This is a genomic window from Rossellomorea sp. GQ25 (assembly GCF_059758515.1).
Genome location: NZ_JCAXEQ010000011.1, coordinates 1 through 57,671 on the forward strand (window position 1 = coordinate 1; position 57,671 = coordinate 57,671).

Sequence of the window (57,671 nt, forward strand, 5' to 3'; positions counted from 1 at the left end):
TTGACCATCATATCAAGAATGCAAGGTGTTTGTCAACAACTTTTTCAAGATTTTCAATTCCTGTTTGAAGTTGTTATATACCCGCTACTCTCTTGCGACGGTTTTTAAAGTATATCAATCTATTAGATATTCGTCAATACTTTTGAGAGAGTTTTTTAAAAAACTTTTGGACTTACTATTTCCTTCTACTCTTTTCTATGATTACACCATCTAAAACACAGCTTAGCGCCTTACATTCGAGACCTTAAAAACTTTCAACCAAAGACCTCTAATATTTTTCTACTATATAGTAGAAACTATACTTGTTTCATTCCCTCTGGTAAAATTTTGAAACTAACAAAAAAACCATTTCATTCTTCTATAAGAGAATGAAATGGTTTTTAATTATCCATTAATCGATCTTGATGATGTTTTCATCGTTACGGTTTACTTTACCTGACTTCTCGATTGTTACCTGCTGACCTTCTTTAAGGTTCGTGAAGACAATCGGCGTCATGATGGAAGGCGCGTTTTCTTTGATGTAGTCAAGATCTACTTCTAGTAATGGTTGACCCGCTTCTACCTGGTCTCCCTCTTTTACCAGCGCTTCGAATCCTTTACCTTCTAATTTAACCGTATCGATTCCAACATGGATCAGAACTTCACGGCCTGCTTTAGACTCAAGTCCGATGGCATGCTTCGTCGGGAATACGTTTACGACTTTACCCGTGATAGGAGAAACGATTGTTCCTTCTGTCGGTACGATAGCGAAACCGTCACCCATCATTTTTCCTGAGAATACCTGATCAGGAACTTCCGTGATGTCTTTGATTTCTCCAGTGATTGGAGCGACGAATTTTTCGTTCTTTTGTTCTTCAGTTGTCTGAAGTGCTTCTGGGTTCACTTCTTCAATTTGTTGCTCTACTTCTTCATTTGCGCTTGTTTCTACTCTACGTGGAGCTTTCCCACGGATGATGTCTTGCATTTGTGATTTGATGGTGTCTGACTTAGGTCCGAAGATTGCTTGAATGTTGTCTCCGACTTCAAGGACTCCTGAAGCACCTAATTTTTTCAGGCGATTCTTATCGACACTCTTTACATCATTTACAGAAACACGGAGACGAGTGATACATGCGTCTAAGTGAGCGATGTTTTCTTGTCCACCCATTGCTTCCAGGATATTGTATGGAAGGTCTCCAGCTGAACTTGCCGGTGATCCATCGTCATCTTCGTCTACATCTTCACGACCAGGAGTCATGAGATTGAACTTACGGATAGCGAAACGGAATCCGAAGTAGTAAATGACAGCAAAGACAGCCCCTACAGGAATAACGATCCATGCGTTTGTTTGAGGGTTGATTAGACCGAATAGGATATAGTCAATTAAACCACCTGAGAATGTCATACCGATTTTAACATCTAATAGATGCATGGTTAAGAAAGATAAGCCTGCAAAGATCGTATGGATACCAAATAGTACAGGTGCTACAAATAAGAATGAGAATTCGATTGGTTCTGTGATACCTGTTAAGAAAGATGTTAAAGCCGCCGAGCCCATGATACCGGCTACAACTGCTTTTCTTTCAGGTTTTGCTTCATGGTAGATCGCTAATGCCGCTGCTGGAAGACCGAACATCATGAATGGGAATTTACCAGTCATGAAGGTACCTGCAGTTAAATCTTGTACACCATCTTGGATCTGTTTCATGAAGATTGCCTGGTCTCCACGAATAATGTTTCCTGCTTCTGAAGTATACGTACCGAACTCAAACCAGAATGGTGAGTAGAAAATATGGTGAAGTCCAAATGGTATAAGAGCACGTTCGATAACACCAAATATGAAGGCAGCAAATGCTCTGTTTTCACCAAGCATAAAGTTAGAGAATGTATTAAGGCCATTTTGGATCGGAGGCCAGATTAATAACATTAATAGCCCTAAAACAACAGCAGAAGCTGCGGTTGCGATTGGAACAAATCGTTTACCTGCGAAGAATCCCAGATATGAAGGAAGTTCGATTTGGAAGAAACGATTGTACATAGCCGCAGCTAGTATCCCGACGATAATACCGCCGAATACCCCGGTTTGAAGTGTAGGAATTCCGAGAACAAGTGCGTATGCAGGATCTACACCCTCACCTGTTACATCTCCAATCCCTAATCCTTCAACTGTTCCCATTGTAACGTTCATAATCAAGAAACCAACGATAGCCGCTAAACCAGCCACCCCTTCACCACCAGCTAATCCGATGGCTACACCCACTGCGAATAACAGGGCTAAGTTTCCGAAAATAATTCCACCTGCTTGTTCCATGACACTTGCGACCATTTCAACGCCGCCGTTTGAAAGGAATGGAGCAATTTCTAATAATGTCGGATTTTGCAGTGCATTACCGAATGCAAGCAGAAGTCCGGCTGCTGGCAAAATAGCTACAGGCAGCATGAGGGCTTTACCGACTTTTTGTAAAACACCAAAAGCCTTTTTAAACATGAAGTTTCCTCCTTTTATTTCGTTCTTTTTTCAACTAATTAGATGATGATTGCAAACAAAAAAGGCATGAGAAAAGAGGATAATGAACGTATAAGGATAGACTACCCCAAAATATACGTTTCAATCATCTTCTTCACTCATGCCTGATCGTATCAGTAACACGTAAGAAAGATAAGTGCTTTATTTAACTTTACTCTGAATACGCTGCAAGTGCATGGTTAAATATACAGCCTCTGCATCGTAGACGGGTTTTCGTAATGTTTGCTGCATCATCTTGATCAGCTTCCAAGATAAATTATAGCAGAGAGGGTATTCCTCTTTCAACAGTTTTGCAATTTTTTCTGGTTCTTCTACGCGTTCTTCCCTAAGTACCCGCTCTATTGTATATCGAATGTGGCGCACAAGCCTCATATAATCGACGCTTTCCTTATTAATCTTCACATCCAGCTGTTGTTCGATCATCGCGGTCAGGCGCCCAATCAACTGCGAGTGTTGATTCACTTCAGACAGATCCTTGTTCATCATGGCACTATGGATATGAAGGGCAATAAACCCCACTTCCCCTTCAGGCAAATGAACATCTGTCATTTCATTGATCATACCAACCACTTCTCTGGCTATTTCGTATTCGAATGGATATAGCGTCCTCGTTTCTACCAGAAACGGATTGCGGATTTCCATCCCTCTCATCAATCGGTTAATCGCAAAAAGGATATGGTCGGTCAGGGCGATGTGAATATGCTCATTTAGAAAAGAGTTGGTTCTTTTTCTGATTAACTCGATGGCAGAAATAATGACGTTTGACATATCATCATTTAAGAAAGGTAGGAGGTTTTTGTACTGCTCCTGCTCTTTCTCTCCTTTTAAGACAAACATTTTTTCTGCAATATCATTCTGAATGGGATCCCCTTTTTTACGGTTGAACCCTATTCCTTTCCCAATCAGCACGACTTCACCGTAGCTCTCGTGATCTGCAATTAATACATTGTTATTTAAAGCTTTTTTCACATTTAAAGTAGACATCGTCATTCTCCCCATAATTTCGACCATTTTCGACACTATCCGATTTCATGATTTTAACGAAAACCTTCACTTTTTTCAAATCCTAGTACCTCTTTACCTATATCTTCTCCTTTTGACCAGTTCTTTCCTTTATTTATCTTTTATTCTTTTGCTTCTAAAAATGTTTTTCGTAAATATTATTGCTATTGATCCTATGCGAGTAGTGGTTGATTTCCGCTCCAGGCACTCGCTTTCCGCGGGGCGGGCAGTGAGCCTCCTCGGCGCAAGCGCCTGGGGTCTCACCTGTCCCGCTATTCCCGCAGGAGTCGAGCGCCTTCCGCTACGATCAACCTTCTGAGATTCGGTTGCTTTAACAAAATCATTATAAAAACAACAATCTTTTTAAAAATAGCCTTTAGAAAAAGAGCTTAAAAATAAGAAAAAGCTGGTCTACGAGAGACCAGCTTAAAGAATTTTATGTTTTAAACTAAGAATATAAAATACAGAACGAAGATAACAAACAAGAAATACATAATCGGATGGATTTCCTTTACGCGACCTTTCATGATCATCGTAATAGGGTAGAAGATAAATCCGATCGCGATACCTGTGGCGATACTGTATGTTAATGGCATGGCTACGATTGTTAAGAATGCAGGGACAGCCACTTCGAATTTCTTCCAATCAATTTCTCCCAGAGATGAAACCATGAGCACCCCTACAATGATCAGTGCCGGTGCTGTCACTGCCGATGTTATGACCGCAAGGAGCGGGAAGAAGAAAATCGAGAGTAAGAATAAGACTGCCGTAACTACTGACGCAAATCCTGTTCTCGCCCCTGCTGCTACCCCTGCTGAAGATTCGATATAAGACGTGGTCGTTGAAGTCCCCAAGATTGCTCCTACCACTGTTGCACAAGAGTCAGCAAATAAAGCTTTACCTGCGCGTGGTAATTTATTTTCCTTCATTAATCCTGCTTGATTGGCTACTGCTACAAGGGTACCCGCCGTATCGAAGAAATCAACGAATAAGAATGTTAGAATGACAACAAGCATTTGTATCGTAAAAATACTGCCCGCATCATTGAATAAAGGATCTAAGGCTGCGCCAAACGTAGGAGCAAGACTTGGTGCTGCATCTACTACTTTTTCAGGAGTGTCGATTAATCCCAAGAACATTCCAACGATTGCCGTTACAACCATCCCGATGAATATACCGCCTTTAACGCCTCTTGTCATCAGAATGACGGTAATGATGATTCCGAAAATGGCTAGAAGAGTCGGGCCATTTGTTAAATCTCCAAGACCCACTAAAACTGCATCATTGTTCACAATGATTCCTGCATTTTGAAACCCGATAAATGTGATGAAAAGTCCAATACCCGCTCCCACGGCATATTTCAATTCAGATGGGATCGAGTTAATAATTTTTTCCCGAATACCTGACAGTGTGAGTACGATGAAAATCAAACCTGAAATTAACACACCTGTCAACGCTGATTGCCACGGCACACCCATTGTCAATACTACTGTGTATGCGAAGAATGCGTTTAATCCCATACCAGGAGCTAAAGCTATTGGATATTTTGCAATCAGCCCCATAATCAAAGAACCAATGGCAGCCGCCAAAGCCGTAGCGACGAATACTGCACCGTAATCCATTCTCATGCTATCCGGAAGATCCGGTACTGATTGAAGGGTTAATGTCAATGGGTTGACGATCAGGATATAAGCCATTGAAAGAAACGTCGTTAATCCCCCGATGATTTCTCTTCTATAAGTCGTTCCTAACTGGTCAAACTGAAAGAAATTTTTCATTCTTGTACTCCTCCTATAGAGTCGTCGCAGAATCTAGCATTTCAATAAAAAAGCCTCGAACTACCAGAGTTCAAGGCTTTGACTGTTAAGATCATGATGAATAGGTAAATGGTGACTTGTTCAACAGTCCTATTCTCAATCACCTCGTAGTCAAGCCATTTACGGTAGCTTGGTAGAAACGCTCGGGCCCTATTCCCGAAATTATACGACGTAATACTTTTATAATGTTTTGTTATGATTACAGTACTATTGTACCAACTCAAAACATGACCGTCAACACAAAATACGAACATTATTTAGTAAAGTTTGCATTAATGTTCGCGTTATACACAAAATGACAGGCACTCCCGTTTTTTGTCGAATTCTAAGAATCAACCTTCGACGGGAAATGCCTGTCACCTATCCGTACAAGAATCTATAAATTTCTATTCCCACTCAATCGTCGCAGGTGGCTTACTCGTCACATCATACACAACGCGGTTGATATGATCGACTTCGTTGACGATACGTGTTGAGATTTTTTCCAGTACATCCCAAGGAATACGAGCCCAGTCGGAAGTCATACCGTCAATGGATGTTACGGCACGGATTCCGATCGTATAGTCATACGTTCTGGCATCCCCCATCACTCCGACGCTTCGGATGTCAGGCAGAACAGTGAAGTATTGCCAAATGTCACGATCAAGTCCAGCTTTCTTGATTTCATCACGCAGGATGTAATCAGACTCACGAACGATTTCAAGCTTCTGCTCAGAAATTTCACCAAGCACACGAATTCCAAGACCCGGTCCCGGGAATGGTTGACGCCATACGATTTCATCAGGAATACCCAGTTCAGACCCTAATGCACGCACTTCGTCTTTGAATAATGTGTTCAATGGTTCAATAAGTGTGAACTGCATGTCTTCAGGTAGTCCACCAACATTGTGGTGAGATTTGATCGTCTGAGCAGTGGCTGTTCCACTTTCGATAATGTCTGTATATAAAGTACCTTGCGCAAGATACTCGATCCCTTTAAGCTTAGTTGCTTCATCATCAAACACGTAAATAAATTCATTCCCGATGATTTTACGTTTATGCTCAGGATCGGATACGCCTTTCAATTTATTTAAGAAGCGGTCCTGTGCATCCACTTTAATGACGTTCATATTAAAGCCATCAGAGAAGGTTTTCATTACACTGTCTGCTTCACCTTTTCGAAGAAGGCCGTGATCGACGAAAATACATGTCAATTGATCACCGATTGCTTTATGGATCAATACAGCCACAACGGAAGAGTCCACTCCTCCACTTAATGCGCAAAGAACCTTTTTATCTCCAACTGTTTGACGGATCTTCTCCATTTCCATTTCAATGAAATTCTCCATGGACCAGTCGCCAGTGCAGCCACACACTTCGAATACGAAGTTTTTCAGCATTTCGTTTCCGTGCACAGAGTGACGTACCTCAGGATGGAATTGAACTGCATATAACCCTTTTTCTTCGTTACTCATGGAAGCAATCGGACAAGAAGGGTTCGTTGCGTTCACATTAAAGCCTGCAGGAGCTTCCACGACAAGATCTCCATGACTCATCCATACGACTTGCTCTTCCGGAAGGTTGGAGAATAACTTAGATTGTTTTTCAATATTAATAGCCGCTTTTCCGTATTCACGGTGCTTCGCGCGTTCTACTTTCCCGCCGAAGTGCATGGTCATAAGCTGCATACCGTAGCAGATTCCCAGAATCGGAATGTCCAAATCAAAGATGCGCTCATCGCAACGGAATGAGTCTTCACCGTAGACACTGTTTGGTCCCCCGGAGAATATGATCCCGGTTGGATTCATTTCCTGGATCTCTTCAAGGGTAACTGTATGCGGGTGGAGCTCACTATAAACACCAAACTCACGAATTCTTCGCGTGATTAATTGATTGTATTGACTTCCAAAGTCCAAAACGACGATCATTTCTTGATTGTGCAATTCTTCTTTACCAAGCATTCAGTTCACCTCATCAGTTTTTTATGGGTCAGGACGGACTCCATCCTTATAGTACCTGTTGTTGTTAGCATTCCTAAAATAATAAAAAAAACCAGACTTCGCCTTAAAAAAGGCAGAATTCTAGTTTTTTTGCATACAGGGATGTCAAATTAGAACACTGCCTTCATAGTCCAGTCATTTAAGGTGACCGGGTAGATACTTTCGAACCGTATTATCGAGGATATACGAAGGATGCTAACGAACGTTATTATGAATTTGACATCATTTTATACCTTGTTTTCAAAAGGGTCAACCAGTTGTCCTTTTAATTAAATTTTCCCATAATTCCCTCATCTTCGTCCAATCTTCTTCCGCTTGCCTCTGACCATATAAAATACGTTCATAATTATTGGTCAGGCTCGTCATTTCATGGGTACCAAAGAATGAGTCAATATATCGCGAATAGCCCCTTAACGTTTGCCCGTCATCCATTTTCAGTCCGTATCTCTCAAGCTGTTTGATTAAAGAAAGATAGGCTTCGGAAAACACGCCATCTGATGATTTTCTGCGATAATAGAAAATCAGGACATACGGCATCCAACGTCTTCTAATAATGTACAAAGTAATTCCCATGATAATCAAGAGCATGAATCCCATGACAAGCTTGCCCCAGTTTTCCACAAAGAATGTTTGAATATCATCCCAAAGCTTCGACAGAGAAAAACTGCTTCCAGCCGTGGAAGAATCATCCTCTTCAGGTTGAATCGGCTGTTTCGGGGGTTCCTCTTTCTCAGGAACAGGGACTTCGTTGTTATCCGACTCAGGTACATCCAGGTCATATTGATACGAAACATTATTACTGAATCCAACAGTAGGCTCGAACGGCACCCATCCTACTTCCGGGAAGAATACCTCCACCCAGGAGTGAGCATTATTATTGGAAACCTCATAAAGCTTATAAGTCGTATCCACTTGTCTACTGTATTCCCCTTCTGTATATCCCTTTGTCCATCTTGCCGGGATTCCAAGTGCCCGGACTAACACCACCATGGAAGTGGAGAAGTTATCACAGTACCCTCTTTGGGTTTCAAATAGGAACTGATCGACGTAATCCTGTCCTTCTTCAGGCACCGGCACGTCAAATTGGTCGTATACATAAGCTTCTTTCGAAAAATAATTCTCGATCGCCCTTACTTTGTCATACCAATTATCTTCTTCCGATGTAATCTCAAAAGCCAAGTCCTTCACACGCTGAGGAGTCGTTTTAGGAAGTTGTGTATAACGATCCACAAATTCAGGAGTCTGCATGATTTCCTGACTTTCGTTCGCTGCTTTCATCTTCTTCTGAGAATAGGAAGGAGAGCGATAGGAAAGTTCATAATCCTCTAACTTAACGGTCTCGTCTTCCCCTTCATAACTTGTTACCTTTTCGTTAACGGGATTAAAGGAGAAATAGCCTTCTTCATTCCCCATTATTCTTTCTATCCCATAAGGATAGACAACATGGGAATAGGTTCGTTCAACCATTACCCTCTCTGTTTCCACTTCACCTTCTTCATCCCGATCATTGGTTGTGAAAGGAACCATTTCCTCTGATTCAAAAGGTAGAGCAGCCTGCTGGTCATCAGGGATGGATTGCTCCCAGCCCTTGCCTGTATATAGATCCTTCGTTTCAATTCTCCAGTAGTGTTCTCTCGTTACTTCAGCATTAAAAATGACAGTAGGGTCACCGACAAAGGGACCGCCTAGCTGAGAATCATCTGCATCATAACCTACTTTGTTCACACCACTGCCCCCGGCTCCTTCTGCAAAGGATTGAATATAAGGAACCGGATCAGGCCAGATAGGATCTGCCTTAGGCGCCGCAAAAGCAACAACTGAACTCACCCCAAGCATAACCGTAAGTGGCACAATCCAGCGGTGCCTGCTCATCTTGGATCCAAGAAGGTTCTCCCTTTGAACCAAACGTTCGAGAGCCAACAGTCCCATTAACAAAAAGCCGAAAATGACCACTCGGATAATCGCCCGATCGCCTTCATAAATCGTGAACGTATCTATCAGACAGATATAGGTCACAGTCATCACATAAAAGAGGAGAATCGTCTTTCTGACGGATAACCAGTAATAAAGCAAATACGTCATGAGCCATAGTAAAACAAAGAACAATAAGCTTCTGTACTCGAACGAAAGACTTGGCCATTCACGCCCAACTGTCAAACCGATATTCAGCCATAGGTCACCCCCAAACTTCTCTAACCATGTAAAGGTAAAAAAAGAACCTGAATAATACAATCCATGTAACGCAAACAAAATAAAGAATAGCTTAACCGCCGCTGTTAGGACATAGTGAATCCTGAAATAGGACAGGACAAGTGATAAAGCAATAAATACCACAAAATATGTCAAACTCCCTGTATCCGTCACCACCTGAAGAGGCTTCAGCCATTCCCAAAGAAGCAGAAAGCCAAACAGATAGATCATAATCGTAAAGAATCGGTGTTTAGGTGTTTCATAACTCATGCTCGTTTCACCTCCACAAAGGCAGAAGAGAAGTCACCTTCGAAGCATACCTTCAGTCGAATACCACGGGACGAGGCGTAAGCTTTCAACGATTTCTCCTCAGCCGTATAGGCGTCCCCTTTACGCTTCACCAAAAAGATCACAACCGAACTGTTCCTCTTCGCATACTGATTCACACTCATGATCATCTTTTTTGAAATAGACGAGGTGACAAACAGCACAGCTGCGGATTGGGAGTAATTCAGCCCTTCCCCCTGCAGTACTTTTCCTAAAGCGTAAGGGCTATCCTGTCGGACCTTCGCCAGATGATAGAATAGCTGACTTTGATGCTCTTCACCTCCGCGAATCGGAAAGGATACATGATCCTCACCAATCGAGACCAGTCCCACCTGCGCCCCTTTTTTCAAAATGGAACGAATCATCGAAGCCGACAATGTCACCATCGATTCAAAGGCAGGAGAATCATCCCGATCCAATACGATCAACACATCGTGGGATTGACGTTCCTCAAACTCCTTCGTCATCAGCTCATTGGTTCTGGCAAAGGTCTTCCAATGAATCCACGAGAAGCGATCCCCCGGTTGATAATCGCGTATACCAGTTGCCATCGTCGTGTCCTTCTGAATCTTCACATTTGAAGTAGTCATCCCTTGATCATAGCGATTTTCCAGGGGCCTATAGGGAACGTCGACGAACGCCGGATATACAAGAAGCTTATTGGTACATTCGACGACTGATTCCTTTTCAAATATGCCAAAGAAATCGCCCGCACGGAGTCGGACAGCAGAGAAAACATGCTCTCCACGGGGCAGTTCTTCTATGTAATACGTGAGCTTGATTCGTTTTCTGAATCCAGGGTGAATCATCGCTTTCGCCTTTTGAAAACTGGAATGGTGAAAAACGGAATCTGTTACCACATCTTCTAACACCATATAAAATAAAGGAAATGGAATCTTTCGTGAAAGGGTAATCGTCACCTTCAACTCATCCCCCGCTTTGTGCTCATTTGATTCAAAACTCCTTTCTACATAAAACTCAGAAAGAGGATACAAGAATACAAGAGCAGCATAGAGGGCAAACGGGAGAAAGCTATAAAACAAAAACCAGCTGACAAATCCACCCTGGAACATCGCGTAAGAAAACGAGATCCCCACCAAAATGAGCAGCAGCAGAAACTTCCCCAATGGTTTAAGAAATTGAAGTTTCGTCTTCATCCTATCTCACAAGCCTTTGTACGGGAACCGGGATACGCGCCATCACTCTTTCCACTACTTCTTCCGGAGTGATACCTTCATATCTCGCTTCAGATTTCATAATAATCCTGTGAGAGAAAACAAAAGGTGCCAGGTATTGAACGTCATCGGGAACCACATAACCCCTGCCTCTTAAAAATGAATATGCCTGACATGCCTTCATTAACGCGATGGATCCACGTGGACTCGCTCCCAGGTAAACATTGGCATGAATCCTTGTACGATTCGCAATTTCCACAATGTATTTCTTGATCGTGTCATCGACCAATACATCTTTTACTTCTTGTTGAATATATCTCAATTCCTCCAAGGTCATTACAGGCTCCAACTCATCGATCGGCGGGTTTTTCTGAGCGCGATGAAGAACCTCCATCTCTTCTTCCGGTTCAGGATATCCCATTTTCATCTTTAATAAGAAGCGGTCAAGCTGCGCTTCCGGTAAAGGATATGTCCCTTCATACTCAATCGGATTCTGGGTCGCCATAACGAAGAAAGGTTTATCAAGCTTCCGTGTCATCCCGTCGATCGTCACGCTGCTCTCTTCCATGCCCTCAAGTAGTGCAGACTGGGTCTTCGGTGACGTACGGTTAATTTCATCCGCGAGAATAATGTTCCCCATGATCGGACCTGGCCTGAATGTAAATTCCATTTCCTTCGGGTTATAAATCGACACACCAATCACATCCGAAGGCAATAAATCCGGCGTGAACTGAATACGCTTAAAGCTCGCCCCCACCGATTTCGCCAATGCACGAACCATCATCGTTTTCCCCACACCGGGAACGTCCTCAAGCAATACATGCCCACCGGCCAGAAGTGAAACGACACTCAGTTCCGCTACTCTCCTCTTTCCGATCATGACTTTTTCTATATTATCAATGATACTTTGCAGCTTCGGGTTTACCATTTCATATGACATCTTACCCCTCCTGGATACATCAATATCGTCCTTAACTATTACTACTTTCGTTTAAAAAGTCGAAAACCCTCTATAAAATGGCAAAATAATATAGAAATTTTAGGGATTTGGTAGGATATAAGTACTCGTGGGTCTGTCACAGTCCGTGTCTGTCGAATGTCAAAATACTTAGACAAATCAAAAAGCCAACCCCGCACATGCTGAGAGTTGGCTTAACTCCATTCTATTTCCAAAAATCATCAAACACCGTTACAGGCAGATGACGTTTATGCTGTGTTTTCAGGTAATGACCTTCAATAGCTTTCTTTGCTTCAGCAGGCACTTCTTTTCCTTCCAGATAGTCGTCCAGCTGATCGTATGTGACGCCAAGGGCCTCTTCATCCGGAAGTTGCGGACGGTTTTCCTCTAGGTCTGCCGTTGGTTTCTTATTGTACAAGTGTTCCGGACAGCCAAGTTCCATTAAGAGCTTCTTCCCTTGTCGTTTGTTCAGACGGAAAAGGGGAACAAGGTCGGCCGCTCCATCACCGTACTTCGTATAAAAGCCGGTAACCGCTTCAGCAGAATGATCGGTACCCAGGACCACACCATCTTTCATGGCAGCAATGGCGAACTGCACTTTCATCCGTTCACGTGCTTTTTCGTTTCCTTTGACAAAGTCGGAAAGCTCGATGCCGTTTTTCTTCAGAGTTTCGACGCTGGCATCGACTGCCGGCTGGACATTAACCGTCAAAGAAACGGTCGGGTTAATGAATTCCACTGCATCAATGGCGTCCTGAGCATCTCCCTGCTCTCCGTAAGGAAGTCTCACGGCGTAAAAAGCATAATCCGATGACCCTGATTCCTCGTTCATCTCGTTAATTGCCATCTGTGCAAGTTTTCCTAATAAAGTGGAATCCTGACCACCTGAAATGCCAAGGACCAAGCTTTTCAAAAATGAATGCTTTTTCAAGTACGATTTCATAAAATCAACACTGCGTCGTATTTCTTCCTGCGTATTGATATCCGGGGACACCATCATTTCTTCTACAATTTGTTTTTGAAGAGAATCCATGTTTTCACACTCCATTTAGTTTTCTCATATTCCTGGATCTGATTAATTTATCCATCTTTAATCGGAATTACATAGTTTTGTTGAATTTCTCTTTTACATCTGCCTTAACCTTTTGAATCAGATTCATTTTGTTTGTCCAGCATTCTTCACTTAAATCCACGGGATATCCCTCTGGGTTCATGGAACGTTTATACTCGTCCCACAGCAGGTCGAGGTTTTCATTCACAAAGGTCCTCATTGATTCTAGTGACGGAGATATATAAACCAATTCCCCGTCTTTAAAAATATCCTCGTGAAGCTCTCTCGCTTCAAAGTTGGTGATGAATTTACTAATATAGGTATGCACGGGATGAAACATTTTCAGACGGCTTTCATTTTGAGGATCTTCATGCTCTAAGGCAATATATTCCCCTTCTGATTTATGATTAACCGTATTGATGATACGATAAACCTTTTTGAGTCCAGGAGTTGAAACTTTCTCAGCATTACTCGATATTTTAATCGTATCTTCCATTTCCCCCGATTCGTTTTCAATGGAAGCGAGTTTATACACAGCACCTAAAGCAGGTTGATCATAGGCAGTTATTAACTTCGTCCCCACACCCCACACATCAATTCGGGCTCCTTGGGCTTTTAAATTCAGAATCGTATATTCATCTAAATCATTGGACGCAATGATCTTTGTTTCGGTAAAACCTGCTTCATCAAGCATTTTACGGGCTTTCTTGGATAAGTATGCCATATCACCGCTGTCCAAACGAATACCCTTGAAATTAATCCGGTCGCCGAGCTCTTTTGCTACCTGGATGGCCGTGGGTACACCCGATTTCAAGGTATCGTAGGTATCCACTAAAAACACACAGTCCTTATGGCTCTCCGCGTATTTATGGAAGGCCTGATAATCATCCTGATAAGCCTGAACCATTGAATGGGCATGGGTACCTGATACCGGCATCCCAAATAACTTACCCGCCCGAACATTACTTGTCGCATCAAATCCGCCAATATAAGCTGCACGCGTCCCCCAAATGGCCGCATCCAGTTCATGGGCTCGTCTCGTCCCAAACTCCATCACGACTTCATCCTGGACCACTTGCTTAATTCGATTCGCCTTCGTCGCAATCAGGGTTTGATAGTTCACGATATTCAAGATTGCCGTCTCGAGTATCTGAGCTTGAGCCAAGGGAGCCTCGACACGGATAAGAGGAACGTTCCCGAACGCAATCTCCCCTTCCTTCATCGAACGTATCGTCCCCGTAAATCGAAGTTCCGCTAAGTACTGAAGGAAACCCTCTTCATAACCCAATTCCCTTAAATACTCAATATCACTCTCAGAGAAATGAAACTTTTTCACATATTCAATGATCCGTTCAAGCCCGGCAAACACCGCATATCCATTCCCAAAAGGCAGCTTTCGAAAGAACACTTCAAAAACAGCCTTTCGATTATGGAAATCATCATCCCAATACGCCTTCGTCATATTAATCTGATACAAATCTGTATGTAAAGCTAAACTATCATCCGCATAGTTCGTCATGTATTTCTCTCCTTTAATCTGTAGCCATTTGTCGAACGTTTGTGTCTTTTCTATTTTAACCAATTTTGAGTGGGATATCGAACGTTTAGGGTTGAAAGGAACTGACAAGTGGTGCGTGTCAGTTCTTTCGTATAAATGATCGGAGATTTATCTTTGATTATTTATTAAACAAACGTTTGATTAAATTCAATTACCCAGAAGCATGGGGACGGTTTTGGTGCTTCCTCTAGATGTAAAAAAGATGCACGAGAACCGCCCCGTGCTGCAAAAAAAGAACTTGTTTGACGTCGCTATCAGTTCTATCATAAAACAAGACCAGAAAACTTCATCTTAAACAAACGTTTGTTTAGATAGCATTCTATAACAAAAAAGGTTATTTCATTGGCTCTTTCATTCTTTCAGGTGTAATGAGTAGAATTGGCGCAATGAATTTAATTTAAATGACCACCCGGCCATACCGGGTGGCTAATTAGGCTTTTCTATATTTGTTTTACCAATGTTTCAAGAAGCTCTTCCTTACTCATCAAAGCCTCTCCCCCGCCTTGCACAAACGACTCTTTTCCTCCACCTTTCCCGTTAATCATAGGAAAGACCTTTTGAGCAAGCTCCCTTAAGTTAACACTTGGAGACGACCCCTTCGCCGCTACGAGCTGGAGTTTTTGATCATTTTGCACAACCAATAACACGAGCATACTTTCTCTCTTAGAGACGATATGTTGAGCGATTTTCTGAAGCTCTTGGATGGGACGCTCTGCGTACGCTTTCTTAATCAAGGTATGTCCTTCTTGCAGAGTTCCTTCTCCAAGTAAACTTTCTGCTTCATACGTCAAAAGAACTTCTTTCAATCCTTCCAGTGCCTTTTCTTGATCTTTTTGTTTTGCTACTAACCTATCTACAGTTGGTACCACAGTTTCTTCAGGAGCCTGCAATACCCCCGTCAATTCTCTTAAGAGACCATGTTTCCGGTGCAACTGCTTAAGCACTCGATTCCCACACACAAATTGCAATCGAATATGCCCTTTATGCTTTTCCCAATCGAGTATCTTAATCGCTCCTACTTCACTTGTAGAACGGGGATGTGTGCCCCCGCATCCGTTGTAATCAAAATCCGGTATGATCACTAATCGGATATCGTCGGTGACGGTTGGCTGCTTTCTTAATGGATATTGGGACAATTCCTTTTCTGTTATCCATCTTGTTTCAATCGGTCTGCTCTCTTGAATGACACGGTTCGCTAATGCTTCTGCTTCCAGAGCCTCCGATTCAGTTATATCAATTACGTCCAAATCTATAGTTAAAATCTCCTTCCCTAAGTGAAAACTGATCGTCTCATATTGGAATGCTTCTACAAAAGCGGCAGATAAAATATGCTGACCTGCGTGCTGTTGCATATGATCAAAGCGTCTTTCCCAATCGATCTGTCCTTTTACGTCCCCTGAGATATCTTCAAATGGCTCTTCTATGTAATGACGGATTTCTCCGTTCACATCTTCCACATTGATCACCCGGTGGTGATTTATTGTTCCAGTATCATGGGGCTGGCCTCCGCCTGTTGGATAGAATGCCGTTTCTTCCATCACGACGTACCAGCCCCCGTGTTCATCTTGTCGTTGATCTTGAATTGCTGTTTGAAATGTTTTAGTATAAGCGTCTTGATAGTACTGCTTAATTGCCATCGGTAAACCCTCTTTCTAGACTGTTCTCACACTACTTTATCACAGAGGCGGTGAAGATAACCATTCAATCCTGTTGGTCCTTTCCATCTATAGAAATCGGTACCGTCCCTATTTGTTCCCAGGGAATTTCCCACCTCCGTTCAAATTCCTTTTTTGCCCGCTCATCGCAGGCAATAATTCTTTCAACTAATTCCCTTAATACCAGTCGTATAATTAAGCTCATCACCCTCTTCTTCATTTTTAATGAATGGTGGAGGAAGCTTTGTATATATAGATCACTTATACTACTTTTCACCTATTTTATAGGCATCATAAACACCCAAACTCTTTCTCATAAAAAAAAGCGGTCACTCCCTAAGGAATGACCACTTTCATCTGGAAAACTCCAGGAATCGGGGATGATGATTACATCATTCCGCCCGTAAGGTGAGAGTGTGTAATATCTTTCATTCTATTCGTTAAAAGTGTGGTACATCAAGGTTTCTACAAATAAGTGATGGAACATCTTTAACGATATTTTATTGTTTTTCACTTGATTGCGTTTGCAAAATGTTAGCCTTTTGTATTGTAAACACTTTTTAAGACCCGCAAGTTTACTCAATTTTAAAAACCAAGCACCCAGTATATCTATTAAATATTAAAGCTTACAACCGCCACACCACCTATAAAGATTGGATTAGGAAGTTGACGACTACCGCAGTATCAACTGCTTCTAGAAGCGGTGTTGTCATCTGAGATAGAATAATGGGCAAGGCTAAAACCATGTACTGTTAATTTGTTAGAGATGTGTTTATCGGGTTGGAATACGTAGAACTTGGTAAACTCTTATCAATTCCCCTTTAAAAACAAAAAAGTCACAGCATCTTTGATATGTTGTGACACTCATCCTTCGTTTTATTTCTGAATACAATAATAATAGTAGGGCTATACCATGTTCGCACCCTTCGTTAGTGAACGAAAACGTGGGTGTTCTGCAAGAATGGATTCTCTCATTCGTAAAATGACAGGATTTCTTGAGTAAAAAAACTCATCTTTTGAATGGTAAAACTCAAGCATTTCCCCATTTTCTAGTACACCCAATTGATCTGAGATGGTAAAAGCTGCTTTAATATCATGAGTAATGAATAGATAAGATAAACCAAAATCTTCTTTTAATTCTCTTAATAATTCTAATATTAAGCTTTGTGTAACCATATCCAAACTACTAACCGATTCGTCTAGGACGATTAATTTCGGTTTAAGAGAGATTGCCCTAGCAATATTAATCCTTTGTAATTGACCCCCGCTAAATTGATTTGGGTATTTTTTTAAATCTTTTTCACTCAAACCAACTCGTTCTAATAGAGAAATAACCGTACTTTTTTGTTCGGCTAAGGAAAGTTTTTCATAGTTCTTTAATGGTTCACTAATAATTTGTTCAGCTGTCATCCTCGGATTAACAGATGAATATGAATCTTGAAATACAACTTGTAGATCTCGGCGTATTATTCGCTGGATAGCTTTATCAGAATTATAAATGTCATATCCTTGAAACAAAACCTGTCCTTGCTGTGGACGTTCAATGCCAAGAATCACTTTCCCTAAGGTGCTTTTACCAGCTCCGCTTGTACCAATTAAGCCTAAACATGTTCCTTCTTCAATAGCAAAGGAAATATCATTTAGAACTTGTTTTGAATGATGCTTTCTTTTAAAAAGCTTCTTAGGATTATAGCTATGATTTACTTGTTTTACCTCTAATAAGCTCACTGGTATCACCCCTTGAAAATTCATTCAATAATCAAAACATATAGGTATAGGGTTGTTTTTGTTTATATAAGGTCGGCCTTGTCTTTAGCAACTTCTTGGTATACTCGTGTTGTGGATGATCAAATAAGTCAAACACATTTGCCGTTTCTACAATTCTTCCATGTTGCATCACGATGACATCATCTGCCATTTCTGAAATGACTCCAAGATCATGAGAAATGAGTAAAATAGATGTTCCATATTCAGAACGGATTTTATCTAATAGACGAAGGACTAATAATTGGTTATGGACATCGAGTGCTGTAGTTGGTTCATCAGCAATAATAACGGAGGGATGTAAGCATGCAGCCATGGCAATCATTACTCTTTGAAGCATACCTCCACTCAATTGAAAAGGATAGCTTTTTAATAATTTATCAGGATCCGGCAAATTTACACTTTTCATCACATCAATCGCAAGCTCCTTTGCTTGCTTTTTCTTTAATGAAGTATGAGAACGAATGGTTTCAACAAATTGATGACCAATCGTAAAAACTGGAGTAAAAGCATTCATCGGATTTTGCATAATAAAAGCAATATCCTTCCCTCGAATTTTCCGCATTTCTTTGTTTTCTAGACCATTCAATTCCCTTCCTTGTAGTGTAATGCTCCCTCTTATATCCGTATTCTTCTTATCATGCAGCTGTAGGATAGACATACTTGTAACGGTTTTCCCACTACCACTCTCCCCAACAAGACCTAGAACCTTCCCTTTTTTCATTGAAAAATTAATGTCCTGAACAAGTGTGGAAAAACCCTCGTCGGTTGTTACTTGCACATGTAAGTTTTTTACATTTAAAATGTCTCGCTCATTTGCTTCCATTATTCAACAGTCCTTTTTCATTAGCGCCGTTTAACCCTAAAACGTTCTGATAGTGATTCACCTAATAAATTAAAGGTAACAACGACTAGCATAATCATTAAGCCTGGATAAATCATTAATGCTGGATGTGTTCTGATATATGACTTCCCTTCGTGAATCATCGCCCCCCACTCTGGTAAAGGGGGTTGCACACCTAAGCCTAAAAAGGACATGGATGATAAGTTCATTATCGCCCAACCCATTTCTAATGTCCCCATTACCGCTAGAGATGGAAGAACATTAGGAATAATATGCTTCTTCATGATGGTCCATGTAGTAGATCCACTAATTTGAGCTGCAGTAATATAGTTCTGTTCTTTCAGACTTAGAACCATTCCTCGAATTACCCTTGCGTAATAAACCCATTGTACGAGAATTAATCCTATAATGACTTGTTTAAGACCCGCTCCCCAAATACCAACAAAACCAAGAACAAACAAAAGACTTGGGATCGCCATAAGACCATCACCGAATCTCATTAGCATTTGATCAACCCAGCCACCTTTATACCCAGCAAAGATACCGATAATCAAACCAATACTTAAAGCTGAAATAAAAATTAGCATAGCAGACCCTAGTGAAATACGTGCCCCATATAAGATACGTGAAAACGTACATCGACCTAAATGATCTGTTCCTAATGGATAATCCAATGAAGGTTGCTGTAGTTTATGAGCTAAATTAACAGCGATAGGGTCATTAGGTGCAAGCCAGGGAGCAAAGATTGTAATCAAAAATAGCACGCACAGTATTAGAGAACAAATAACAACCACTTTTTGACTTTTTAAAATAACAGGAAACTTCGCTATCATGGGTACAGACTTCCCTTTCTGGTAATACGTGGGTCAATATACATTTGGATAATATCGACAATTAAGTTACTTATCAGGAATAATCCCGCTGCTAATAGCACATAGCCTTGAATAACAGGAACATCACGGTTAAAAATAGCCTCAATAAAATACCGCCCAAACCCTGGCCACGAAAAGACTGCCTCTACAATTATAGCTCCAGTCATTAAGTTTCCTAAATTCATTCCAAGCCCAGTAATCATAGGAGAAATGGCAATTCTTAATACATGCTTTCCCATTATGATTTTTTCATGAACCCCTCTCGTTCGCGCAAAAAGCACATAAGACTCTTGTAAATTTTCAAGAACACTTGCGCGTAACAGTCGGGTATATAAAGCTATTAAAGGGAAAGCCAACGTGACTGAAGGTAAAATTAAATGTTTCCAGGTTCCCGTACCTTCTACTGGGAAAAGGTCTAGTTTTACAGAAAAGAAAAAAATGAATAAATATCCAAGCCAAAATGATGGGATGGATGCCCCTATAAAAGAGAGGAATCGACTAAAATGGTCAATTCCACTGTTCTTTTTTATTCCTGCTATAAACCCCAAAGGGACACTTACTAAGATTGCTATCAAAAGACTGCCGATAGTTAACTGAATAGTTGCTGGCATTCGAGAGGAAATCTCTTCCCATACAGGTTTATTCGTAACATAAGATATGCCAAAATCAAGCTGGCATATCTTAATAAGGGCGTTCACATATTGAATTAGGAGGGGTTGATCTAAGCCGAACTCATGTCTTTTTTGTTCCAGCACCTCATCTGTTACTTGAATATGTGCTGCAGCAAAGTATGCCTCAGCTGGATCCACTGGTGATAGGTTAATCATTCCAAATGTTAGTAAAGTAGCCAAAAGAAAGATTGGAACGATGGTGGTTATTCGTTTCAAGACATAAATACCCATAAAAACCCCTCCTGTCGCTTACTCGTTTACACTAATTCCTGTAAATGGATGTTCATCTCGGTTAGCAGGGAATGTAAAATTTGAAACATTCTTTTGATAAACTGCTATTTTCTTAATATACGAAATAGGTACAATGGCACCCTGCTCTTGTAGTGAGCCTAAAATTGCCGTGTATAGTTCTTGACGATCCGTTTCGTCTGTTGTTTGTTTAACCTGAGCGATTTGGTTCAGTAACTCCTCTTTATTGGAATAAGCTGAAATAGCTTCTCTAAATCCAAAACCTTCTGTAGCAACTATGTTTACGAAAGTATGTGGGTCATATGGAGCGCCATAGTTACTGAAGAAGTTCATATCAAACTCACTCGCTTTGAATCTTTCAACTTGAGTGGTAAGCTCAACTCCAACAATATTTAATTTTACACCTAATCCTGCCCACTCAGATTGTAATGTTTCAGCCATTGTTTTTTGAATGGATTCAGCAGAGTTATACATTAACTCGATTTCCAGCTTTTCCCCATCTTTTTCCCGAATATTTTTACCTTTTGGCAACTTCCATCCTGCTTCATCTAGTAATTGATTCGCTTTTTCAACATTATAATCTATCTTGGTTGCATCAACATTTGAAGTGTAAGGGAAGTTTGTTGGTAAGATATAGTCAGCCTTCTCTTCCAAACCAGATGTCACGCCATCAACCATTGCTTGTTTATTAAATCCATAATGTAATGCTTGACGAACACGCACATCTGAAAGCTGTTCTTTATTCGAATTCATAACTAGCTGTCTAGTAGCGACTGGTTCAGAAATACTAGTCCCATAGGAACCTGTAGATTCTAATTGCTTAAAAGAATCTATACCGATAACTCCCTCACCATAAACAACGTCTAAGTCCCCTTTTTCGAAAGCAAGTACGCGTGTTTCAGCATCTGGAATGACTTTAACTTTAATTTTCTCTATACTTGGGAGTTCTCCCCAATAATCTTCGTTACGTTTAAAAACAGCAAATTCATCTGTTTTATATTCATCTAATACCCATGGGCCTGTCCCAACTGGCTTTTCTACTCCTTTTGAAGTATCACCATCTTGAGGGAAACCAGCCTCTCCTAAGAATCGAACTGGGCGAACGACAGCTAACTCCTGAATGGTAGGGTAATATGATTCTGTTAATGTTAATTTAAATGTATACTCATCGATGACCTCTGTTTGTTCGATCTTCGAAATAAATCCTAACCAACTGTGTAAATCCATATTTTCTAATATAGCATCAAAGTTCTTTTTCACAATCTCTGCATTGAAATTTGTGCCATCAGTAAATTTCACATCTTTACGTAAGTTGAACAAATATTCTTTCCCATCTTCGGAAATCTCCCATGACTCTGCTAAATGTGGTTTTAGCTTTCCTCCATCTTGATAGCTGACTAAAGGTTCATATACCATGGATTGAGCAAATAATTGAGATGGATTATAGATATGCGGATTCAATTCACCTATATCTCTAGGCCAAGCAAAAGTAATCATATTGTCACTTTCATTGGTAGCTTCAGATTTTTCATTTTCTGCTGATTCACTTGAACAACCAAGTAAAGCCATAGATAAAATAAGAACCAGTACAGACATAAGTAAAATTCGTTTTTTATTTTTGGGGCTTACCATAAAAAGTTATCCTCCTAGTTGATAATGAAAACTATTATCAATAGTAGGCTTTGAACATCTGATTGTCAATACAATTTCAGATATTTCACAAAACACTTAAGCTATTAATAATGTATCTCAACGGCCAATAAACACTACTCTAAATAGTTAGTAGCTACCCCATTCATTTAAGTACTTTTCTTCTCAATTTCTTTTATATTTCAACATAAATATCCAATCATTCAGAAGACGAGCTGTTCTACATCTACCTTGAAGCAAAAGATGTAAGCCGGGAACAATTCGTGTACGAGAACATGAAATCAGTTAGTTTCCCTATTTTCCTAGCTAAAATTAAAGGACATTCCCAGAAAGATGTATCAAGATTCTCTAAATGATTTAAAGCCGGTGTAGTACTGAAAACAAATTATGTACCGTTTAGGTCATTCAGGATGATCAAATAACCAAAAATGGATATCTTCATGTTTCGCAAGAAATAAAAAAGAAGCTTCCCACAAGTTTGGTCAACTTATGAGAAGCCTCCGTTAATATCCTCAATGTTAGCAAACCACTCTCACTTTACCAACAAATCCTTATATATTAAGGGTTGAGGGGGCAGATTACATCATGCCGCCCATTCACTGTATTAACTGAATAATAATAGATAAGATGTAAAAACCCCTATTTAATCGGTTTTCCAACTTTACGATATTAGTATGAGATTAAATATGATATATCAGTATTAATAAAGAAAATCTAGTCAATATCCAGTCGGAAGTACCACCTCAAACCGGCCACAAAACGACCTATAGCTTAAAAGGCTATTGGTGTAGCTATGAGGCAAAACAATATTGTTATGTTAAATTCTTTTAAATCAGCCTTTTGCAGTAATGAATGCATTCTTTCCTGATGAAAATGGAGCATTGATAATAATGGCCTGTCCCACTTCTGCTCCAAAGGGGAAGCTAAAAGATATACCGAGTTTCCTCATTTAAAAAACATAGATTATATTGACCTACGAAAGAACCCACTGATTAAGTGGGTTCTCTTAGTATTAATCAACGTAGAAGTTGCAGAACTCCTTGTGGCATTTAGTTTGCTTTTGCAAGCATTGCTTGAGAAGCTTGAGATAAAATAGAAGATTCCCGTAGGGGGGCGCTGCATTGATCAATCTGATAAGCTGACTACAACTTTCAACTTCGGTGACCTATCTGATTGAAGATTTACTCAAAAAAATCATTTTATTGGATGCTCTATATATCTATGGCTTTTCATTGATCCATACAACCAACTCGCCTGGTTCTCTGTTACACCAAGCATAATATGGGATAGCTTTTAGTTGGATCGGCTTTACTTCCCGATCACTTGTGCCGTACAAGCCATCCTTCCACTCACTATCGTCCACCCTTTCGGCTTCCCCCAACAGCGTAACAACACCACCCAGCAGATCCCCTTTATACTCAGCTTTAAGATCAGCATTTTTAGGGAGGTAGATTGAGTGTAGCTTCTCACCATGATCAACTTGTTCCAGGCAATAAACAAGCGGTCCTCTTTGTAGTGCCACTTTTCCAAAGCTATGCCTTACTGAAGGATGGGCACGAACCCTTTGAATCGTCATGTCCAAGTTCAATTCGACTTTATCCCCTTGTTTCCACGTGCGTGAGAGAAAGGCATATCCATTTTTCATCATAGGTTGGAAATCCATAATCTCACCATTTACTTTCACTTCAACCGTTGTGACCCACCCTGGAATTCGAAGAGCCAGCGTAAACGTCGTATCAACTTCAGATGAGAGCTCAATAGCGATTTTTCCATCCCAAGGATAGTTGGTCTTCTGTGTAATTCCCACTTGGTGACCGCTGACTTCCATGGTTTTTTCATTGCCCATATATAAATGAACAAAAATTTCTTCTTTACTTTTTGTGTAAATATAATGGTGAATGGATGCAATTAGACGTGCCAGATTCGGTGGACAGCAGGCGCACCCATACCATTTCTGCCTGACAGGCTTGACATGTTTCTTTTCCTTACGACTTTCCACTTCCTTTGGTGCCACTTCAAGGGGGTTGACGTAAAAGAATTTCTGCCCCTCTAAATCCATCCCGCTGATAGCCCCATTGTACAGTGCCCGTTCCATCACGTCCGCATATTTATGGTGAACCTCCAGTTCAAGCATTCGCTTAGCCCAAAAAATCAACCCGATGGAGGCACACGTTTCCGTATAAGATAAGTCATTAGGAAGATCGTAATCAAAAGAAAAAGCCTCTCCATATTCCATGGAGCCTATCCCAGCGGTCAAGTACATCTGCTTGTTGGTTACATTATTCCAAAGTTTTTCACAAGTCTCTTTTAGTGAAGGGTCATTGGTGTGAGCAGCTAGATCAGCCATCGCTGAATACATATACACCGCGCGAACCGCATGACCTGTGGCTGTTTCCTGCTCCCGAACAGGCAGATGGGATTGACTATACCTATGTCCTCCTGTAAACCAATAAGGGTTTTCTTCCTTTCTTGCTTGTTTTTCCAGATCAAAATAATGCGGCTGCTTGCCTCGTTCATCAATAAAGAACTTGCTTAATTTCATATATTTTTCGTTGTTGGTGACTTCATACAGCTTCACCAGTGCGAGTTCAATCTCTTGATGTCCTGGATATCCGTTTATTTTATGGTCTTCTGGCCCGAACATATCGTCGATATAATCGGCATACCTGATCATAATATTTAGAAATTCAACTTTTCCAGTCGCTCTATAATAAGCAACGGCTGCCTCGATCAAATGACCTGCACAATACAATTCGTGATTGTCACGTAAATTCGTCCAGCGCTTATCAGGTTCTTTGACGGTATAATATGTATTTAAATAACCATCTGCCCCTTGCGCTTTCTCCAGGAGGTCAATGACTTCATCCGCTGTGTTTTCCCATTTAACATCAGATTCATTTTCCAGCAGAAAAGCAACAGCCTCCAGAAATTTGGCGACATCACTGTCTTGAAAAACCATGCCATAAAATTCTCCGTCTGACTCCCCTGCAGCGATACGAAAATTTTCAATCGCATGACTAGGCTCTGTATCAGTCAATCGATCATTTAATGCTTCCCATTGATAAGGAATCATTTGGTTTTTAACGATGCCCATTCTTTCTTTCCAGAAGCTATCGGTGATTTTCATATGACTCTTCGCTACTTTTCCCTGGTACATCACAAGTCTCCTTTAATAGATTTCAAAGATATGCAATCCTTCTTTAATGTACCTACTAAATCTTTAATGGAATGGAGAACATAATCCGGAGTCCTATCCGCATCGGAAATCATCTCTATGGTGGTATTTCCAGACAGTACGAGGGCTGTTTTGATGCCATACTTCCCCATCGCGATGTCTGAACCCAGACTATCGCCAATGATCATAGTTTTTTCTACAGTACCTTGAAGACGATCCATGGCACATTCAAACATATGAACAGATGGTTTACCCACTACGACCTCAGGCGTTTTTCCAGTAGTTGCTTCAATCGCTCCCAGCATTCCAGCCACATCTATCGATACACCACGGGAACTAGGGTAGGCCCGATCATTATTCGTAGCAATCACTCTTGCACCATTAGTGGCTGCTTGAAACGCCTGATCCAAGTCGTGATAGGTGACCCCTGTATGAAGAGAAACCACAAGCCAATCAGCATCCTCTGGGTGTGCAGCTAATGGAATACCGCTTTCTTGCAGTTCTTCGATCAGTCCTGATTCCCCTAACACCCAAACCGCTTCACCCGTATGATGTTTTCGTAAATATTCGGCTGCGACATGGGAAGTCAGTATGATATCTTCTGGATCAAGGTTCAGGCCTTTGTCTTGTAAAATAGATGCCACCTGCCTGCACGAATGTGTCCCCCGATTGCTCAGAGCTACCACTCGTTTCCCTGCCTTTTGAAGTTCCTGGATGGATTCTGCTGCTCCTTCAATCAGCTCCAGCTCTCTCCATACGGTTCCATCTAAATCAAGCAGGAATCCTGATGTTTCATCAAACATACTCATTGAGCTGCTCCTATCCCGAACTTGAACACCGTTCGTGAGTGATAAGGCTCCTCAGGGGAGAGAACAATCTCGGGAAATCCTACTTCATGTAAGGATGCAGGAGAACTTTGCGTTTCGATACAGACACCTGAGTACTTCCTCGTTTTCCCTTCAGCCAAGGGTTTACCTTCTGGAAGATTGTTAGAAGTATAAATGACAACTCCCGGCTGGTCTGTTTCTACTTCCAGCGTACGCCTGGACGTCTCCTCCTCCAGCCGAATGTCTGGTTTGCCTTCCCCATCGAGCAGGAAGAAATGATCGAGTCCGCCATTCGCAGCTCTTTGTTGTGTTGTTTCATATGAAAAGGTCGAACCCAATAATCTCTGCTTTTTAAAATTAAAAGGTGTCTCATTTAAGTTGATCCATTCTCCTGTCGGGATGAGCTCCTCATCCAGCTCTGCAAAGCGTGAACTGTTCAAACGTAAAGTATGATCATGAATAGTAGTATCGGCCTGTCCACTCAAATTAAAGTAGGAGTGATTGGTCAATGTCAGCACTGTTGTCTGATCGGTCTCTGCAAAATAGTCGATGATCAGGCGATTATCATAGGTCAGAGTGTAGGTTACCGCAACATTAATAGCCCCCGGATATCCTCCCTCTCCGTCAGAACTTTTGTGGGAAAGCGTGACACCGACTTCCCCATCGCTTTCAAATGGAGAAGCTTCCCAGAGTTGTCGATGAAAGCCCTTTTCTCCGCCGTGAAGGTGATGTTCCCCTTCATTCGCTTCAATCTGATACTCTTTTCCTTCTAATTGAAAAGAAGCTTGCTTAATACGGCCAGCAACACGGCCGATTAATGCCCCGAGATACCCTGGATTTTGCACGTACTCCTCGAAATTTTTATAGCTGAGCACGACATTTTTAGAATCCCCATTCCAATCAGGGACGGAAATATTGGTGATTATGCCGCCAAAGTTTAGAAAATGAACACTCATCCCCTGGTCATTTTCCAAATGAAATAATGTCCAAGTTTCTTGACCTGGTACTTGAATCTCTTTTGACTTCATCTTCATAAACCGTCTCCTTCTTCCCAACGGCTGCCCTCTGGATGAGGACAGTGTTTATAAGATAACTTTGCTCTGAATTGGACAAAACAGCCGCAATGCATGCAGGTGGTTTTTTCATGAAGCGAGGGGCATGAAGCACACTCGGTCAGCCTGTTTTCATAAACGCTATCTGAAACCAATTCAGTCTCAAGAGCGAGCTGATCTTCGATTTGTTCCATTAAATCCTCTTGATATATGTGGGGTGGACAAGCTTTACAACTCATATCAGCTCCTCCATGAAAGTGAAAGGTCTTCTGTTTTCGCCTGATTGATCAAGTACAAACCTGTACAACGGTCCCGGATCGTGAATGCTTTGTTAAGACTTTCATGAACGAGCTCGTTGTCTATTCCCAAATCGGAAGGTATTTGAGCGCCGCCTGTTAATTGTAGCCAGTCTAAAATCTTTTTATAGTCGGGCAGACGAGAGATTTCTTCTGCAATTCTAGTAGTGTTCGCTCCGAATACTCTCTCATCATTGGCATAAGATTGATAGAGTTTGATCAGGAGGGCGGTAGCGACCCCTACTTTCGCTCCATGCAGCACTTGCGGAGCGCCTTTTTTCAGTAAATCCATTTCCCAATAGTGTGATAAATGGTGTTCCCCTCCCGATGCTGGCCTTGAAAAATCGAGCAGCAGCATCACAAGTCCTGACTCAATCAGTGCCTGTGTTAAGATTCGAATGCCTTCATCATCAGCTTTGGCGATTTCATTCACGTGATCTACACAGTTGTAAAGAGAACGTCTGGTCAAATTTGCCGCCGTTTCATTATAAGGTTCATCATTTACCCAATAAGAAATCTTCCAGTCTAGCAAAGAGGTCATTTTAGCAATCATATCCCCAAAACCGGCGGCCGTCATTTCAAGGGGCGCCTCTTTAAGAATATCGATATCGGCAAACACAGCTATAGGGGAAGAAGTTTGGATCGTCTGCTTGAATCCCCGCAAAATCAAGGGTGCCCCTTTGGAAGTGAAGCCATCTACTGAGGCAGCTGTAGGGACAGAAATAAAGGGGGCATCTATTTTGCAGCTGCAGAATCGGGTGATGTCATGAATCGTTCCAGATCCCACCGCAAGAAGTACATCCGTCTGAGACGGCGTTTCAACAAGCACTTGGACGATGGATGGTTCATCAGCAAGCACCTGACCATTGGTATTGGAGGTTATCTTTACAGGGGTAACCTCAAAACCGCCTTGTTCCAAGATAGAAGATAATTCCCTTCCAGCTGCTATCCATGTATGTTGATCAGCAATGAGGGCGGCATGTTTGAAGCCATGGTGGTTGAGATATTCTGGTAAAGCTTCAATCGAGCCTTTCTCAATATTTATATAAGGAAGCATGTCAGGATCTTGCTCTAGTTCAAAAGCCAATTGCTTCATCTCTTGTAAGTCATACATTCTTTTTCCTCCTATCTATTGGTTCCGTTTATGAGAACCTCCCACTCATAGACTGAATCAATGGTTTAAGATTTTAGGGATAATAGAACGACAGACATTGCCGGCATGGTTGCCTTTAATTGATTCTCCGCTATAGAGAAACCTTGGAAGTCCTGTGGTTTCACTTTTTCCGGCTTTTCAAAGGTATTATGATCGCTCATATGGTCAGAGGTGAGAATTCTTCCAGATGCATTATGGTAGCTTTTTCCTCGGAGGTCTATCTCAATAGCCGCCTCTTCCTGTGTACCTAAGTTACACAAACTGATATTCACGGTTCCATCCTTAGCAATTGATGCCGAAGCCTGGATTTTAGGGATATTCACATCTCCATTGACAATCTGTTCTGTTTCTATTTCAATAGGAAGGGTTTCTGCATCCTGATGCACTTTGTACATGTCAAAAACATGATAAGTCGGGGTGAGAATCATTTTTTCCCCTTCTGTGAGAATCATTGATTGTAACACATTAACCGTCTGGGCTATATTTGCCATTTGAACTCGATCGGAGTGGTGATTGAAAATGTTTAACGAAACTCCTGCGACTAAAGCATCTCTGATCGTATTTTGCTGATATAGAAATCCAGGGTTGGTCCCAGGCACAACATCGAACCATGTTCCCCATTCGTCAACAATTAAGCCCACACGCTTTTCAGGATCATAATGATCCATAATCGTGGAATGCTTTGTAATTAATTCATCCATATAAAGTGCTCTTGACATCGTGATATCCCATTCATTTTGGTCAAAGTCTGTGGCGGAACCTTTCTTCTTCCAAAATTCTCCTGGATATGTATAATGATGGAGACTCAACCCGTCCATTAAATCGGAAGCTTCTCTCATCAGCACTTCTGTCCATTTATAATCATCAATGTTAGGTCCGCAGGCTATTTTGTAAATGGTATTGTCTCCATAGTTTCTGACGTAGGTTTGAAAACGACGGTATAGGTCGGCATAATATTGCGGTCTCATATGACCACCGCATCCCCAATTTTCATTCCCAATACCAAAATATGTTAACTTCCACGGATCCTCTCTGCCGTTTTCTTTTCTCCAGTCTGCCATTGGAGATTCTCCATCGAAAGTCATATACTCGACCCACTCAGACATTTCTTGCACTGTCCCGCTGCCGACATTCCCGGAGATATACGGCTCGGCTCCTAGAAGGTCACAGAGCATCATGAATTCGTGGGTGCCAAATTGGTTATTCTCGATAACCCCGCCCCAATGCGTATTGACCATTCGCTTTCGACCTTCCTTTTGCCCTACGCCGTCTTTCCAGTGATATTCATCAGCGAAGCAGCCGCCCGGCCAGCGAAGGACAGGAATATTAATGTTTCGAAGCGCTTCCAAAACATCTGTACGAATACCGTTCTGGTTGGCAATGGAGGAAGCTTCCCCCACCCAAATTCCTTCATATATACAACGGCCTAAATGCTCGGCAAAATGTCCATAAATATTGCGGTTGATTCTGCCTTTGGAGATGTCTGTATTTAGTACAATTCGATTTCCCATTCAATCCACCTCTTCGATTATTTTTCACTTTAAAACCATTAAATGCGCTTGAAGTTAAACGTTACAGCCAACTCAACTTAATCGTATATGATGACTTTATAAAGGCTCATATAAATAACTTGTACGTATATTTAGAGTAAGGAACTAATTCCTATTTGTCAATAATCATTCAGAAAGTTTTGAATAAAAAAGCTGTCTGTCTCCTAAACGGTAGAGATCAGACAGCTTTTTTATGAGCGGTAGGATTGGTTCTGATTTTCGCAAGCACTTGATAAGCAAGCCACATCCAGCCCAGAAAGAGCAAGGCGAAAGAAAAGAAGGGGATCAACGAAGGAAGCTTTAAGGAATAATATCCTACTGCGAACCAAACCACGGCCATTCCGAATGACAGATGGATTTTAGTCAGACCCAAGATGAACGCATTTTTCATATGCTGCTGGAGGGATGCTTTGTAATAAACCATCAGTGGGAAAACCCAAAGAACGACCAACCCGAACAAAAAGACAAGGGCTATAAAAGCAAAAGGGACGAGGAAAAATATCGAGCCCTCCACGGATTTAAGAAGGAGATAGTTGATATATAAAATCCCGCCGGTTATTGATAGCAGCATCCCCGTGAGGTTAGCGGTTTTCCATTCCTGCTTATACAGCTGCCAATATGTACGCCAAAGCGGCACAGCTGTGTTACCGCTAAACCATTTTTTTGCCAGACCGAGGCTTGCGTATATGGAGGGAAAAAGACCGAATAATACCACCCCCGCAAGCATGCCTATGAGAAACAGAGCATTTAACCCCGCTAGTCGTGTCATCCATCTTAAATATTCATTCAACTTAGAAACCAGGCCATTTGCATTCATTCTTACAGCCCCCCTTTTGTTTACAGTCAAACTTTATTATAATACAAACCTTCGATTAGAAAATAACCGGACTCTCATTCAGAGCCCGGTTATAGTTAACCTTTTACTCCCCCGACGGTCAGACCTGAAACAAAGTACCGCTGGAAGAAAATAAATAATAAGATAATCGGAATGATGGTCATAACAGAGCCAGCAATTAAGACGTCGTAATTGTTGCCGTAAGGAGTCAGTAAGGTAGCTAAACCAATCGGCAGTGTAAACATATCATTCGATCTGAGCACTAATAGCGGCCACAAGAAATTGTTCCAGCTTGCCAAACCTTGAAGTATGGCCATCGCCGCAAGAGAAGGGCCCATGAGAGGAAGCATAATTCTGAAGAAAATCCCATACTCTGTCGCCCCATCGATTCTCGCTGCATCCATTAATTCTTTAGGAAGTCCTAACGCATATTGCCTGAAGAAAAAGACAGCTACCGGTGCCACAATCATAGGAAGTACCACAGCAAAATAAGTGTTGATCAATTGCGTATCAATCATCAGCTGGTAAAGCGGGAGCATTAGAATCTCAAAGGGAACCATCAGAATGAACAGCACAAGGACAAAGAAAAAGTTTCCTCCCTTAAAGTTGTACATTGCTAATGCATACCCTACCATCGATGAGAAGAACAAGGAGAGAATGATTGTTATAGCTGAGATAATCAAACTGTTGCCGTACCATGCCCAATATTCACCAGATTGAGTGAAGATGTACGTATAATTATCAAAACCTAATAGTTCTGTATCAATGCTAAAGGTGATGCCGTTTCTCATTAAAACAGAGGAAGGCATAAAAGACGAAATCAATAAACTAATGATCGGGAATAAAGCAATCAAAGAAATAAGCGCAAACGCTCCATTTGCAAACCAAACAAAGCCTTTATTTTTCTCATTCTTCATTTACGCTCCCTCCTTCTTAAAGGTGCCAGTCATAATAAGGTAAATGAAGCTGACTACGAAAATAATTAACATTAGAACAACTCCAACTGCGGCACCGAATCCCATATCATTCTGCTGAATGCCCTGCTGGTAAATATAACCAACTACCGTCAGGCCGATATTGCCTGGTGACCCGGCTTCCCAAAATACAAAGCTTTCTTCAAACATCCTGAAACCGTTAATGATTGTAATCGTACTTACGAAAATAATGATCGGCTTTAATTGAGGCAACGTGATGTACCACAGCTTTTGGAACCGAGAAGCACCGTCAATATCAGCTGCTTCGTATAGCTCCTCAGGAACGTTTTGCAGGGCGGCTAAAAAGTAAAGCAAGTTAACTCCAATCCATCGCCAGGAAGCTAATAAAACCATTAATAGCATTCCAGACCAGGGTGTGAATCGCCAGTTGACAGGATCAAAGCCAAGGAAACTAATAAATTGGTTCGCTGCTGCTGTTTCCTGCTCACCGAACATCAAACGAAAAATCATACCACCGACAATTGTAGAGGTTAACGCTGGCACAAATAACGATGCTCGAAATAAAGTCTTAAGTTTTATAACTTTTGAATTTAAAAACACTGCCAGAAGCATCGGGATAAACGTCAAAATAATGACAGTCAAAATGACATAGACCGTCGTATTAGTCAAAGCTTTATAAAAGGTGCCATTCGGAACCCTAGTATAGTTCTGCATCCCGATGAACTCCACTTGACCCGGTAGAACACTTTGGAAACTCATTATGATTCCCTGAATGGCAGGGTAGAGAGTTAAAACCAGAAAAGAAAGGATGAACGGTGTAACAAAAAGATAAGGCACGACTTTTTTGGAGTTTAAGAAACTCATAACCTTGCTGGACTCTCTTTTGGTCTTCGAACGCACTCTTGCACCGGTATTAGACATTGTGTTCATAGGAACCTCTCCTCCTAAGTAAATAGCTCATTTCTTCCAACTAATAGAAACGTTATGATTTCTTTAAGCGAATAACATTCCAGGACGTTTTAGACAACCGCGTAGTCAAGTATCCACCCTGAACCTCAGAAGCTCCATGGGAATGGGGTTTCACTGATTCCTCTGCTGATGTATTGACGGCTTTCAAATTCTCATGCTCTAATACCACATGCCCTTGTAGTTGATAGCCTTCAAAGCTGCGCAGGTCGACAGTTAAGTCGATCGACTCTTGTAAATGTTTATTGACAATAAAGATTGAAACTTCTTCTTCCTCTTCGTTAAAGACAGCGGCACTATCTACATAAGGAACATCAGTAAAATCTTTGCTATCATACTTTGGAGAAGATAAGATTGGCTTTAATGCGACTCCCCTGCCGTAAATAGATGTGTGCAGATAGGGATAATAGATGGTTTGCTTCCATGAACGTCCACTATTCTCGGTCATAATTGGAGCGATAACGTTAACGAGTTGAGCCATACAAGCCATTTTCACCCGATCGGCGTGCTGTAAAAAGGTAATTAGCATACTGCCTACAAGAAGGGCATCCTCAAAATTATACACATCTTCCAGCTGTGGAGGTGCTACCGACCACGGCTCTATTTGCTTGTCTGCTTCGTTGGAGTGATACCAGACATTCCACTCATCAAAACTTAGGTTAATGGTTTTTTTACTACGATGTTTCGCCTTAATGTAATCGCAGGTGGCGGTGACGGTTTTGATAAAATGATCCATGTCCAAGTTTTTCGCTAAGTAATTGGCAGGATCGTTGGTACGGTTGCCATAGTATTGGTGGAGAGATATGAAATCCACCTCTTCATAGGCGATATCTAAAGTTGTCGCCTCATACTCAGGGAATGTCGGCATGTCCGTGTTTGAACTGCCACAAGCCACTAGTTCAATGGTCGGGTCTACCAGTTTCATAGCTTTCCCTGCTTCTTTAGCAATTTTCCCATATTCTTGAGCTGTCTTTTGCCCCACCTGCCAAGGCCCATCCATTTCATTGCCCAGGCACCATGTTTTTATGTTATGCGGTTGATCATACCCATGAGATCTGCGAAGCTCACTCCAGTAAGTTCCTTTAGGGTGATTCGTATATTCAATAAGGTTTCTTGCCGCATCAATACCTCTTGTCCCAAGGTTTACAGCCATCATCACTTCTGCATTTACTTTTTTAGCCCAATCAGCAAATTCATTTGTTCCAACTTGGTTGGTTTCGATCGTCCGCCAAGCGAGCTCCAGCCGGCGTGGGCGCTCTTCTTTTGGACCGACCCCATCTTCCCAATTGTAAGCAGATACCATATTTCCGCCCGGATACCGAACGATTGGAACCTGAAGTTGCTTCACTAGATTGATTACATCTTTACGAAACCCTTGTTCATCGGCTTCGGGATGACCCGGTTCGTAAATCCCTCCATATACGGCTCTTCCTAAATGTTCAATGAATGATCCATAAATTCTTTCATCTACGGGTGCGATTTGATAACTTTTATCAAGTATCATCGTCGCTTTTAAAGGTTGAGACATAAATAATCACTCCTACTGTAATTTTTCACCTTCCTGTATGCGCTTCCAATATTAGCAATATTTACTTAGCTTTCTTGATATACGAACATCTTAACTATCAACCTATCAATTAACAAAAGATGTACGTATAAGCTGTTAGTTAAGAGTATAGCTAACTTTGGATCCGTTTTCAATAAGTTTTAGCTATTTTATAGAATAATCTGAATTATTTACCGGTCTTGACATAAGGAAAGCGGCAAGGGAGAATCACTCCATGCCGCTCCTTCTTTTTATTTCATGTCTCTTATTTTATCGGCTGCTTCATTCAATGCTTCCTCAGGTGATTGAGATTGCTGTCTCAATACATTTTCAGCGACATTTGTATTGTACTCTGTCGCTACATCTGGGGTATTTTCTGTTAATTGGATTTCGTTAATTTCATCTTTGATATCAAGCAGCATATCAAAGATGCCTTCCCCAAAGTAATCATAATATTTGTTGTCTTGTTTAACAGCATCGCTTTCCCATACACCCCAGCGAGGAGGATCAAAACCAAGGACTTGCCACAAGTTCACATTTCCTTCTTCTGAAAGCTTAGTGAAAGCCAGAAATTCTTTAGCAAGCTCTGCTTCTTCCGTTTGGTTCGTGACGACCGTACCTGTTCCTCCCATACCAGCCGTTCGGTCTCCGCCTTCTTCCCAAGCAGGGAGCGGACGAATCACCATCTTCTCTTTCAAGTCAGGCATATTATCGATAAAACGACCCATATACCAAAGTGGTGCTAAGACTGTAGCTGCATTTCCTTCATTCATATATCCATAAAATTCTTCCGTCTGATTCATACCACCTGGAGTTAATTCTGCAATATTATGTTTGTATAGGACATCGCTAAGGAACTGGAGCGTATCAACATTTGTTTCATTATCAAGCGTTACTTCTCCCTTTTCGTTGAAGAAATCGGACTCTTGCTGCGAAACCATCGGGAAGAAGTCCATTAAGTAATCGGTCGTACCAACATTCCACATGACAGCATCGGTGTTTTCTACCACTTTCTTACCTGCTTCAACGAAATCATCCCATGTTTTAATTGAATCGATATCCACACCTGCTCGATCCATAATTTCTTTATTATAATACATGACCGTGGCCCCGACGTGGGTAGGAGCTCCGTAATAATTTCCATCTTTTGCGTACATTTCGAACCGGGATGAGACAGAGTCTTCCAAGACTGGCTCCACATATTCGTTCAAGGGCTCAAGCTGCGGTTCTCCTTGCATGTAGTTGGCATATTTGCTCTGCTCAATATCAACGATGTCTGGTGCTCCCTTTCCGGATTGTAAGGCCAGCAATAAATTGTTATGCATTTGGTCATAAGGATAAGTTTCAGCTACTAATTTAATGGGGCGATCCGGATTTTCTTCATTCCATCGCTCAGCTGAATCACGAAATAAATCGACGTGCTGACCAACGAATGTCCAAAAGGTGAGTTCCGTTGCTCCTTCCACGTCTTCGCCAATGACTTCTGTTTCTTCCGCTTCTCCAGAAGCTTCATCTCCCCCTCCACATGCGATCAATACAAGTGACATAAGAGAAAACAATAAAACTAACAAGCCTTTCTTCATCTTATTTCCCCCTCCAGGTTAGTGAAATGCTGATACTGTTCCTATTGAATTTTCTTCTTGAAGACCAAAACACCGAAAATGATAGCGTATACAAAATTAAAAATCATTTGATAGATTGATTATGTAAAATAGTATCACTTCCTTTATTAGTGGTCAATAAGTTTTTTGAAAAATCCGAAAACTTATACGTATATATAGAAATTTTAACAAACTACCCTCAGACCACGATATCTCCCCGTCTTTAATTGAGGAAAAAAGGGATCCGCTGCCCACGAATCCTTACCGATTAACTCCATACTGCTTGATTCCACTTTAATTCATTGCGAAACTGCCGCATATTCAAATCTTCATCAATCACCAGACACTCGATACCTGCCATGTCGGCAAAATCGCATAATTGTTCCGTAGTTACCTGGAAGGAAAATACCGTGTGATGAGCACCTCCGGCATGAATCCACGCTTCTGTAGCCTGAGATAGCGATGGTTTAGGTTCCCACATGAGCTTTGCTACAGGCAGGTTCGGAGTGCTGAATTCTGGCTTATGAGCCTGCACTTCGTTAATTATCATTCGATAGCGGCCCCCCATTTCGACAAGGGATACATTGATGCCTTCTCCCCCTTGACCATCGAACACGAGTCTTGCAGGGTCTTCCCGGTCCCCCATTGTTAACGGATGAACTACTATGGTAGGTTTCGTTGCGGAGAGAGTCGGGCACACTTCCAGCATGTGGGAGCCTAAAATCATTTCCTTTCCTTTTTCTAAATGGTACGTATAATCTTCCATGAAGGAGGTACCTTTATTGTCGGCCATAATCTTCATCATCCTTAAGAGTGCAGCTGTTTTCCAATCTCCTTCTCCGGCAAAACCATAACCCTCCGCCATCAACCGTTGCACGGCTAACCCCGGCAGCTGCTTCATACCATGCAAGTCTTCAAAATTGGTCGTAAACGCGTTGTAATTTCTTGAAGATAGAAATGACTTCAAACCAAGCTCTATACGGGCCTGTTCTTTTATGGATTCTTGCACCTTTTCTCTATCTCCATCAAGCTCATACAATTCCGTATAAGTATGATATAAATCATCGACTTCCTGTTCGGTAATTGTTTTAATTTCCTCTACTAAATCACCAATGCCAAAATAATCAACCGTCCAGCCGAATTTCATTTGGGCTTCTACTTTATCTCCATCGGTTACAGCTACATGGCGCATGTTATCCCCAAAACGAGCAACACGAATGCTCTTGCCTTCGGTATGAGCGACTGATGTCCTCATCCAGCCGGAAATTTTTTGGACGACATCCTCATCCTGCCAATGGCCTACCACCACTTTGCGAGCGATATTCAGCCGGGAAACCATAAATCCAAACTCCCGATCTCCGTGAGCCGATTGGTTCAAGTTCATAAAATCCATATTGATCGAGTCCCAAGGCACTTCCCGATTATATTGAGTATGCAGATGAAGCATAGGCTTCTGTAGTGACTTCAAACCAGCAATCCACATTTTTGCAGGGGAGAAGGTGTGCATCCAGGTCACTAAACCCGCACACTGCTTATTCGTATTTGCTTCCCCCATCACTTTATAGATCTCTTCTGACGAGGTTAAGACGGACTTAAAGACAATTTTAAAAGGTAAGTGCTGGGATTCATTCAACTGATCTACGATTTCTTCGGAGTGAGCCTTTACTTCTTGTAGTGCTTCCTCCCCGTATAAGTGCTGACTCCCTGTCACAAACCAAAATTCATAAGACCTAGTTTTTAACATAAAAATTCCCCTTCCCGGTATTCACAGAATTTCTAAGCGCTTTCAATCGTTTCATGACTTGGTTTTCTCCTCTGCCAAAGTAGTCATGAAGAGTCGAATATTCCTTGTATAATTCTTCATAGATTTCAACGTGCTCGGGAATCGGCTCAATCGTTTCTTCTTTAATTCGTGCCATTTGCTCAGCGGCATCAACGACATGATCAAATCCACCTCGCTCTTTGCCGGCCGCGATCGCTCCAAACATTGCTGCGCCAAGAGCCGGTGTTTGCTTGGAATCCGCAACCTTGATCGTCCGGTTCGTTACATCTGCATAAATCTGTAGCAGCAATTTGTTCTTTTGCGGGAGGCCACCGCACGCATACAATTCTTCTACTGGTACACCATTGTGATGGAAGGCATCGACAATTTTTCTTGTGCCAAATGCGGTTGCTTCAATAAGCGCCCGGTAGATTTCTTCGGGTTTAGTTTGCAGCGTGGCACCGATGAGAAGCCCGCTTAATTCTGTATCAACAAGGACAGAACGGTTGCCATTCCACCAATCTAAAGCAAGTAGGCCCGTTTCCCCTGGCAAATAATTCGAAGCTTTTTGTTCTAAATATTGATGAACATTCAATCCTTGGTCATGAGCAGCGTCTTTCACAGAGGATGGAATTCCATTGTCGACATACCAGGCAAAGATATCTCCTACTGCCGACTGTCCTGCTTCATATCCGTACAACCCAGGGATAATCCCGTCTTCTACCACACCGCACATGCCCTCGACATGTTTTTCTTTATCCCCAAGCAGTAAATGGCAGATTGATGTCCCCATAGCCATGACCATTTTTCCGGGTGATGTCACTCCAACAGCGGGAACAGCTGCATGAGCATCAACATTTCCTACTGCTACAGGAGTGCCTTCCAGTAAACCAGTCCTTTTCGCCATTTCCTTCGTTACTCCGCCAGCCTTAGTGCCTAACGAGACGACTTCCCCTCTTAGCTTCGTGGCTGTTATATCTACTAAGCGAGGATCCAATGCCTGAAAAAAATCTTTGCTTGGATACCCCTCTTGTTTATGCCATATCGATTTATAACCAGCCGTACAGCTGTTTCTAAGCAGGGTGCCCGTCAGCTGGGAGATAACCCAGTCTGTCGCTTCTACGAATTGATCAGTAGCTTGATAGATTTCCGGTGCTTCATCAAGAATTTGCCAGATTTTTGCGATCATCCATTCCGAGGAGATTTTTCCTCCATACCGTTTCAAAAATTCTTCCCCGCTCTGTTCAGCGATGGCATTCAGCTTATTAGCCTCATCCTGGGCTGCATGGTGCTTCCATAATTTCACCCAGCCATGCGGATGGTTTTTCCAAGGATCACTATACGATAGCGGTACGCCTTTTGCATCGATCGGGAGCATCGTACAGGCGGTAAAATCAATCCCCAGACCTATGATATTCTCAGTATCCACACCAGAAGCTTTGATCACAGCAGGAATCGATTGCTCTAGAACTTCAATATAATCATTCGGGTGCTGCAGCGCCCATTCATGCCCAAGTTCAACATTTGTCCCGGGCAGCCGTTCATCAATCACACCGTGCCGATAAGGAGTCACATGGTCGGAGACCTCTTCCCCATTGGCCAGTGACACTAATACCGCTCTTCCTGACTCTGTCCCATAATCGACTCCAATAGCATATTTTGTTGACATTCAACGTTCCTCCTCATCCAATCATTGACCGTAATATGCATTTACACCATGTTTCCGCAAATAATGCTTATCCAATAACGCTTGATCCATTTCAGGGGTATCCGGATTGATTTGATAGGTATGCAAGGCCATTTTCGCTACCTCTTCTAAGACAACCGCATTGTGTAACGCGCCTTTCGGATCACGTCCCCAATTAAACGGGCCGTGACTATGGACAAGTACACCCGGAACCTGACCCGGCTGAAGCCCTCTCTTCTCAAATGTTTCAATGATGACGTTTCCTGTCTGCTCTTCATAATCCGTATTAATTTCCTGATTAGTTAGTTTACGCGTACAAGGAATCTCCCCATAAAAGTAATCTCCCTGAGTCGTTCCCAGACAAGGAATATCCCTTCCTGCCTGAGCCCAGCTCGTTGCCCATGGCGAATGGGTATGTACAACGCCGCCTAGATACGGATATTTCCGGTATAGAGCTACGTGTGTCGGTGTATCTGATGATGGTTTCAAGTTTCCTTCCACCACATTCCCCTGAAGATCGACCACAACTAAATCTTGCAGCGTTAGCTCCTCGTAAGGTATTCCACTCGGTTTAATCACCACTAGTTGCTTTTCTTGATTAAAACCGCTTACATTTCCCCATGTAAATGTGACAAGATGATGTTTGGGAAGATCTTTGTTTGCCTCAAGTACTTGCTGCTTTAAATCTTCAAGCATTACCAGTACACTCCTTTCAACTTATACGTATATTTATTGGTGTTTGACTTTATATTAAATCAATTCGTACGTACGTTCAAGAGGAGACTAGACAGAAAACCAATAAACTTATTTAACTCCATATCAAAATCCAGATATGACAACGCTCATGTGTTCTCCATAAGTTTTAAAAAGTTGTATAAAAAAAAGACAGGAGCCTCTCAAAAACTTCTGTCTTTTCCATTCACTTATTGCGTCCGGACCGGCCAGCCGTCTTCCCAGGACAAGCTTCTCACTTGCATACGAATGATTCCATCCGCATCGCCGTCATAGTAGTGGTGAAGCAAATAGTCACGGCCACGATCTTTGATATAATCCTGCCCGCCTGGACCGACTTGGTTCCCATCACTCGTTAAGATTACCGTTCCGCCTCCCTCTAAAAGAGGGACACCTTCTTTGTCTACATAAGGACCGGTAATGGATTCCGAGCGTCCGATAGCCATCTTGTACGTACTATCTAATCCCGCACAGCAGCGATCCCATGAAGTCACTAAATAATAATATTTCCCTTTTTTGAACACAGTTGGCCCTTCGACAGAATTATGTTCCGTCGTCTGCTCTCGGCTTGCGATTGAATAGACAGGCCCGACCGGTTCGGTCATATTCTTCAGTTCCTGCATATGAATCCCGCTGAAATAAGAGCCAAAGACCATCCACCATTTCCCTTTATCTTTTATTACCATCGGGTCAATAGCATTGTAATTAACCTCCCCTGGCTCAGATGTTAATACGGGACCAAGATCTTTCCATGAATTCACATCTCCCGGGGTTTTCGTTTTCGCAGCCCCAATAGCGGAGTTGTTCGTACCAAAAATAGATGCAGCATAATAAAGGTAAAAGGTGTCGCCTTTCTTCACAACATGCGGCGCCCACAGGTGAGCAACATTGTATTCTTTTGTCCACTCAGGTATGGGGATTTCACCAATCGCTTCCCATTCGCCTCCAATGTTTTCTTCTGATTTACGGATAAAAATACCACCAGGCTCATCAGTTGTTCTCAACGCTCCCGTGGATACCACGTAGTACGTATCTCCATCCTTAAATATCGATGGATCGTGAACAGGGTCATCAATTTCTCCTGGCACATAATCCCCAATATCCCCAGTCATCTCAATCTTCCCTTCAGGGGGAGACGCATCACTTTCCGCTACTCCAACCCCATTCCCCACGGCAAATACAAACAAAGCAGCCAGGCCAAAGGCAGCTATAATCCAGCCTTTCCTCCACCTTTTTTTCAGTGTCATGAAATCTCTCCTTTATTTGAATTATGTTCTTTTTTTAAAAAAACCTGTGGCTTATTTGACATGAACGGTTGCTCGTACTTTTCTGTTTTCCAAACGAAAACCTGGATATCCAAAGTACGGTGTTCCATCTTTTTTCCAGAACATTCTTTGAATGCGGGCATGACGATTGTAGTCGTACAACGGATTACCTGTAATATCCTTGTATGGCCGGGCATGATAAACAAGCAAATCGGTGCCATCTTTATCTGTTGTAAAGGAGTTGTGCCCTGGTCCGTACTCTTCAGTCTCATTACTGGATACAAAAACAGGTTTCGGATGCTTGGTCCATGAGGCAGGATCCAATAAATCACTGTTCTCGCCGGCCTCCAGCAGCCCCATCGCATATCGATCATCCGTTGCACTTCCAGAGTAACTGATAAACACGCGGCCATTTCGGCGGATCATTGCCGGGCCTTCATTGACATCAAACCCCTGTTTTTCCCATTCATACTCAGGGGCAGCTAGTAGCACTTGCGGCCCTTTTATGGTCCACGGGTTGGCCATTTCTGAGATGTACAAATTAGAGATAGTATCCTCTTGGACTTTTTGTGCCCATACGAGAAAGCGCTTTCTATTATGTTCGAAAGTAGTTGCATCTAAAGAAAAACTTTGGAAGTCCGTATTGATCTGTCCTTTTTCCACCCACTCGCCTTCTAATGGATTGGCATGATCATTTTCCAAAACATACGGGCGAATCGCCCACACATCCCCTTTTTCTCCACCTGCAAAGTAGATGTACCATTTGCCATCAATGAAGTGTATTTCAGGGGCCCAAATATGTTCCGACATAATGCCGCTCTCATGCTTTTCCCAAACAACCACTTCCTCGGCATCAGGCAATCCTTCAATCGAACTTGCTCTGCGCAAAACAATGCGGTCATAAAGCGGATGTGAAGCTGTGAAATAGTAGAAACCATCTTCATGGAGATAAATATAGGGGTCCGCTCTTTGTTCAATCAACGGATTCGGGTAACCTTTGTCCTGAATGGTCCCTTCTACTTTAAAGCTCCCAGGTATTTGAAAGTCCTGTTCTTTCACGGCGTTCCATTTGACCTCAACATCTGCCTCTACCTCTTCATCGATAACAATGTTCACTCTAGATGGCAAATCAGGCGGAACTCCTCGAGTAGTATGGACGTCAATGTTAGGAATTGTTTTTACTTTCATGTTTCTCCCTCCTTTTGACATCATTATACATACACTAACTCATCCATACAAGTTAAATTTTTTAGTCAATTTTGAATATACTCATACTTATAAGAACATCAAAAATAAAGAAGAGCACTATCCGTTAGAATAGCACTCTTCTTTCCATCCATTATGTTGCATCTTGTAAGCTTTTACTTGTCGTGCTGATATTTTTAGTCGATCGGCGCAGCACCAATTCCGGGGAATAAATCACGCTTTGCACTTCTTCCCCCACACCTTTGTTCATTTGTTTCCGGTTAATCATGCTTAAGATTAACTTTCCAGCCGTCTTTCCTAAATCTGATTTCGGGTGTTCAATAGACGTAAGCTTGACTTCCGACATTTCCGCCAAAAAGGAATTATCATATCCAATGATTGATATATCATCCGGGACCCGAAGCTGATGCTCGCGAATGACATGCAGCAACTTCATGGCCAGTTCATCGTTATAGCAGACAACCGCGGTCGGATAAGACCTCTGGTGGCTTAAGAAACCTCTAAATTCTTCGATCGGCTTCGTATGTTTTTCCGTGGTATTATAGGAAACAATATGCTTCGGATTGATCGGGACTCCATACTCCCGATGGGCTTTCAAGTAGCCCTTCATCCTAAGAGTTCCCTGCATATCATCGGTCTTGAAAAATCCAAGGATCTCCTTATGGCCATTTTCGATCAAATGCTCCGTCTGCAAGAACGCCCCTCGTTCATCGTCCACGACGACTCTTACGGGCTCCAACGCATCATAATACGCATTGATCATGATGTATGGGATATCAAGGCGCTCAAGGTTCAAGTAATAGTTGATATTCGGATTCGTAAAGGCACTCTGGGTAGGCTCAATAATCGCCCCATCAAACCCTTGAGTGATTATCTTTTCTAAATAAATTCTCTCTTTTTCATGATCATTGTTTGTATTGAACAATGTGACATGATAGCCTTGTTCACTCAAGTACGCTTCAGCCCCGCGGATGATTGATGGGAAGATATAGTCGGAGATATACGTCGTTACAATAGCGATGTTTTTCCTTGAGCCGGATTCCTTTCTCTGCTTCTCTGTACGATCGGCACAAAAAGTCCCTGCCCCTTGCTCGCGATAGAGCCAGCCTTCGCTGACAAGCTCCCCAACCGCCAGCCTGACCGTATGTCGACTTACATTAAACTGTTGCATCATTTCGCTTTCTGAGGGAATTTTTTGATGCGGCTCATACGTACCATCTAATATTTTCGATTTGATCGATTTTTTGACGATGCTATATTTGGTTTCCATTCCTTCACCTCGTTCCAACATATTCGTATAAGTTAGCATACCATACTTTAGGAGGTAATTTCACTTCACTGGAAAAATAGTTGTTGATCTATGTATTTATTTTTTGTACAGAGGACTTCTTGGTCTTTTTCAAAGCTACACTTCTTCATCTGTGGTTATTTTGTAGTGTATTGAAAGCACAAAAAATCTCCGCATTACTTAGTGAGAAAATCGCATACACATTTGTCGGTGGTATGTTGTCAGTTGCTCTCACCGACGTAGCTCAAAACATTATGATTAATCCTCGGCCTATTCCTCGTCGTTCCGTTTGCACTCTCTGAAGTCGGTGGACTCGGTCAATCATGGGGAGCTTACAAAGAAGGCATAGCCGGATTTACGAATCCCTTCTCGCCGCTCGATGGCTGGATCATCAGGACTGGAGAAATTATTACTTATGAAAACGATTACACTAATCGGAAGGAAGGGATATTATTTTGAAGAAATATCTTTTTACAATTGGAAGTTTGCTTTTTTTATTGGCTTTTTTCGCGCAACCGATTGCATCAATCGTAGCATGCCTACGAGAACACGTATGATTCTGTGGTGCTTCGTGGAAGTGCAGACTCCCTTGATTGGGATTCAAACAACAATCCACTTACTTAGAACGAAGAGGAAGACAAATGGGTAAGTCAGCCGATTGCGCTTGAGGGTGGAAAGACGATTGAGTTTAAATACGTATATGACGGAACATGGATGAAAGGCAGCAATTTAACATTTACACCGCCTCAGGATGGTGATTATATGTTCACTTTTGACCCAAGTGGTGAGCGTAACGTAAATGTTCAGCTTGCTGATACATCTTCTGGCAGCTTAACATTACAGCTTAAAGTGCCTGAAGGAACACCCGATTGGGTGACTCCTACCGTCGCCTCCAGTAAAAATAACTTCAATTATTCCGTCAGTCCGCTTGAGAAAGTAGGTGGGTACCTATGAGATTGAAGTAAAAGGTGAGGTTGGAGAGACATTGGAATATGTGTACAGTTTAGGCGGCAAATCTTACAAAGAAGAAATTGACACCAACCGTGAAGCCGTTTTTACTAAAGATAATAGAGTATATGAGTATGAAGTTACAGCCTGGGAGACTGTTCCCGTCGCTAACGAAGTCACTCATGATTTTAACCACGATCCTTATACACCTGATCAAACCGATTAAACGACCGTTGAGGTAAATGTGGAGCATTATGGCCCAATCGATGAAGGCGCTATTTATTATTATACGACGGATGGATCTACTCCAAGTGGTAAGCGCGGAGAAGTGGATAATGGACAAGTCTCTTCTTTAGAAATGATAGAAACAGAGACGAATAATGAAGGTTTACAAACCTCCATTTTTGAAGGAACGATTTCAAAGCAAAAGAACCAAACAAGAGTTAAATAAAAGATTGATGTTTGGAACTCCGAAAGTATTGGGTACCAATTTGCAGATAATAATGAATTAAATACTGAGGATGCTACTGAATTTGCTTACTATGTAGAAGATTATCAGTCGCCTGATTGAGCAAAAGAATCCATTATCTATCAAGTATTTGTCGACCATTTTCATGACGGGGAAGAAAGCAACAATACTTCTGTAGACCCTACTTTACCTGAAGACAAAAGATTAAAAGGATGGATGGGTGGAGACTTACAAGGTGTCATTGAGAAGCTTGATTATATTGAGAGTCTAGGTGTGAACACCATCTGGGTATCCCCTATTTTCGAGGGCCCTTATTCCCACGGCTATCACCCTACCGATATCTTAAACATAGATGACCGTTTTGGAAGTAATGAATTAATGAAAGAGTTAGTCGGTTTAGCTCACGAAAGAAATATGAAAGTAGTTTACGATCTTGTGCCAAACCACTTTTCTAATCAACATGACTTCTTCCAAGATGCTGTTGAAAATGGAGAAAACAGTGAGTACTTTGATTGGTTTACGTTTACGAACTGGCCAAATGAATATGAGACGTTCTATGGTATTCAGGAATTGCCGGAATTGAATAATGACAATCAGGAAACGAGAGACTACATGCTGGATACCGTTGTACCATTCTGGAGGGATGAAATTGGTGTCGACGGCTTCCGTTTAGATTATGCTAAAGGTCCAAGCCACAGCTTCTGGGTTTATTTCCGTCATGCGGTTAAACAAAATGACCCTGATGCCTTTATTTTTGGAGAAGTATGGGATGATCTCGATACCATTACTTCCTATACAGCTAAACTAGACGGCGCCATTGACTTTGCAACACAGTCCGCCATTACAGATGCGATGATCCACGGAGACAGCATGACTGAATTCGGTTCTTCATTAGAAACCATTTTTGATACGTATGATGAAGAGTTTGTCCCAGCCACATTCTTAGATAGTCTTGATGTGCCCCGCTTTATTTATGAAGCCGATGGAGATGTAGAAACTATGAAGAACGCAGCGGCTATCCAATTCACATTACCGGGAGCACCGATTGTTTATTACGGGGATGAAGTGGGTCTATCTCAAAGCGGAGACCATAACCTCGTGAATGAATGGAAAGACCGTTACTATCGTGAAATGATGCCATGGGATGAAGAAGAGCAAGACTTGGATTTGAAAGCCCATTACCAAGAGTTAATTTAGATAAGAGAAAATCAGAAAGCATTAACACAAGGCGAGTTTGATTTCATTCATTCTGATGAGGATGTGCTCGTTTACGAAAGAACCATGCCGCAAAATATAATGGTTGTAGTCGTTAACCAGGGGGATGAAGACGTCACTATTGATTTGATTGACAGCTATAATCAAAAAACACCAAACAATGTGAGGTTTCTTCCTTTACTAGAAGACGGATCCGAGCTAAGAACCAAGAAAGGTAAATTTTAATCGAAGCTTCTGCTCAGTCTGTAGAAATGTACGAAGTGAAAGGTAAACTTAAAGCCAATTAATTTAGGTAGAGCCCTCATAGCAGATCTTGTGATGAGGGCTTCTTTTTTATGGCTCTGGTAATTTTCAATGTTGATATTATTCTATAAATAAGAAGCTTCCTTCATGTTACGAGAATAGGGTGGTAAAAGAAGTGAGTGACCCCCGTCACGTTACCACGCTAAACTCCCCTATCAAATAGTATATTATCAAAAAGAGCCTACTTCCTTATAAAGGAAGTAGGCTCTTTTTTGGTAGCTTTATTACGTAAGGGGGAGGTGTAAGGAAAACCTTACATCATGCCGCCCATTCATTAAGTTTTAAAATAGAAGAAAATAGATTCATAGAATCATTGATTTATTGGGGGTTTCTTCTTTCATTTAAAATAGATTAAAACAGAATAAATAAATTCTATGAGCAAAACTATGAGCATTTTTATGATCATTGTGTGGGGCAATTTGCCATACCACTTCCACAATTAAAAAGCTTTTAGACCGTATTTTTTACGTTCTTTTATGTGTCCATATAAATATGAAGAAACACGAAATAAAACGACCCTTGTTATATCAAGGTTTAGCGCTTTTTACTACCTAAAATGACAATGAAGTAATATACCGTTCTATATGTTTCGTGGTCAAAATATGGTCAAAAAAATTAATGGGTTTACTATCATGCGAACGACCACGAAGTTGTGTTAATAGGGACGGTTTGTAATTAATTGTCCATACATTTGTAACAACACGATTTTCTCAGGGATTACCGCACTTAAATAAAAAACGCCTCTCTCAGATGATGAGAAGGGCAATTTTTTATATTGACAAACCGAAGAATCTCGCGATAGTTGCTAATGAAGCGCCCGTACCTATAGAACCTTTTAAAAAGCCTAGAATCTTTTGTTTCAAAAGCCTCTTTTAATTGCTCAGCATTAAATTCAGCTTGTTCTCTCTGTTGGTCATCAGATATTTTTTTTATTTCCTCAAATAATTCTTTAAATGCTTTTTCATAAATCTATGATTTGTTTTTTTCTGTTTTCCATATCCAAATATTAACTAACTAATAGGTAAGTGTCAATGTAAAAGTCCTCATGCGAGATTGATTTTACAAAATGACCATTCGCCAAACGAGTGTATTTTATTGAATATGTGACGTTTTTTACTCTTTTTAATCCCTTTTTCTTGTGTCCAAATCAGCATGAGTATTCATCGAACACAAATACATAAAAACACCAGAAATTGCCTAAACTAGACAAGAATAATACTTGATTGTTTTCATATGGGGAGGTGATGGTTCCTTGCGGAATTTCATAAAACAAAAAAACAATTCAATACATGATTTGTTTAAAGAGGTTTCTAAATCTGATGATTTTTACCAATTTTCCACTAAAAACGTCAATGGGACACCTATATATTTTTCCTATTATAAGAGCCTTATTGATGAAAAAAAAATACATCATCATCTCCTTCCATATATTCAATCTGCAGAGGAAGTATTTACAGAACTTACGGATGTAATGAATGCCATACCTATAGAAGATCGAGAAATCACTTCCGATGCTAAAGTATTCATAAACAAACTGACAAAAGGCTACATTTTTATTCATTTAACGAAAACTCCTGAGAATGGTATTTTGGTTAATCTTTCGAATGGAACGAAGGGTTATAGAGATTTTAATGATGCTGAAAATGAATATAGTGTAATCGGACCAAATGTGGGCTTTGTCGAAGATCTTGATACAAACCTCAGCCTATTGAGAAGGCAAATTACATCCGACGATCTTGTTTTTAAAGAATTTACTAAAGGATCTCTTTCAAATACTCGGGTTATGATTGGATATATTGATGGAATTGCAAATCCACAGCACATTCAAACAATGAAACAACGTATTGAGGATTTAGATATGGATGTTATATTCGATAGTTCAGTTCTAGATCAGATTATTTCTGATAACTCAAATACACCTTTTCCGCTATTTATGTCTACAGAACGTTTGGATCGTACAAAGTTTATGCTTTTAAGTGGACAAGTAATCGTTATTAGTGACGGTTCACCTTATGTTATCGCAGGACCTACCAGTATATTTAACTTTTTTATATCACCAGAGGATTATTACTCACCGTGGCCAGTAGGGTCTTTCTTTCGATTAATACGAATTATAGGTGTCCTTTTTTCAATTTTTGCAACACCATTATATGTCGCAGTATTAACACACCATTATGCAATCATTCCGGAAGATCTGTTAACTCCGTTAATCATGTCAAGGGCAAATGTCCCGTTTCCTCCTTTACTGGAAGCTTTATTTTTAGAAATTACAATAGAACTCTTGAGAGAAGCAGGAGCCAGACTTCCGACAAAAGTAGGCCAAACTCTGGGAATTGTTGGAGGTATTGTAATTGGGCAAGCTGCTGTTCAAGCTGCACTTACAAGTAACATTTTATTAATCATCGTAGCTCTTTCAGCACTTGCTTCTTTTACTACTCCTACTTTCAAGATGTCTAATACGATTCGGATATTAAGATTCCCACTTATTCTCTTAGCTGCAATATGGGGAGGTTTTGGGGTAACCCTGGGTCTTACTTTTATCCTGTGCCATCTAATAAGGTTAAAATCTCTTGGCACACCCTATTTGGCACCTCTATACCCATTCAGGTACAGAGATCTAAACGATATTTTTATTCGGTCTTCTTTAAGTGTCACGACTAAACGGTATACCCTCTTTAGACCTCTAAAGTTGCATAGGTACAATGTCAAAAAGCATAAAGATATCGAGGATGACTATAATAACGAATAACTTATTTCTTTTTCAAGAGGTTGTGGGCCATGAAGAAATTTTTAAAAATCCTATGTGTCCTGTTGTTAATAGTAGGATGCTCTAGGAATAAAATAGTCGAGGATTTAAAAATAATTGAATCATTAGGCTATGATCTTGAAGATGATAAAATAAAAGGGAGCGCCTCTTTCCATGTTCATTATGAAAAACCAGCAGAGGCACCAGTAAAGCTTCTTACAGCAAAATCCGAAACTGTAAATGGAGTATTTACGACGTTTACGCAACAAGTACCACACCCTGTTGCAATTGGAAAAACAAGAACAATATTAATGGGAGAACCTTTTGCAAAAGAAGGCATTAAAGATTTAATGGGTACTCTTGTCAGAGACCCAATGATGGAAAACATTGCAACAGTGGTAATATCAAAGCAGGATGCTGCTGAAGTTCTTAATCTTGCTATGAGATATCCACCCTATTATCTCTCTGATGTAATTGAACAAAATATAAAATACGGGAATACGCCGCGAACGAACATTCATACAGCATTAAATCAATATTTTGGTACTGGACAAGATGTTTACTTGCCGGTCTTAACCATTTATGAATCTGAAAAGATAATGGTTGATGGTTTAGGAATTTTTAAAGGTGACAAATTGATGATGCTCCTTCAGGATAGGGAAGCGTTCCTCTTTAAGATCATTAAAGACAAAAATATTAGTGGTACTTATGAATTCATCAGCGAACAGAAAGAGAAAATCTTTCTAAAAATTATGTATGGAAAACGAAAAGTCTCCATTAAAAATACTCATCAAAAGCCACAGGTGAAAATTAAACTTGATTTGTTTGCTCTTATTAAAGATTACCCAAGGTCTCTTGATCTTTCTAAAAAGAAAGATGTAGATAAATTATCTAAAAAGATCGAAAAAGAATTAAGCACAAAAATCGAAAAATTATTGGAAGAGTTTAAAGAGAAACAAGTAGATCCTGTGGGATTTGGAGATTTAGTTAGAAGTGAAAAACGGGATTGGACGCAAGATAGCTTTAGTGATCAATACCCAAATTTAGAATTTGAAATTGAAACGAAGATAAACTTTCTCCAGACGGGAGTGAATGGATAGTGGAGCAAAATAATAAAGAAAACTATTTAGTTTCTACTTTTTTTGTTTTCTTTTTGATTCACTCATCTCAAACGGGAATTGGTCTTCTGAGCTTTCAGAATACGATTATTGAAAATGCTGGACATGATTCATGGATCTCAGTTATTATCACTGGTCTAAGCCTTCATATTATATTATGGATGATACTAAAAATGGTTAGTAACCCTACCAAAGACTTGTTAAAAATTCATCAAATTTCGTTTGGTGAAAAAATCGGGAATTTTTTATCGGTTATTGTTATGGGATACTTTTTACTTTTGGCTCTTACCGTTTTTCGTACTTATATAGAAACTATACAGGTATGGGTATTCCCAATGATCAAAACTTGGGAGCTTAGTCTAGGGTTAGCATGTCTAGTCATTTATATCATTACCGGAGGATTCCGAACATTGACGGGAATAAGCTTCCTAGGAGTGGTTCTACCTTCTATTCTTCTGTTAACGTTATATTTTCCTTTACAATATGCTAATTTTAGAAACCTAATGCCGGTTTTTAACCATTCAATTCTGGAAATAGCTCAATCCTCTAAAGCATCTTCCCTTATATTTATTGGGTTTGAGTCCTTGTTGATTTACTTCCCATTTATTAAGCACCCTTCTAAATCTGCAAAATGGGCACATGGAGCATTAGCATTTACAACTTTCATATATCTATTAGTTACATTAATAACCTTCGTTTATTTTAGCCAAGGTCAACTTAAGCATACATTATGGCCGACATTAGCCATGATTAAGATTGTTGAATTTACTTTTATCATGCGAATTGAATTTATTTTTATCTTTACTTGGCTTTTGGTTATACTTCCAACCGTCTGTATTCCAATCTGGTGTTGTACGAGGATCTTAAAGAAAATAACGAAAATTAAACCAAGGAAATCATTATATACGATTATGCTATTCATATTACTTTGTAGCATCTTTATTGATGACCGTCTGAAAGTAGATGCACTAGGGAAATTCACCTCAGAGGTAGGTTTCTATTTTATATATAGCTATATTCCACTTTTATTTATCATTTATTCCCTACGTAAAAGCAAATTTAAAAGCTCTGAGTATTAAGTTCAATGAAAACCTAGAAAATAGCTACTTTGAAGAATCTGGTGTTTAAGTAATTCAAAAGTTTTTTCTATGTTTACTTTTCGACTGTCTGGTAAAAAAACTGAACACTGCCGGAACTATGGGTTGTACAGTGGGTTCAAACTTGGCTATTTCATGAATATTATATTAAAAGCTGTCTCTAAAAGATTGTTGCTATTGAATAAATGGCATACCCATTGATAGTGATATGCTCCCCTAAAGGTAGACAGATCAAATATAAAATCTGTTTACCTGGGGAGTTTTTTATATGGCCAAACAATACTATTCTGTAGAATTCAAGCTTAAGGTTAGTTTCATATCTTCGCTTGTTATTCGAGATCACAATAGTGTCCTAACCAGCCTCAAACATGTTTCAACAAGTAGGGGGTGAACAGTTTATCGGAAGGGATCAAATGTCCCATGCCCCCGTACGTAATACGAAGCCCCCGATTGCCGAATAATTAAATTGCTCTCTCATAAACGTAGAATTCATATTTTTATGGGTTCTTCTCGTCTGTTATTCCTCTTTTTACAGACACTTCATTCCATTCACTTAAGTTAACTTCTGGAAAAAACGTATCACCTTCAAACTCTTCGTGGATTTTTGTTATATACATCTTTTCTACCATAGGTAAGAATAACTTATATATTTCTTCTCCACCAAAAATAAAAATATCTTCTTCACCTTTATATAATTCAAAAACCTCTTTTACTGAATTAGTCATTATATTGAATTGATTGTATTTCTTTTCGACTTTTTGAAGGAAGTTCGTTTTAGATATTCACTTCAATATTTTTGAATCATTATATTACCAACATCAGTTTGGTCGGATATATAAAATGTTGTTCCTTTTCGAAAGGTTCAATCCTATACACGGAAACTCTATGTGTGTTTAGGAAGAATTACTGATACATGAATAATCAAGAATTTTATTGACAAACTAATAAAAGAAATCGAATCTTTAGGGGGTATAAAAAAATGAATGTAAATGAATTAGGATTCCTTTGGTACTTACAATCAAGTTCAAACATGATCAATTTATTATTAAAATATCTTAGTGAAACTTCTGAGGATACTGATTTAAGGAATATTTTAAATGAAATATATGAAATCTCTACATATCAAGAACAAGAGGCTACTCAATTATTGTCTGAGGAAGGTTATAAAGATACACCGTTCTTCATGGAAGATGATATATATAGTTCAACAACAAAGCTATTTTCAGACCAATTAATTATAGAAATCTTAAAGCATATAACGAGTAATGGATTGCGAACGCTTGCTGGTCAATATGTTGAATTAACAGATTATAAAGTAAAAAATTTTTATAAAAAACTACTCAATGATGTAATTCAATTAGATTTTTCTTTATTAAAATTGCTTAATGATAAAGATTTATTACAAAATAATTCCTTCTCTTATAAAAAAGCAGATGAAAGGGATGGGAAACTATTCAAAGTTGCATCAACTCAGCAACGGCCACTTAATGCGGTAGAATTGGCAAATATGTTCAGTTCCCTTCAATGTAACAATGTTGGAGTTGCTCTTTGTATCGGTTTTTCTGAAGTCGTAGAGGATATGGACACAAAGAAATTTATACTAGAAGGGAAAAAGTTAGCATTTTATCAATCAGCCTCTTTATCCGATATCTATAGAGAAAATGGAATTCCAACTACAACTGGACTAGAGGCTCACGTTAATAAAGTAAAGGAATCACCTTTTTCAGATAAATTAATGGCAAACTTAATATTGTTCCTAAATCCAGTAAGTATAAGCAATCTACAAAATGCAGTGGTATCCAGTTATAAAAAGGATCATATAGATTCTTTAAAGGAACTAATCAAAATGGTTGAAGACTACTCAGAGAAAGGGCTGAAGTTATTAATAAGGAAAAATTGGTTTAATGAACCACCTGTGTCTAATTGGTCACATAAATAGAAACGGTGGCAGGTGCTAATCAAGAAATGGTAACTTCTCGGCACATACTTTAGGGATGGTAACAATCAGAAAAATGGTATTAAATATATGTATAAGAAATACAACAAATGATTAAAGGCAGCTACTTTTAGTGAACAAGAGAATTCTAAGATGGTAAGAAACATCTTGATATCTCAGAAAAAAATTATTTTTTCCGCGAAAGGATATTACTTGTTAAAACTTCTTTTCTGCGGCCTAAACAGAAATTCTCTTTACTGTGGATTTTCAATAAGATATGAACAAAGTACTGAGTTTGAGATTGTTTTTCTTGAACATAATTTTTTATGCTTAATTCCTTACTTTAGTATGATGATCGTAAGAAATTTACCATAGCAAAAAAACAAAAGAGATTAAATTTACCTTTTCGAACACCAGAGGCATTCCGCCTATTCTATACAGGGCTTTGTTATCAATAATCTTTTTTAATACACTTTCCATCCGGCCAGTTACACGAATTCCATAAGCGACACCCACCGCGTCATGCTCCCCAAGTGAGCAGACGTCCAGCCAAGATTTCACAGATGGATTTTTCGGAAAAAGTAGAAAATTATCAGCGACAGATATCATTTGTATTTCTTTCAACCTTAAAAAAAGCATTATGGCTAAAACCCTTTCTATCGCATTCAGTCAAGTCGCTCAAATAAAAGAAGAAAGAAAGTTCTTAACTTACTCCCAGAACACGACTGATGGTCAAATAAAAATTTTTTCAAGAATAATGCAAACAGATAACTTACCAGTTCCGAAATCTGGGGAAACAGAAGTTACAACTTCAACGGACTCTCCTTTTTCCGATAAGTTAATGATGTATCATATCGGTTTTTTGTTTCAAGCTGCACAAAACTATCATGGGGCAGGACTAGCATCAGCCATGCGTACAGACCTTGTGACCGCTTATGAGGGTACTATTCTCAAAAATCTTATGGTAACAAAGAAATGGTTTAATATTATGGCACAAAATAAATGGTTAGAACAACCCCCACTTGCTCCTAACAGAAAAGAAATTGCAAATGAAGTCTAGTAAGCACAATTGCTGGGGGTTATTGAGTGAATAAGAGCATATTTGAAAAATTAATATGGAGCATTGCACTTCCTGGATTTGGACAGTATTTAAACGGAAAGTATTTTAAAGGCACAGTTTTATTAATACTTGAATTTCTGATTAATATACAATCCAATTTCAATCAGATTATACTTATGAGTTTTCACGGAGAAATTGCCAATGCAATAAAATATACGAACTATCAGTGGTTGATGTTTTATCCTTGTTTGTACTTTTTTTCTATGTGGGATGCAGTTAAAGACGCAGGAGGAGACAAAGCCCCTTATTCTTTCCTTTCGTATGTGTTCACTGCGTTTTTTGTAACTGTTGGATTAATTTTCTCCTCAGACTTAACGATATTTGGAGTGTTATTGGGTCCTGTATGGCTCCCAATGTTGTTTGTTTTTCCTGGATTACTATTCGGATTTATTGTTGGAAAAATCTTAAATAAAATATCTTAAAAACCATCACTTTTAATATTTTAGAGGATGGTTTTTTATGTTGAATGTGCATGAAAGTTTATTTAACTAAACTGCTTATGTTAGTGGAACAAGAAAAGCCTTACTCCTTATTGAAGTAAAGCACCCGTTAGCTGAAGAAGAACCTGTCTTTCCCTATCTAGTGAAAATACTCTTTCGAATATAACAGTAGGAGTACCTCCACTTCGAGTAAACCCAAACTGTTTATAATCATTTCTGAAGACACTTTAATAAACGAACGTAATATAAGTTAATGTGGTAAATAAAAATGGTTTCCTAGTCTGGAAACCATTTTTGTTGTTGACCATATGGTGTTACCATCGGTTTATCTCTTTTACGTAAAGAAGATAAACAATTACTATTCACTGTCTCAGTAGATGTAAAGGATTCTTAAAGATAGAGGTGAGATTGATTGTTTTTCTTCTAGAAATAATGACTTTGATATTATATTGTATACCTAAAACAATGAAAGCCTACCTCTCTTTCTTCCTCACGGCTCCTTGTCCGTGCCAGTGTGAATCATGATTGCAAAAACAAGCGACTATTTTATCAAGTTATTTGATGAAACTTCAAGCGTTCGTAAAAGAAATTAAAATAATAAAAATGGATTAGGTTGTAGAAATAACAATAGAGGTTAATGCTCCAAAAGTGAGCTGAAGAAGTAGAATGCCTTTGAAATATTTTACTTTAAATAATAATCATATTCCCAAAAAACTCAGGTATTTTCGGGAGATGTAATACATTATCTTTTAGTTAAATTAACAAAAACTTTTTATTTGATTTTCAGTGATCCCTTTAATTAATCTCAGTTCACTAATCAAAAATTCATTTGCGTTATTCAGCATTCTTTTTTCGCTTGAATTAAGTGCTTTCTCTTTCTTCATACGCATTAAATCACGTACAACTTCAGCACCCTCTTGTATTTTACCCGTTTTAATTTTGTCCGTGTTCACTTTAAATCTTTGTTTCCACGGCAGTAATCTATCTGATTCTCCATGCTGAAAAATGTGTATGATGTGTTTCAATGCAATTAAGTCAGTAACTGGGCGTATACTTGAACTCAATATTTTACCCGTAGGAATCATGACTTGCATATTACTGATTAACATTCTTATGACATAATACTGTTGTTTTTCCCCTGAGATTTCCTTTTCTTCTATGTCTTTAATTATACCTACTCCGTGCATTGGATAAACAATGTTATCGCCAATTTGAAACAAATAATCCACCTCCATATTTGGTAACCTTCTTAATCTTAACATATATATTATTTTTTATCAAAATTTTAATAATATCATAAACTCATTTCCATCGTCAACTACTTTTCTTTAAAAAATCAGAAAAAGTAATAGGAATCATGTCGTATTACCAATAAAGGGAAAATAACAGAATGGGATCCTTTAAAAGTCGCAGATAAATAAGTTGTAAACCATCGTAAATTCACTTCTGTTAATAAAGCTGTTTCAATGCCTGTAATTACACTAGAAGGAAGAGTAACTTGACTTTCATCCCAAGGAACTCTTTTAAAGTCCATTCCCTTATCCCATGGTATGCCATTTTCGGCAGCCCGGATCTTATCAACTCTTGCACCTGTTAGTTCAACAAAGATAACTTAATTAGAATGGTCATTATGAGTTCTTTGTTTGTATTTTATGATTGCTTACCATTTTCTTTGCGGATTTTTACTGTTTTAGTTAATATCAATAATTTGCAATTTTTTCCGTTTCCTGATATGATTAAGAAGAATTATTTTTGTTCGGTGTAAAGGAAAGTATGAATATCAACTTTTCATCTTGATGGTACTTTGGCCAAGGATAGTAATACAATGTGTGGTAACGCACTAGGAGGCAACAAAAATGGAACAAGGTACAGTTAAATGGTTTAATGCAGAAAAAGGTTTTGGCTTTATCGAACGTGAAAATGGAGACGATGTATTCGTACACTTCTCTGCAATCCAAAGTGATGGCTTCAAATCTTTAGACGAAGGTCAAAAAGTAACGTTTGACGTTGAGCAAGGTGCTCGCGGAGCTCAAGCTTCTAACGTTCAAAAAGCTGCTTAATCTTAAATCGTTTATACAAACAGGCTCTTTATATAGGGCCTGTTTTTTTATGTTTTCTGTATAATACTCAATAAA

46 protein-coding genes, 3 pseudogenes and 2 riboswitches are annotated in these 57,671 nt (G+C 40.2%); of the genes and pseudogenes, 12 read left to right on the top strand and 37 right to left on the bottom strand.

The window, feature by feature from the left end:
• Positions 1-391 precede the first annotated feature (391 nt).
• From ptsG to AC6CIB_RS21830, 34 genes and pseudogenes are all read right to left on the bottom strand, one after another.
• A complete protein-coding gene (ptsG, locus tag AC6CIB_RS21665) occupies positions 392-2,467 on the bottom strand; it encodes a glucose-specific PTS transporter subunit IIBC (RefSeq protein WP_498284212.1) in 2,076 nt (691 codons plus the stop codon).
• A 180-nt stretch (positions 2,468-2,647) separates the two neighbouring features.
• Positions 2,648-3,490: a glucose PTS transporter transcription antiterminator GlcT gene (gene glcT / locus AC6CIB_RS21670; protein ID WP_498284214.1), complete on the bottom strand. Its 843-nt coding sequence runs from the start codon at positions 3,488-3,490 to the stop codon at positions 2,648-2,650.
• 461 nt (positions 3,491-3,951) lie between these two features.
• On the bottom strand, positions 3,952-5,286 hold the full coding sequence (locus AC6CIB_RS21675; protein WP_498284216.1) for an NCS2 family permease: 1,335 nt from the start codon (positions 5,284-5,286) through the stop codon (positions 3,952-3,954).
• Between the two features lie 127 nt (positions 5,287-5,413).
• A riboswitch (purine riboswitch) is annotated at positions 5,414-5,515 on the bottom strand.
• 196 nt (positions 5,516-5,711) lie between these two features.
• Entirely contained in the window at positions 5,712-7,265 is a 1,554-nt protein-coding gene (guaA, locus tag AC6CIB_RS21680; protein WP_498284218.1) for a glutamine-hydrolyzing GMP synthase, read from the bottom strand.
• Between the two features lie 146 nt (positions 7,266-7,411).
• Positions 7,412-7,513, bottom strand: a riboswitch (purine riboswitch).
• A 40-nt stretch (positions 7,514-7,553) separates the two neighbouring features.
• On the bottom strand, positions 7,554-9,764 hold the full coding sequence (locus tag AC6CIB_RS21685; RefSeq protein ID WP_498284220.1) for a transglutaminase TgpA family protein: 2,211 nt from the start codon (positions 9,762-9,764) through the stop codon (positions 7,554-7,556).
• A complete protein-coding gene (locus AC6CIB_RS21690) occupies positions 9,761-10,978 on the bottom strand; it encodes a DUF58 domain-containing protein (protein ID WP_498284222.1) in 1,218 nt (405 codons plus the stop codon). Before AC6CIB_RS21690 ends, AC6CIB_RS21685 begins: the two co-directional genes overlap by 4 nt.
• 1 nt (position 10,979) lies before the next feature.
• Complete coding sequence (locus AC6CIB_RS21695) at positions 10,980-11,936, bottom strand: AAA family ATPase (RefSeq protein WP_498284224.1); 957 nt, start codon at positions 11,934-11,936, stop codon at positions 10,980-10,982.
• A 223-nt stretch (positions 11,937-12,159) separates the two neighbouring features.
• The gene (gene nadE, locus AC6CIB_RS21700; RefSeq protein ID WP_498284226.1) at positions 12,160-12,987 is read right to left on the bottom strand and encodes an NAD(+) synthase; all 828 of its coding nucleotides are present in this window, start codon (positions 12,985-12,987) and stop codon (positions 12,160-12,162) included.
• A gap of 67 nt (positions 12,988-13,054) precedes the next feature.
• On the bottom strand, positions 13,055-14,524 hold the full coding sequence (locus AC6CIB_RS21705) for a nicotinate phosphoribosyltransferase (protein ID WP_498284228.1): 1,470 nt from the start codon (positions 14,522-14,524) through the stop codon (positions 13,055-13,057).
• A gap of 479 nt (positions 14,525-15,003) precedes the next feature.
• Positions 15,004-16,200 carry an alanyl-tRNA editing protein gene (locus AC6CIB_RS21710; RefSeq protein WP_498284230.1) on the bottom strand — a complete coding sequence of 399 codons (1,197 nt, stop codon included), beginning with the start codon at positions 16,198-16,200 and terminating at the stop codon, positions 15,004-15,006.
• 64 nt (positions 16,201-16,264) lie between these two features.
• Positions 16,265-16,423, bottom strand: coding sequence for a hypothetical protein (locus AC6CIB_RS21715; protein ID WP_498284232.1), 159 nt, complete (start codon positions 16,421-16,423; stop codon positions 16,265-16,267).
• A gap of 383 nt (positions 16,424-16,806) precedes the next feature.
• Positions 16,807-16,964, bottom strand: a pseudogene (locus tag AC6CIB_RS21720) (MATE family efflux transporter); the annotation flags it as partial.
• A 160-nt stretch (positions 16,965-17,124) separates the two neighbouring features.
• Positions 17,125-17,946 carry a nickel import ATP-binding protein NikE gene (gene nikE, locus AC6CIB_RS21725; RefSeq protein WP_498284234.1) on the bottom strand — a complete coding sequence of 274 codons (822 nt, stop codon included), beginning with the start codon at positions 17,944-17,946 and terminating at the stop codon, positions 17,125-17,127.
• Between the two features lie 31 nt (positions 17,947-17,977).
• Positions 17,978-18,808: a nickel import ATP-binding protein NikD gene (gene nikD / locus AC6CIB_RS21730; protein WP_498284236.1), complete on the bottom strand. Its 831-nt coding sequence runs from the start codon at positions 18,806-18,808 to the stop codon at positions 17,978-17,980.
• A 20-nt stretch (positions 18,809-18,828) separates the two neighbouring features.
• Positions 18,829-19,659 (bottom strand): nickel ABC transporter permease subunit NikC, encoded by an 831-nt coding sequence (nikC, locus tag AC6CIB_RS21735; protein WP_498284238.1) that lies wholly within the window; start codon positions 19,657-19,659, stop codon positions 18,829-18,831.
• Complete coding sequence (nikB, locus tag AC6CIB_RS21740) at positions 19,656-20,600, bottom strand: nickel ABC transporter permease subunit NikB (protein ID WP_498284240.1); 945 nt, start codon at positions 20,598-20,600, stop codon at positions 19,656-19,658. Before nikB ends, nikC begins: the two co-directional genes overlap by 4 nt.
• Before the next feature lie 18 nt (positions 20,601-20,618).
• Positions 20,619-22,250, bottom strand: a complete 1,632-nt coding sequence (gene nikA / locus AC6CIB_RS21745) for a nickel ABC transporter substrate-binding protein (protein ID WP_498284242.1) — start codon at positions 22,248-22,250, stop codon at positions 20,619-20,621.
• A gap of 1,237 nt (positions 22,251-23,487) precedes the next feature.
• Positions 23,488-25,425, bottom strand: a complete 1,938-nt coding sequence (locus AC6CIB_RS21750) for a glycoside hydrolase family 127 protein (RefSeq protein ID WP_498284244.1) — start codon at positions 25,423-25,425, stop codon at positions 23,488-23,490.
• Positions 25,425-26,252, bottom strand: coding sequence for an HAD-IIA family hydrolase (locus AC6CIB_RS21755; RefSeq protein WP_498284246.1), 828 nt, complete (start codon positions 26,250-26,252; stop codon positions 25,425-25,427). Before AC6CIB_RS21755 ends, AC6CIB_RS21750 begins: the two co-directional genes overlap by 1 nt.
• Positions 26,249-27,304 (bottom strand): aldose epimerase family protein, encoded by a 1,056-nt coding sequence (locus tag AC6CIB_RS21760; protein WP_498284248.1) that lies wholly within the window; start codon positions 27,302-27,304, stop codon positions 26,249-26,251. Before AC6CIB_RS21760 ends, AC6CIB_RS21755 begins: the two co-directional genes overlap by 4 nt.
• Positions 27,301-27,561, bottom strand: coding sequence for a DUF6171 family protein (locus AC6CIB_RS21765; RefSeq protein WP_498284250.1), 261 nt, complete (start codon positions 27,559-27,561; stop codon positions 27,301-27,303). The genes AC6CIB_RS21760 and AC6CIB_RS21765 overlap by 4 nt, the downstream gene beginning before the upstream one ends.
• A 1-nt stretch (position 27,562) precedes the next feature.
• A complete protein-coding gene (locus tag AC6CIB_RS21770; protein ID WP_498284252.1) occupies positions 27,563-28,732 on the bottom strand; it encodes a sn-glycerol-1-phosphate dehydrogenase in 1,170 nt (389 codons plus the stop codon).
• A gap of 65 nt (positions 28,733-28,797) precedes the next feature.
• The gene (locus tag AC6CIB_RS21775; RefSeq protein WP_498284254.1) at positions 28,798-30,282 is read right to left on the bottom strand and encodes an alpha-N-arabinofuranosidase; all 1,485 of its coding nucleotides are present in this window, start codon (positions 30,280-30,282) and stop codon (positions 28,798-28,800) included.
• 217 nt (positions 30,283-30,499) lie between these two features.
• A complete protein-coding gene (locus AC6CIB_RS21780) occupies positions 30,500-31,138 on the bottom strand; it encodes a YesL family protein (RefSeq protein ID WP_498284256.1) in 639 nt (212 codons plus the stop codon).
• A 95-nt stretch (positions 31,139-31,233) separates the two neighbouring features.
• Positions 31,234-32,073 carry a carbohydrate ABC transporter permease gene (locus AC6CIB_RS21785; protein ID WP_498284258.1) on the bottom strand — a complete coding sequence of 280 codons (840 nt, stop codon included), beginning with the start codon at positions 32,071-32,073 and terminating at the stop codon, positions 31,234-31,236.
• Positions 32,074-32,955, bottom strand: coding sequence for a carbohydrate ABC transporter permease (locus AC6CIB_RS21790; RefSeq protein WP_498284314.1), 882 nt, complete (start codon positions 32,953-32,955; stop codon positions 32,074-32,076).
• A 118-nt stretch (positions 32,956-33,073) separates the two neighbouring features.
• The gene (gene arfA / locus AC6CIB_RS21795; protein WP_498284260.1) at positions 33,074-34,585 is read right to left on the bottom strand and encodes an arabinosylfuranosidase ArfA; all 1,512 of its coding nucleotides are present in this window, start codon (positions 34,583-34,585) and stop codon (positions 33,074-33,076) included.
• A gap of 269 nt (positions 34,586-34,854) precedes the next feature.
• Positions 34,855-36,186: an ABC transporter substrate-binding protein gene (locus AC6CIB_RS21800; RefSeq protein WP_498284262.1), complete on the bottom strand. Its 1,332-nt coding sequence runs from the start codon at positions 36,184-36,186 to the stop codon at positions 34,855-34,857.
• A gap of 286 nt (positions 36,187-36,472) precedes the next feature.
• On the bottom strand, positions 36,473-37,948 hold the full coding sequence (gene araA / locus AC6CIB_RS21805) for an L-arabinose isomerase (RefSeq protein WP_498284264.1): 1,476 nt from the start codon (positions 37,946-37,948) through the stop codon (positions 36,473-36,475).
• Positions 37,935-39,635, bottom strand: a complete 1,701-nt coding sequence (locus AC6CIB_RS21810) for a ribulokinase (RefSeq protein ID WP_498284266.1) — start codon at positions 39,633-39,635, stop codon at positions 37,935-37,937. Before AC6CIB_RS21810 ends, araA begins: the two co-directional genes overlap by 14 nt.
• 21 nt (positions 39,636-39,656) lie before the next feature.
• Complete coding sequence (gene araD, locus AC6CIB_RS21815; RefSeq protein WP_498284268.1) at positions 39,657-40,349, bottom strand: L-ribulose-5-phosphate 4-epimerase; 693 nt, start codon at positions 40,347-40,349, stop codon at positions 39,657-39,659.
• 227 nt (positions 40,350-40,576) lie between these two features.
• Positions 40,577-41,632, bottom strand: a complete 1,056-nt coding sequence (locus AC6CIB_RS21820; RefSeq protein ID WP_498284270.1) for an arabinan endo-1,5-alpha-L-arabinosidase — start codon at positions 41,630-41,632, stop codon at positions 40,577-40,579.
• Positions 41,633-41,683: 51 nt separating this feature from the next.
• The gene (locus AC6CIB_RS21825; protein ID WP_498284272.1) at positions 41,684-42,838 is read right to left on the bottom strand and encodes a family 43 glycosylhydrolase; all 1,155 of its coding nucleotides are present in this window, start codon (positions 42,836-42,838) and stop codon (positions 41,684-41,686) included.
• Between the two features lie 151 nt (positions 42,839-42,989).
• A complete protein-coding gene (locus AC6CIB_RS21830; RefSeq protein WP_498284274.1) occupies positions 42,990-44,126 on the bottom strand; it encodes a GntR family transcriptional regulator in 1,137 nt (378 codons plus the stop codon).
• 780 nt (positions 44,127-44,906) lie between these two features.
• Between AC6CIB_RS21830 and AC6CIB_RS21835 the strand changes: the two genes are divergently transcribed.
• The 8 genes from AC6CIB_RS21835 to AC6CIB_RS21870 all read left to right on the top strand — a co-directional run bounded on the left by AC6CIB_RS21835 (position 44,907) and on the right by AC6CIB_RS21870 (position 52,022).
• Positions 44,907-45,098, top strand: coding sequence for a hypothetical protein (locus tag AC6CIB_RS21835; protein WP_498284276.1), 192 nt, complete (start codon positions 44,907-44,909; stop codon positions 45,096-45,098).
• Positions 45,085-45,318 carry a hypothetical protein gene (locus tag AC6CIB_RS21840; protein WP_498284278.1) on the top strand — a complete coding sequence of 78 codons (234 nt, stop codon included), beginning with the start codon at positions 45,085-45,087 and terminating at the stop codon, positions 45,316-45,318. Before AC6CIB_RS21835 ends, AC6CIB_RS21840 begins: the two co-directional genes overlap by 14 nt.
• Positions 45,319-45,336: 18 nt before the next feature.
• On the top strand, positions 45,337-45,543 hold the full coding sequence (locus tag AC6CIB_RS21845; RefSeq protein WP_498284280.1) for a hypothetical protein: 207 nt from the start codon (positions 45,337-45,339) through the stop codon (positions 45,541-45,543).
• 135 nt (positions 45,544-45,678) lie between these two features.
• Positions 45,679-46,758, top strand: a complete 1,080-nt coding sequence (locus tag AC6CIB_RS21850; protein WP_498284316.1) for an alpha-amylase family glycosyl hydrolase — start codon at positions 45,679-45,681, stop codon at positions 46,756-46,758.
• A gap of 84 nt (positions 46,759-46,842) precedes the next feature.
• The gene (locus tag AC6CIB_RS21855; protein ID WP_498284282.1) at positions 46,843-47,001 is read left to right on the top strand and encodes a hypothetical protein; all 159 of its coding nucleotides are present in this window, start codon (positions 46,843-46,845) and stop codon (positions 46,999-47,001) included.
• A gap of 1,330 nt (positions 47,002-48,331) precedes the next feature.
• Complete coding sequence (locus AC6CIB_RS21860) at positions 48,332-49,828, top strand: spore germination protein (RefSeq protein ID WP_498284284.1); 1,497 nt, start codon at positions 48,332-48,334, stop codon at positions 49,826-49,828.
• Positions 49,829-49,857: 29 nt separating this feature from the next.
• On the top strand, positions 49,858-50,925 hold the full coding sequence (locus tag AC6CIB_RS21865; protein WP_498284286.1) for a Ger(x)C family spore germination protein: 1,068 nt from the start codon (positions 49,858-49,860) through the stop codon (positions 50,923-50,925).
• Complete coding sequence (locus AC6CIB_RS21870) at positions 50,925-52,022, top strand: GerAB/ArcD/ProY family transporter (RefSeq protein ID WP_498284288.1); 1,098 nt, start codon at positions 50,925-50,927, stop codon at positions 52,020-52,022. Before AC6CIB_RS21865 ends, AC6CIB_RS21870 begins: the two co-directional genes overlap by 1 nt.
• A 515-nt stretch (positions 52,023-52,537) precedes the next feature.
• On the opposite strand, the gene AC6CIB_RS21875 is transcribed toward AC6CIB_RS21870, so the two are convergent.
• Positions 52,538-52,768, bottom strand: a complete 231-nt coding sequence (locus tag AC6CIB_RS21875; protein ID WP_498284318.1) for a dihydrofolate reductase — start codon at positions 52,766-52,768, stop codon at positions 52,538-52,540.
• Positions 52,769-53,019: 251 nt separating this feature from the next.
• Here AC6CIB_RS21875 and AC6CIB_RS21880 point away from each other — a divergent pair, with 251 nt between their 5' ends.
• From AC6CIB_RS21880 to AC6CIB_RS21890, 3 genes and pseudogenes are all read left to right on the top strand, one after another.
• A complete protein-coding gene (locus AC6CIB_RS21880; protein WP_498284290.1) occupies positions 53,020-53,979 on the top strand; it encodes a DUF3231 family protein in 960 nt (319 codons plus the stop codon).
• Between the two features lie 532 nt (positions 53,980-54,511).
• Positions 54,512-55,036 (top strand): annotated as a pseudogene (locus AC6CIB_RS21885) (DUF3231 family protein); the annotation flags it as partial.
• Between the two features lie 26 nt (positions 55,037-55,062).
• The gene (locus AC6CIB_RS21890) at positions 55,063-55,518 is read left to right on the top strand and encodes a hypothetical protein (protein WP_498284292.1); all 456 of its coding nucleotides are present in this window, start codon (positions 55,063-55,065) and stop codon (positions 55,516-55,518) included.
• Between the two features lie 776 nt (positions 55,519-56,294).
• Here AC6CIB_RS21890 and AC6CIB_RS21895 read toward each other — a convergent pair.
• Together AC6CIB_RS21895 and AC6CIB_RS21900 are read right to left on the bottom strand one after the other, a co-directional pair.
• Positions 56,295-56,771: a CarD family transcriptional regulator gene (locus AC6CIB_RS21895; protein ID WP_498284294.1), complete on the bottom strand. Its 477-nt coding sequence runs from the start codon at positions 56,769-56,771 to the stop codon at positions 56,295-56,297.
• 146 nt (positions 56,772-56,917) lie between these two features.
• A pseudogene (locus tag AC6CIB_RS21900) lies at positions 56,918-57,088 on the bottom strand (acyl-ACP desaturase); the annotation flags it as partial.
• Positions 57,089-57,392: 304 nt separating this feature from the next.
• On the opposite strand from AC6CIB_RS21900, the gene cspC reads away from it, so the two are divergent.
• Complete coding sequence (gene cspC / locus AC6CIB_RS21905; protein ID WP_498284296.1) at positions 57,393-57,596, top strand: cold shock protein CspC; 204 nt, start codon at positions 57,393-57,395, stop codon at positions 57,594-57,596.
• Positions 57,597-57,671 lie beyond the last annotated feature (75 nt).

Coding starts and splice junctions, on each gene's coding strand:
- ptsG (WP_498284212.1), bottom strand. CDS start 2,467: ATGTTTAAAAAGGCTTTTGGTGTTTTACAAAAAGTCGGTAAAGCCCTC.
- glcT (WP_498284214.1), bottom strand. CDS start 3,490: ATGTCTACTTTAAATGTGAAAAAAGCTTTAAATAACAATGTATTAATT.
- AC6CIB_RS21675 (WP_498284216.1), bottom strand. CDS start 5,286: ATGAAAAATTTCTTTCAGTTTGACCAGTTAGGAACGACTTATAGAAGA.
- guaA (WP_498284218.1), bottom strand. CDS start 7,265: ATGCTTGGTAAAGAAGAATTGCACAATCAAGAAATGATCGTCGTTTTG.
- AC6CIB_RS21685 (WP_498284220.1), bottom strand. CDS start 9,764: ATGAGTTATGAAACACCTAAACACCGATTCTTTACGATTATGATCTAT.
- AC6CIB_RS21690 (WP_498284222.1), bottom strand. CDS start 10,978: ATGAAGACGAAACTTCAATTTCTTAAACCATTGGGGAAGTTTCTGCTG.
- AC6CIB_RS21695 (WP_498284224.1), bottom strand. CDS start 11,936: ATGTCATATGAAATGGTAAACCCGAAGCTGCAAAGTATCATTGATAAT.
- nadE (WP_498284226.1), bottom strand. CDS start 12,987: ATGGATTCTCTTCAAAAACAAATTGTAGAAGAAATGATGGTGTCCCCG.
- AC6CIB_RS21705 (WP_498284228.1), bottom strand. CDS start 14,524: ATGACGAACTATGCGGATGATAGTTTAGCTTTACATACAGATTTGTAT.
- AC6CIB_RS21710 (WP_498284230.1), bottom strand. CDS start 16,200: ATGGCAATTAAGCAGTACTATCAAGACGCTTATACTAAAACATTTCAA.
- AC6CIB_RS21715 (WP_498284232.1), bottom strand. CDS start 16,423: ATGAGCTTAATTATACGACTGGTATTAAGGGAATTAGTTGAAAGAATT.
- nikD (WP_498284236.1), bottom strand. CDS start 18,808: ATGGAAGCAAATGAGCGAGACATTTTAAATGTAAAAAACTTACATGTG.
- nikC (WP_498284238.1), bottom strand. CDS start 19,659: ATGATAGCGAAGTTTCCTGTTATTTTAAAAAGTCAAAAAGTGGTTGTT.
- nikB (WP_498284240.1), bottom strand. CDS start 20,600: ATGGGTATTTATGTCTTGAAACGAATAACCACCATCGTTCCAATCTTT.
- nikA (WP_498284242.1), bottom strand. CDS start 22,250: ATGGTAAGCCCCAAAAATAAAAAACGAATTTTACTTATGTCTGTACTG.
- AC6CIB_RS21750 (WP_498284244.1), bottom strand. CDS start 25,425: ATGTACCAGGGAAAAGTAGCGAAGAGTCATATGAAAATCACCGATAGC.
- AC6CIB_RS21755 (WP_498284246.1), bottom strand. CDS start 26,252: ATGAGTATGTTTGATGAAACATCAGGATTCCTGCTTGATTTAGATGGA.
- AC6CIB_RS21760 (WP_498284248.1), bottom strand. CDS start 27,304: ATGAAGATGAAGTCAAAAGAGATTCAAGTACCAGGTCAAGAAACTTGG.
- AC6CIB_RS21765 (WP_498284250.1), bottom strand. CDS start 27,561: ATGAGTTGTAAAGCTTGTCCACCCCACATATATCAAGAGGATTTAATG.
- AC6CIB_RS21770 (WP_498284252.1), bottom strand. CDS start 28,732: ATGTATGACTTACAAGAGATGAAGCAATTGGCTTTTGAACTAGAGCAA.
- AC6CIB_RS21775 (WP_498284254.1), bottom strand. CDS start 30,282: ATGGGAAATCGAATTGTACTAAATACAGACATCTCCAAAGGCAGAATC.
- AC6CIB_RS21780 (WP_498284256.1), bottom strand. CDS start 31,138: ATGAATGCAAATGGCCTGGTTTCTAAGTTGAATGAATATTTAAGATGG.
- AC6CIB_RS21785 (WP_498284258.1), bottom strand. CDS start 32,073: ATGAAGAATGAGAAAAATAAAGGCTTTGTTTGGTTTGCAAATGGAGCG.
- AC6CIB_RS21790 (WP_498284314.1), bottom strand. CDS start 32,955: ATGAGTTTCTTAAACTCCAAAAAAGTCGTGCCTTATCTTTTTGTTACA.
- arfA (WP_498284260.1), bottom strand. CDS start 34,585: ATGTCTCAACCTTTAAAAGCGACGATGATACTTGATAAAAGTTATCAA.
- AC6CIB_RS21800 (WP_498284262.1), bottom strand. CDS start 36,186: ATGAAGAAAGGCTTGTTAGTTTTATTGTTTTCTCTTATGTCACTTGTA.
- araA (WP_498284264.1), bottom strand. CDS start 37,948: ATGTTAAAAACTAGGTCTTATGAATTTTGGTTTGTGACAGGGAGTCAG.
- AC6CIB_RS21810 (WP_498284266.1), bottom strand. CDS start 39,635: ATGTCAACAAAATATGCTATTGGAGTCGATTATGGGACAGAGTCAGGA.
- araD (WP_498284268.1), bottom strand. CDS start 40,349: ATGCTTGAAGATTTAAAGCAGCAAGTACTTGAGGCAAACAAAGATCTT.
- AC6CIB_RS21820 (WP_498284270.1), bottom strand. CDS start 41,632: ATGACACTGAAAAAAAGGTGGAGGAAAGGCTGGATTATAGCTGCCTTT.
- AC6CIB_RS21825 (WP_498284272.1), bottom strand. CDS start 42,838: ATGAAAGTAAAAACAATTCCTAACATTGACGTCCATACTACTCGAGGA.
- AC6CIB_RS21830 (WP_498284274.1), bottom strand. CDS start 44,126: ATGGAAACCAAATATAGCATCGTCAAAAAATCGATCAAATCGAAAATA.
- AC6CIB_RS21835 (WP_498284276.1), top strand. CDS start 44,907: ATGTTCACTTTTGACCCAAGTGGTGAGCGTAACGTAAATGTTCAGCTT.
- AC6CIB_RS21855 (WP_498284282.1), top strand. CDS start 46,843: ATGCCGCAAAATATAATGGTTGTAGTCGTTAACCAGGGGGATGAAGAC.
- AC6CIB_RS21865 (WP_498284286.1), top strand. CDS start 49,858: ATGAAGAAATTTTTAAAAATCCTATGTGTCCTGTTGTTAATAGTAGGA.
- AC6CIB_RS21880 (WP_498284290.1), top strand. CDS start 53,020: ATGAATGTAAATGAATTAGGATTCCTTTGGTACTTACAATCAAGTTCA.
- AC6CIB_RS21895 (WP_498284294.1), bottom strand. CDS start 56,771: ATGGAGGTGGATTATTTGTTTCAAATTGGCGATAACATTGTTTATCCA.
- cspC (WP_498284296.1), top strand. CDS start 57,393: ATGGAACAAGGTACAGTTAAATGGTTTAATGCAGAAAAAGGTTTTGGC.